Origin of the sequence: Shewanella sp. ZOR0012, assembly GCF_000798835.1 — a bacterium.
Taxonomy (GTDB): domain Bacteria; phylum Pseudomonadota; class Gammaproteobacteria; order Enterobacterales; family Shewanellaceae; genus Shewanella; species Shewanella xiamenensis.
In genome coordinates this window covers 4,588,140-4,639,151 of record NZ_JTLE01000094.1, presented here as the reverse complement: position 1 = coordinate 4,639,151, position 51,012 = coordinate 4,588,140, and the positions used below count along the sequence as shown (strand labels likewise).

The window sequence follows — 51,012 nt, the reverse complement described above, 5'->3', positions numbered from 1 at the left end:
GGCTTGCACGCATACCACCGACGATTCGGTGCCCTTTTAAAGCCACTAAGCCCGCCGCTTCGGCCTCTTTTAAGAAGGCGCCATCGAGGGACTCATCCGCCAGTTGAAAGGTCACGTTCATTTGTGAGCGGTTCGCAGCCACCACACCATTTTTATAGAAAGGATTGGCGTCGATACAGGCATACAGCATTTGCGCTTTTTGCTGATTGATTTTCGCGATACTGGCTACACCACCTAAGGATTTGAGCCAAGCAAACACTTCCGCCGCTAAGTACCAAGCAAAGGTTGGAGGGGTGTTGAACATAGAGTCATGCTCTACCGCTAAACGGTAATCCATGATCGATGATTGGGTTAAACTCGGCAGTTTCAACATATCATCACGCACGATCACGATGGATAAGCCCGAAGGACCAATGTTCTTTTGTGCACCAGCATAGATTAAACCATAACGGCTGACATCAATTTCACGCGACATAATGGTTGACGATAAATCGGCGACAATCGGCCATGGACTGTCTAACTCATCAAAAATTTCGATACCATCAACTGTCTCATTTGGGCAGTAGTGCACATAACGGTAATCAGCATCAATCTTATGCAGTTCAGGCAATACTACCGCATTGAGTCCATTATGTTTTTCAACAATGTTAAGGCTGTCAATTTGTGCGTCGCCCGCCAGCTTTTTTGCTTCGGCTAATGCTGCAGAAGACCATTGACCACTGACTAAATACAGGGCTCGGCCTTGGTTGCCTAAAAAATTATTCACAACGGCAGAGAACTGACCGCGACCACCGCCGTGCATAAACAGCACATGATAGTTTTGTGGAATGTGCATCAGCTCGCGTAAATCCGCCTCAGCTTGCTTGGTCAGCGCGATAAATTCCTTGCCTCTGTGGCTGACTTCCATCACGGAGACACCTAGCCCATTCCAATCGAGTAATTCCTGTTGTGCTTTTTTCATTACCGCTGCGGGTAACATCGCAGGACCTGCACAGAAATTATAAATCGCGCTCACTGCCACTCTCCTTATTTACAAACCATGATATTAGAATTCATAAAATAAAACGTTGCCATGAAAAAAACGAGCGTCCAATTGGACGCTCGTTTTCATACTCTCGAATTAGTCTTCGTCTTGCTCGTCGTCAAGCTCTTCGTCTTCGTCTAATTCTTCTTCCAGTTCATCCTCTAAAGGCTCTTCTTGAACAGAGTCACCTTCAGCGACAACTGGGACGATTGGCATACCGTTTTCATCCAGCTCGACTTCATCTTCGTCGCCTTGGATCTCATCGATACGTTGCAGACCAACCACTTTTTCGTCACTTGCGGTACGGATAATAGTCACACCTTGAGTGTTACGACCGATGATAGACACACCGTTCGCAGGCGTACGGACTAAGGTACCTTTGTCGCTGATCAGCATAATTTCATCATTGCCGCCAACTTGTACCGCGCCAACCACTGCACCGTTACGCTCGCTCACCTTGATCGATACCACACCTTTGGTCGCGCGGCTCTTCGATGGATATTCAGACAGTTCAGTACGTTTACCATAGCCGTTTTCGGTCACGGTTAAGATAGCGCCATCGCCCTTAGGTACGATGAGAGACACTACTTTTTGACCTTCTTCGAGCTTGATACCGCGAACACCGGTCGCGCCGCGACCCATTGGACGCACGCCCTTGAAGTTGATTTGTGGGTTGCCTTCTTCGTCCAGCACTGGGTTGCCGTTTTCATCGAGTACGGCCACTTCTTCGCCTTCTTTAAAGCGAACCACTTTACCTTCATTGGAGAACAACATGATCTCATCATCACCATTGGTGATATCGACACCGATCAGTTGGTCACCGTCTTTCAGGTTAACGGCAATAATGCCGTTTGCACGTGGGTTACTGTAGGCCGTTAGCGCAGTCTTCTTCACGGTACCGTTAGAGGTCGCCATGATGATGTACTTATCTTCTGCGTATTCACGCACCGGCAGAATCGCCGTAATGCGCTCACCATCGGCCAGCGGCAGCAGGTTAACAATCGGACGACCGCGCGATGTACGGCTCGCCAGCGGTAATTGATAGACCTTGAGCCAGTACATCTTACCGAAATCTGAGAAGCACAGAATCGTGTCGTGGGTATTCGCAACCAGCAGTTTTTCAACGAAATCTTCGTCTTTCACTTTAGTTGCGGCTTTACCTTTACCACCACGGCGCTGGGCTTGGTAATCGCTCAGCGGTTGGTACTTGGCGTAACCTAAGTGTGACAGGGTCACAACCACGTCTTCTTCGTTGATTAAGTCTTCAAGACTCATATCAATTTCATTGGCGTTGATGACAGTGCGGCGAGCATCACCGTATTCAGCAAGAATTTCTTCCAGCTCTTCTTTGATGACTTCCATCAAACGCTCAGGGCTGCGCAGAATAAACAGCAGACCCGCGATGAACTCGAGCAGTTCTTCGTATTCGGCGATGATCTTATCGTGCTCAAGACCGGTTAAACGGTGTAAGCGCAGCTCAAGGATTGCCTGAGCCTGTTGCTCAGTCAGGTAATATAAACCATCACGGATACCGAATTCTGGCTCTAACCATTCTGGACGCGCCGCATCGTCACCCGCTTTTTCAAGCATGCCCTGCACATGACCCAGTGCCCAGCCCTGCTCAACCAGTTTGACTTTAGCGTCTGCTGGGGTTGGCGACGCTTTGATCAGCGCAATAATCGGGTCGATGTTAGCAAGCGCGACCGCTAATGCCTCAAGAATATGGGCGCGTTCGCGCGCTTTACGCAGTTCGAATACGGTACGGCGAGTCACCACTTCACGGCGGTGCAGGATAAAGCACTCAAGCATTTCTTTTAAGTTAAACAACTTAGGCTGACCATTGGTCAATGCCACCATGTTGATACCAAAAGAACATTGCATTTGTGTCTGGGCATAGAGGTTGTTCAGGACAACTTCGCCCACTTCGCCGCGTTTGATTTCGATAACGATACGCATACCGTCTTTGTCAGACTCGTCGCGCAGGCCGCTGATGCCTTCAATCTTCTTATCTTTCACTAACTCAGCGATTTTCTCGATGAGTTTCGCCTTGTTCACCTGATAAGGAATTTCGGTGACGATAATGCGTTCACGGCCATTATCTTCGGTTTCGACTTCAGCCAGTGCGCGCATTACTGCACGGCCGCGGCCCGTCTTATATGCATCGATAATGCCTTTACGGCCGTTGATAATCGCCGCCGTTGGGAAGTCTGGGCCAGGAATATGTTCCATCAACTGTTCGATAGACAGCGCAGGATCGGCAATTAGCGCTAAACAGCCCTTAACGACTTCGGTCAAGTTGTGAGGCGGAATGTTAGTCGCCATACCTACCGCAATACCCGATGAACCGTTAATCAACAGGTTAGGTACGCGTGTCGGTAATACCGCAGGAATTTGTTCTGTGCCGTCGTAGTTTGGCACATAGTCAACGGTTTCTTTTTCAAGATCGGCAAGGAGCTGGTGCGCTAACTTATCCATCCGGATTTCGGTATAACGCATTGCCGCGGCAGAGTCACCGTCAACCGAACCGAAGTTTCCTTGACCGTCGACTAAGGTGTAACGCAGTGAGAAAGGCTGAGCCATACGCACGATAGTGTCGTATACCGCCGAGTCACCATGGGGGTGATATTTACCGATCACGTCACCGACCACACGGGCAGACTTTTTGTACGGCTTGTTCCAATCGTTCTTCAATTCACTCATGGCAAACAGCACGCGGCGATGTACAGGCTTAAGGCCATCACGCACGTCTGGTAATGCACGTCCTACGATGACGCTCATGGCGTAATCAAGGTACGAATTCTTTAGTTCGTCTTCGATATTAATTGGCGAAATAGATGATGCCAGATCAGTCATAAACTGCTCGTTCCCCTGAAAATTAGCCGACAACGCATAATCCGTATCATTGAGCGGCCCAAAAACGTGATTTGGCATTCTAACACAGTTATTTAATGTCGCCAGACCTATCCTGCGCGAATTGAGAAGGATGTGGCTTAATAGATGAAAACACTGTCAATTTGCACTTTTAAACCCGATAAAATCGGTTGTTAATGGCGAAATTGAGTCCAAGACTTGATTAATATCCGAGCAGAAAAACCGCTCCGCTTCACAAAGTGTTTAAGAATTAATGATAATTGCTGAAATTTCACTCAACCACAAAGACTTAGAATCAGCCAATACTGTGTTTATCCACCATTGTCGTTATAATAGCCGCACTATTCAGCCGCTTTAGGTAATCGCATGCAACAGAATACCAACGTAGACCCACAGGAAATCGCAAAGTTTGAACGTATGGCCGAAACCTGGTGGGATCTCAATGGCGAGTTTAAACCACTGCATCTATTAAATCCCCTTCGCTTAAACTATATCGATCAAACTGCTGGCGGGATTTTTGGTAAAAAAGTGCTCGACGTCGGTTGCGGCGGTGGCATTTTATCCGAAAGTATGGCGCGCATCGGTGCAGTGGTTGATGGTCTTGATATGGGTGAAGAACCGTTAGAAGTTGCACGCTTGCATGCGCTGGAAACCGGTGTGAGCATCCATTACGTGAAAAACACCGCCGAGGCTCATAGGGAAGATCACCGCGAATACTATGATGTGGTGACCTGCATGGAGATGCTCGAACACGTACCCAATCCCCAATCAGTGATCCAAGCCTGCTGCGATATGGTAAAACCCGGTGGTTTTGTGTTTTTCTCTACAATTAATCGCAATGTTAAATCCTTTGTCGAAACCATTATCGGTGCTGAATATCTACTGAAGATGTTACCGATTGGCACTCATGATCATAATAAGTTTATTAAACCTTCCGAATTGATTGAGTTAGTCGATAACACCGACCTCATCTGCAAAGACGCCCTTGGGATCACTTATAACCCGTTAACAGGGATTTTTAAGTACACATCTAAGGTCGATGTAAACTATATGATTGCAACGCAAAAGGCAGATTAAGATGGGTTTAGCTGAGGTTAAAGGGGTCTTATTCGACCTTGATGGTACCCTTGCCGATACCGCGCCGGATCTGGTTCAGGCCCTTAACCTCAGTTTGTCTGATGTCGGTATTGCAGCAAAACCCTTTGCAGACATGCGTAGCGCCGCCTCCCATGGCAGCTTTGCCTTAGTCGATGCGGCCATTCCAGGCGCAGATGAGGTGCTACGCACCCAAGTCCAGCAAGGACTCCTTGCCCACTATCAAAGGATCAATGGCGACCATTGCCAATTGTTTGAAGGTATTTCCCCACTGCTTGACTGGCTCGAGTTATGCCGCGTGCCATTTGGAGTCATCACCAATAAACCTGCCCGCTTTACTCGTCCCCTGTTACATAAACTTAAGCTCAGCTCGCGTATGCCAGTGATGATCAGCGGCGATTCGACCCGTTACCCTAAGCCCCATACCGCACCTATGCTATTGGGCGCGCAGCAGTTGCAGTGCAAGCCACAGCACATCCTTTATTTAGGCGATGCCGAGCGGGATTTACTCGCAGCCCAAGCGGCGGGCATGCTCGGCGGTGTAGCGCTGTGGGGATATTTGGGCGAGGACGATACACCCGATGCATGGCCTGCCTATGCACAGTTTACGACGCCTTCGAATTTACATTCGGCACTAAGCCAAGCGTTAACAAAATAAGCGCGAATCAGGATTCGTGCTGATAGCTATTAATAGAATTAACGCTATGGGTCAATCCCCGCGATCGTGATCGCTGCTTATTTTAGCGATCGATCACACTGCGGGATCGGAATAAAAATTCGCCATATCAGACGCACGCTAATCTCAATTTGAGCTACAGGGTTAGTCATTACTAACGCATTTTTTTATCCTCAAGATATCCACAAGATACCCCCTAAATTGAGACTTGCAAATAATAGCAAACCTCACTATCTTGTATCTCAGATTATTTAAAACACCATATCTTGTGTATAGGTAGCAATCAGACACACTAGAAGTTCCCCGCTAAATCGACTATTTTCACCATAGTCAACAGTATTAAGGGTTTTCAGGTTGATTGTTTTACAAGGAAACGTACGGTGACTTAGTTCACCTGAACAGATATCAGAACCAAGGCCTCTCTTCAATGAATAGCAATATGACAGTTACAAAACGCTGTGGTGCACGTGAGACAATTGATCTCGACAAAATACACCGCGTAATTACTTGGGCAGCCAAGGGATTAAAAAACGTTTCTGTTTCTGAAGTTGAACTTCGCACGCATTTACAGTTTTTCGATGGGATCCCAACCGAAGCTATCCACGAAACGATCATCAAATCTGCGGCGGATTTAATTTCCCCTGAGTCACCAGATTATCAGTTTCTGGCTGCGCGTTTAGCCGTATTCCATTTGCGTAAGAAGGCTTTTGGTCAGTTCGAGCCGCCCAAGTTATATGACCATGTCACTAAGCTGGTAGAGCTGGGTAAGTATGATATGCATATTCTGCAGGATTACACCCGCGAAGAACTCGATATTATGGATACTTATATCGACCATTGGCGCGATATGAACTTCTCTTACGCAGCCGTTAAACAGCTTGAAGGTAAATATCTGGTTCAAAACCGCGTCACCCACGAGATTTATGAGAGCGCCCAGTTCCTCTATATTCTGGTGGCGGCCTGTTTGTTTGCCCGCTATCCAAAAGCTACGCGTCTGCAATACGTCAAAGATTTTTACGACGCGGTATCGACTTTTAAGATTTCACTGCCAACGCCTATCATGGCGGGAGTGCGTACGCCGACTCGTCAGTTTAGCTCATGCGTACTGATTGAATGTGGCGATAGCTTGGATTCAATCAACGCGACAGCATCATCTATCGTAAAATACGTGAGCCAACGCGCTGGTATCGGTATCAACGCCGGTCGTATCCGTGCATTAGGAAGCCCAATCCGTGGTGGCGAAGCCTTCCACACGGGTTGCTTACCTTTCTACAAGTATTTCCAAACTGCGGTGAAATCGTGCTCGCAAGGCGGCGTGCGCGGCGGTGCAGCTACCCTCTTCTATCCTATTTGGCACTTAGAAGTTGAATCGCTGCTAGTACTGAAAAATAACCGTGGCGTTGAAGATAACCGTATCCGTCATTTAGACTACGGCGTGCAACTGAATAAACTGATGTATCAACGTCTGATCAAAGGCGAAAATATCAGCCTGTTCAGCCCATCGGACGTACCCGGTCTTTACGATGCCTTCTTTGAAGATCAAGCCGAATTTGAGCGTTTATATCTGCAATATGAGCAAGACAGCAGCATTCGCAAGAAGACATTAAAAGCGGTTGAATTATTCTCACTGATGATGCAAGAGCGTGCTTCTACAGGCCGTATCTACATTCAAAACGTGGATCACTGTAACACCCACAGTCCATTTGACTCAAAAGTTGCACCGATCAGACAGTCTAACCTCTGCCTTGAAATCGCTCTGCCGACTAAGCCATTGAATAACATTGACGATCCAAACGGCGAAATCGCTCTTTGTACACTGTCGGCATTAAACCTAGGGACAATTACCGATTTAGCGGAACTGGAGCCATTAGCTGATTTAGCCGTGCGAGCCTTAGATAACCTGCTGGATTACCAAGATTATCCAATCAAAGCGGCGCAAATTTCGTCGATGAACCGTCGTACCTTAGGGATTGGTGTTATCAACTTCGCTAACTATTTAGCGAAGAATGGTATGAAGTACTCCGATGGTAGCGCGAACAATCTGACTCACAAGACCTTTGAAGCGATTCAGTTTTATCTGCTCAAAGCGTCAATGAATCTGGCGAAAGAAAAAGGTGCGTGCCCATTATTTAATGAGACCACTTACGCTCAAGGTATTTTACCTATCGATACCTACAAACGTGACCTAGATAAGATTTGCAGTGAGCCATTGCATTTAGACTGGGAAACACTACGTCAAGATATCAAAGAATACGGTTTACGTAACTCGACATTGTCTGCACTGATGCCGTCTGAGACTTCATCACAGATCTCAAACGCCACCAACGGTATCGAACCGCCACGCGGCTTGATCAGTGTGAAAGCCAGTAAAGATGGCCAGTTAAAGCAAGTGGTACCCGATTTTGATGAACTGAAATACAACTACGAGCTGTTATGGCAAATGCCAAGCAACGAAGGTTACTTACAACTTGTGGGTATCATGCAAAAGTTCGTTGACCAAGCGATTTCGGCCAACACAAACTATGATCCAGCGCGTTTTGAGGGCCGTAAAGTCCCAATGCAGACCCTGCTAAAAGACTTACTCAATGCCTACAAGTTAGGTGTAAAAACGCTGTACTACCATAACACTCGCGATGGTGCATCGGATCAACACGATGACATTACCAACATAGAGAAAGAAGATGACGGCTGTGCTGGCGGCGCTTGCAAAATCTAATCTTCAATGTTAACGGTTGCGGGATCCCAATGGGATCCCGACTTATTGGAATACTCGTACCATGACCTACTCTACTTTTTGCCAAACACCCAACGATGCCACCCGTGAACCCATGTTTTTCGGACAATCGGTAAACGTCGCACGTTATGACCAACAAAAATATGAAGTGTTTGAAAAATTAATTGAAAAGCAGCTGTCTTTCTTCTGGCGCCCAGAGGAAGTCGATGTGAGCCGCGATAAAATCGACTACAACTCACTACCCGATCATGAAAAGCATATTTTTATTTCGAACCTGAAATACCAAACACTGCTCGATTCAATTCAAGGTCGCTCGCCTAACGTAGCTTTTTTGCCATTGGTGTCACTGCCTGAGTTAGAAACCTGGATTGAAACCTGGTCATTCTCCGAGACCATTCATTCGCGCTCATACACTCACATTATTCGCAATATCGTCAACGATCCTTCAGTGATTTTTGACGATATCGTGGTGAACCATGAGATCCTGCGCCGTGCCACAGACATTGCAGAGTTCTACGATCACCTCATCAAATTAACCCAGACATATCATTTACTCGGTGAAGGCACCCATGTGATTGATGGTGAGCCTTTAGAGGTAAATACCCGCACCCTGAAAAAAGCACTGTACCTGTGCATGATGTCAGTTAACGCGCTCGAAGCCATTCGCTTCTACGTGAGCTTTGCCTGCTCATTTGCCTTCGCTGAGCGTAAGCTTATGGAAGGTAACGCGAAAATTATTCGTCTTATCGCCCGTGACGAGGCGCTGCACTTAAACAGCACCCAGCATATCTTAACCATTATGCAGGGCGGCAAAGACGATCCTGAGATGGCCGAGATTGCCGCAGAATGCCAACAGGAAGCCTATAACCTGTTCCTAAAAGCCGCCGAACAAGAAAAAGAATGGGCAAAATACCTGTTCAAAGACGGCTCAATGATCGGTCTAAACGAGCAGATCCTCTGCCAATATGTTGAGTACATTACCAACCAACGGATGAAGTCAGTTAACCTGCCGCTACCTTACGCAGAACAAACTAACCCACTGCCATGGATGAAAAACTGGCTAGAGAGTGACGCAGTGCAAGTGGCCCCACAAGAAGTGGAAGTGTCATCCTATCTGGTCGGCCAAATTGATGCAGCCGTCGACAGTGATGAATTTCTTGATTTCGATCTCTAATCACTTTTGATTGTGAAATGACTAGATTACGAAATGACTAAGTCGAACCAGCTAAAGAGCCATCCATTGAATAATCCCTTTGCCAAGGCGCCCATTGTGCGCCTGCAAGGGCAACCTGTGCTGCTATTTACCCCGCAGCACGGCTCTTTACTGCAAGCTCTTGAGGCCAAAAAAGTCAGAATTTTCTCTGAATGTCGTAGTGGCTTTTGTGGTGCTTGTAAAACAAAAGTGCTTAGTGGTCGTGTCAGCTATTTAACCGAGCCTCTAGCCGATCTCAATGCCGACGAATGTCTGCCCTGCTGCTGTATACCCAGCGAAGATTTAGAACTCGACTTATCGCCCGAAGGCGCTGCCGTGGTGACCTATTCTTGCAACACCCGCGCTCAGTCTACATCTACACGTAAAACCGCCAACCTAAAAGCCGTGCCACAGCAAGAAGTGATCGAAGACTAGCAGAGTCGTCTACTATTGGTTGTTATTGACAAACATCCTCCTGCATAACACCTACTGATTAGCAAAAAACAACATCTTTACAGCTTCCCAAACGCTTTATCGCTCACCCTTGTTAGCTTGCCAAAAGATCATTATGTTATTGCTTTCCACTTATTTTTACTTTGTATTAGGTGGACCAGTTTATGCCAAGGAGAGCTATGGATAAGTTAATCGCAATCAGCTTGCTGCTTGTGTCAATGAGTGCATTTTCGAGTGAAGATAACCTCGTTGCCGAAATGAAAGACATGGATAGTAAGGTATTTGATTCATTTAATCGTTGTGCCGATGAGCAACAACTCAAGCTGCACGAAAGTTACTTTGCAGATAAGGTCGAGTTTTACCATGACAACGGTGGTGTCACTTGGGATCGCCAGTCGATGATCAACAACACTAAAAACTATGCCTGTGGTAAATACACCCGCTCACTGGTTGAAGAGAGCTTTCAAGCCTATCCCATCAAGGACTTTGGCGCGATAACAGAGGGTGTACATAAATTTTGCAGCCAAGAAACTGGCAGTTGTGACGGCAAAGCCAAATTTTTAATGGTCTGGCAACACACCAATGGCCAGTGGCAAGTCACTAGAGTCGTCAGTTATGGGCATTTACCCAACTAAGCAAATGGCCCACTCATATAGATAAGCGCTTATCTTCATATCAATCAACAAATAAGCCTGAGTCTGACTCAGGCATTTTTTAGGATAAACCGCTTAAAACTACAGCAGCATAGCAAGCTCGGCGCCTTGACGAATGGCCCGTTTTGCATCCAGCTCAGCGGCAACATCAACACCCCCAATCAAATGCACAGGAATGCCCGTTGCTTTCATCTCATCGACTAAGGTGCGATTTGATTCTTGTCCGGCGCAGAGGATAACATTATCCACGGCCAATACTTCAGTTTGCTCACCAACCCGAATATGTAGGCCCGCGTCATCAAACTTTTCATAGTTGACGCCGGTTTTCATCTTCACATCATGCTGTTTTAACACTAAACGGTGGATCCAACCGGTGGTTTTACCTAAGCCTTGGCCCATCTTTGAAGTCTTGCGTTGCAGCAAATAAACTTGTCTGTGATCGCTATTATCGACTTCAGGCTCGGCTAACCCACCCGCATGCTGATATTGCTTGTCTATACCCCACTGCTTTAACCATTTTTCAGGATTGAGGGTGCTAGACTCAGATTCGCAGAGGTAATGCGCCATATCAAAGCCAATACCGCCAGCACCAATCAGCGCGACTTTGTCACCAATCGCAGTTTGGCCCGTCAGTACCTGCTGATAATCGACCACTTTGGGGCTATCAAATCCTGGCAAGCTCAACTCGCGCGGGACCACGCCGGAAGCAATAACAATTTCATCAAACGTTTCGGTTTCCAGTACCTTAGCATCCAAGCGGGTATTTAAGCGCAGATCAATTTTATACAGTTTAATTTGATTGAGGAAATAACGAATTGTCTCGTTAAACTCTTCTTTTCCTGGGATTTTACGTGCCAGATTAAACTGACCACCCACCTCAGATTTCGCCTCAAAAAGCACGACTTCATGACCACGCATCGCTGCATACACCGAAAATGCCATGCCTGCGGGACCCGCGCCCATCACTGCAATTCGCTTCTTTTTATTGGTAGGTAAAAAGTTAATTTCGGTCTCGTAACAGGCACGAGGGTTGACCAAGCAGGTGGCACGTTTCAGAGAGAAGGTATGATCTAAACAGGCCTGATTACAACCAATACAGGTATTAATCAGCTCTGGCGTATTGGCCGCCGCTTTATTCACAAACTCAGGATCAGCTAGGAACGGCCTCGCCATAGATACCATGTCCGCTTGACCAGAGGCGATGATTTGCTCGCCAATCTCAGGCGTATTAATACGATTTGTGGCAATCAAGGGCACTGAAACCGATTTTTTAAGTTTTTCAGTCACCCAAGCAAAGGCGCCGCGGGGCACACTGGTCGCAATAGTTGGCACGCGGGCCTCATGCCAGCCAATCCCAGTATTGATAATCGACACTCCCGCATGTTCAAGCCATTTGGCCAGTTGCACAACTTCATCCCAGGTGGAGCCGTTATCGACCAAGTCGAGCATGGATAAGCGGAAAATAATGATGAAGTCTTTGCCCACTTTGGCGCGAATGGCATTCACAATTTCAATTGGGAATTGTGCGCGTTTTTCAAAACTACCGCCCCATTCATCGGTGCGCGTATTGGTCCGGGAACTGATAAATTGGTTGATCAAATACCCCTCAGAGCCCATCACTTCAACGCCATCGTACCCTGCTCTTTTTGCTAAGGCGGCAGAACTGGCGTAATCCTTAATGGTGGCGCGTACTTGACGGCTCGACATGGCAGAAGGCGTAAAGGGAGTAATCGGCGATTTGATTTTACTCGGTGCCTGCGAAAAAGGATGATAACCATAGCGGCCAGCATGCAGGATTTGCATACAGATTTTACCTCCGGCTTCATGCACCGCTTGAGTCACAATGCGGTGCTTGCCCACTTGCCAGGGGAAACTCAACTGACAAGCATGGGGAGTCAATCGACCACGTAGGTTTGGTGAAATTCCGCCAGTGACGATCAATCCTACACCGCCCAACGCGCGCTCTTTATAAAACGCTGCCAGTTTCTCAAATCCGCCCTTTTCTTCTTCTAACCCCGTGTGCATGGAGCCCATCAACACACGGTTTTTGAGCTGGGTAAATCCCAGATCTAAGGGTTCTAATAAATGGGGAAACGACATTCAAACATCCTTTTTAAACAAGTGATTTAAATGAGCATACCTTGAGTCAAATGTAAGCTCAACTGTTGCTAACGGGTTAAAAGTTAAAAACCTTTACAATTGTGTTTAGCCAGTGAAGAGATTTTCAGTTAGCATTGGCACATTCGATATGCAAAGGAGTGGCTAATGTCCGCTAACCCATCGTTTTTCAAGAGAATATGCTTATTCATTTGGAACGCCCTTAACGGGATCCGTAAATTCATACTTAACCTGATCTTTTTTGGCCTCCTCGCCATGATTCTGATTGTCATTGGCAGTAGTGAAGATATTCAGGTCGAAGATAATTCGGCACTGGTACTTAATCTTGCGGGATCGATTGTTGATCAAAAACAACAGGTCGACCCGCTTGAAGCCGCACTCAAGCAAGGTAATAACGGCAGCAGCGATGGCGAAATCCTACTGGCGGATATTATCTATGTGATTGATAATGCGGCGCACGATAACAGGATCAGCACTATAGTCTTAGACTTGGCAGAGCTAAAACGTGCGGGGATCAGCAAATTACAATCCATTGGCGACGCCTTAAATCGTTTTAAAGAAAGCGGCAAAAAGGTCGTAGCGATTGGTAACTATTACGAACAAAACCAATATTTTCTTGCCAGTTTTGCCGATACCATCTATCTCAACCCTCAAGGTAGCGTCTCACTTGAGGGATTAAGTATGTATAACCAATACTTCAAATCCGCCCTCGAAAAACTCAAGATAAAAGCACATATTTTCCGTGTTGGGACGTTTAAATCCGCAGTAGAACCTTATATGCGTGACGATATGTCAGATGCGGCCAGAGAGGCTAGCAGCGTCCTACTTGCTGATGTTTGGCAAAGTTACACTCAAACGGTGGCGACAAATCGCCAAATTGATAGCAAAGCCTTGGTTTTGGACTCGGCAAATTACCTCGCGCAACTCGATAAGGCTGAGGGCGATTCTGCGACTATGGCCCTCAATATGAAATGGGTCGATACCCTAGCGACCGATGAAGATTTCCGCAAAGTTATGCTTGAGACCGTGGGTAAAGAAAAGTCGGGTGACAGCTTTAAGCAAGTCAGCTTTTACGACTATTTAACCCTAGTGACACCTTTACCAAGCTTTGTTGAGCAAGACAGTGTTGGTATTATCGTTGCCAGCGGCACCATTTTAAATGGCAGCCAACCCGCCGGGCAGATTGGTGGCGATAGCACGGCTGAACTCATTCGTAAGGCGCGATTTGATAAACATATTAAAGCGCTGGTGTTACGAGTTGACAGCCCTGGCGGTAGCGCCTTTGCCTCGGAGCAAATCCGCCAAGAATTACTCGCCCTCAAAGCGACGGGTAAACCTGTGGTGGTCAGTATGGGTAGCCTTGCGGCATCCGGCGGTTATTGGATTTCGGCCAGCGCCGATTATATCTTCGCGACACCAACAACACTGACGGGCTCTATCGGCATCTTCGGGATGATCACCACCTTCGAAGATTCACTCGCCAGTTTAGGCATCCATACCGACGGCGTATCAACCTCTGAATGGGCGGGTTTATCAGTCACGCGCACCCTCTCGCCACAAATAGAGTCGGTTATCCAGCGCCATATCGAACGTGGCTATTTAGACTTTATCTCACTGGTCGCTAAGGAACGTAACATGACCTTAGAACAAGTGGATAGCATCGCCCAAGGCCGTGTGTGGAGTGGTAAAAAAGCCCTAGAGTTAGGTTTAGTGGACGAGCTTGGCGATATCGACCAAGCAGTCGCCAAAGCCGCTAAACTGGCGGATTTAAGCCTGTTCGATACCCGTGTGATTGAGCAAGAGCTCACACCTGAGCAGCGTTTTGTGCAGCAAATGTTTGCCTCTGTGTCGGCTTATTTACCCGCTTCACTCAGCCATTCAACGCTGCTTGAGCAAATGCTGAGCCAATGGACCGGTAGCTTAAAGACTATAGCGGCCTTTAACGACCCTAACCATGTGTATGTATATTGTGACAGCTGTGCGATCAACTAGCGCAGACTCAAGATGAAAGACACAAAAGCCCGATACCTCGGGCTTTTTTATTGGGTTTATGTCAGCAAAATCGTATAATTAGCCCACGTGAAGCTAAGATAACGACAAGAATGACTAAACGCTCCATTTATGTCGCCTACACGGGCGGCACCATAGGCATGCAAAAAACCGATAATGGCTTTGCACCAGTAGCAGGATTTTTGACCCAATGCGTCCAATCCATGCCCGAGTTTTACCATGCTGAAATGCCTGAGTTTGTGATCCACGAGTACTGCCCGCTCATCGACTCATCAAACATGGCACCGACCGACTGGCAAATGATTGCCGATGATATCAAAGCCAATTATGACAAGTACGATGGCTTTGTGATCCTCCACGGCACTGATACCATGGCCTATACTGCATCGGCCTTATCCTTTATGCTTCAAGGCCTGTCAAAGCCTGTTATTGTCACCGGCTCACAAATCCCCTTGGCGCAGTTGCGTTCCGACGGCCAAACCAACCTACTCAACTCTTTGTATATCGCTGCTAATTATCCAGTGGCTGAGGTTTGCTTATTCTTTAATAACAAACTATTTCGTGGCAATCGTTCCACCAAAGCCCATGCCGACGGCTTCGATGCCTTTGCCTCACCAAACTTCCCCTTACTGCTTGAAGCGGGGATCAAAATTAATCTGCGCGCAGGTAAAATTGCCACGCCAAGCGATAAACCGTTAGAAGTCGCTAATATAAGCCCTCAGCCTGTCGGTGTGGTCACCCTCTACCCAGGTATCTCCACGCAGATTTTTGAGAATATTCTACAGCAACCCGTTAAGGCGCTCATTTTACTGACCTTTGGTGTAGGGAATGCACCGCAAGATACGGCATTACTCGATACCCTAAAGCAAGCGGATGAGCGGGGAATTGTGTTAGTGAACCTGACTCAGTGTTTCCAAGGCAAGGTGAATATGGGCGGTTATGCAACGGGAAATGCCCTCGCTAAAGCAGGCGTGATCAGTGGCGCAGATATGACCATTGAGGCTGCATTGGCTAAGTTGCATTATCTGCTGTCGAAAAACTTAAAGCCGAGCGAAATTAAGGCTGCTATGTTACAAAACTTAGTTGGTGAGCTCAGCCCCGATTAAGGATCGCAACTTTGCGTATTAAAAAGCCCACATTAGTGGGCTTTTTACTACGTTGCGTCAACTGAGATTACAGGTCGTCAGCTTTAAACTCGGCTATCGACTCGCCACGGAATTGTTTCTTCAACTCCGCCTTTGACAGCTCATTTAATTTTCCGCCGGCACCTATGGTGAAATGCTCCGTTTGATCTAAGCGGCGCGCCTGATAGAGCATCACCACTTGAAGAGTCGATTCACGCTGGGCTTCGGTCAATACTGTGCCATCTTCCCATTTGCCTAATTCAGCAGCGCTACGCAGCCTTTCATAGACTTCTTCAGGCATTTGGTCGATTACTTGATTAATGTCGGTCATACACTCTTTCGCTTATGTAATACGATTCTAACGCGGGTAATTAAATAGCCCACAAAACCAAAGACAAAACAGATGGCACCAATGGTCGCGCGTACGCCTTCGGCGGGCTCTCCACCCCAAAACCAAATCACCACCCCCGCAATAAACAGCGTCATGGCAACAAAGCTTTGGTTCATTAAGCTGCTGGATTTTTGGATATGACTGATCCGTACGAGCGAGCTATTATCACCATTGGTTTTTGCCTCACAATGCGGGCAAGCTGGCGCCTTGCTCGACATCCGTTTACGGCAGATTGGACATTCGATTAATGCCATAGTCACACCTATCTTAACTTATCAACCACGGCGAGCATGGCAATCAATGACGCTTCGCCTAAATAAATACTGCGCTCAGGTGACCAACCCACAAACGGATCCTGCAGGTTGTTGTTGTCTTTAAAAGGCATTTCTAAGGTGTTCGACAAGCAATCGAAGGTTTGCGCCACCCAATTAGACGCCACGGTCAAGTTGGCTTGACCAGGCTCGTCTTTAGCGTACCCAAACTCGGTTTGGAAATCGGCACTGGCTAAGGTTAATGCCTGACTAAAGTCCGCTTGCAGCTGCGCCAATCGCTCATTGTAAGCTGGTACCCCCTCACAACCCGCGAGGAAAACATAGGGAAGACCTTCATCACCATGGACATCGTAAAATAAATCTACGCCCGTTTGCTGCATCTTATGCACTACATGGTAGACCTCAGGGCTTCTTTCTAAGCTCGGGGTTTGCCATTCACGGTTAAGGTTAACCCCAATCGCATTGGTACGCAGATGGCCTCTTACGCTGCCATCTGGGTTCATATTAGGCACAATGTAGAAGTTCGCTTTATCGAGCAGTGCTTTTGCGGTTGGACAATCATTATCCAGCAGACGATTCACTAAGCCTTCGACTAACCATTCCGCCATGGTCTCACCGGGATGTTGCCTTGCGGTGATCCAAATATTGCGTTTATCAGGATTGCCATCGCCCACTTTCATCAGGGTAATATCACGTCCATCTAAGGTCAGACCTAAATGCTCAAGATTTACATCGGGATGCAATTGTGCGTTGCTGAGAAGATCTAAATGACGCTCGTAGCTGTAGGGCGCAAAGTAGGCGATTTGAATCGCATCACAATCAAGTTCAAGCTGGATAATGAGTTTGCCATCAATATATTGAGTTGGTACACGGAACCAATGCTGACGATCGTAACTGGCGACTGCGTGGTAATCCTGCCAGCCCTTAGGATAGGAAGCGGTGCCCGCATTGATAATATTTAAGGTGTACTGGTTTCCCACCTCACCTTCGAATCGGAAGTTGAACCATTGATAAAACTCACCGCCCGCATCGGGACGGATTGCCAGTTGAATATCGTCTTTATTATCAAGATTAATGACTTGGATATTTCCGCCATCAAAATTGGCACTGATCCGCATACTGATTCCTACTTAGTTATTCATGTGAGGGTAATGATGCTGAATGCGCATCTACTATAATGCCCGTTAGAATAAACCAAATCCGTATCTGGGGAAAATGAAAGCGACTAAAATTGCCTAAGAAGCCATCAGTCGCGCTTTAATTAATCAGTGCCTAGGGCAAATTCATTTACATCATCATTTAAGCGCTAAAGCTATATCCTTGACCGCGCACAGTATTGATTAAGGTACGCGGTAAGCGAGTATTAGCGAGTTTTCGCCGAGTATTACTGATATGCATATCTAAATTACGATCAAACCGCCCTAAGTCCTTCTGCAAAACTGACTTTTGCAGCTCTTGCTTAGTGATCACTTGCCCTTTTCGTTCAAACAGGTACTTAAATAACCTAAACTCAGTTTGGGTTAACTCCACAGCATGCTTGTCGATGGTTATCCTGTAGGCGGTTTCGTCAAACTTAATCGATTGAATGGCTGCGGTTTGATCTATCGCCATTAGTGGCTTATGCCGCTGCACTAACCGTCGCTCAATCGCCTGCAAACGTACCAATAACTCTTTAATACTAAAGGGTTTAGCTAAGAAGTCATCCGCACCGAGTTCATAGCTTCTGATCCTGTCTTCTTCATTATCGCGGGCTGACAACATCATTATCGGCGTCAAACAATCCCTTGCCTGTAAAAGCTCAAAACCATCCATTTGCGGCATCACCAGATCGAGCATAACAATCTCGGGCGCAAAGGAGCGAATGCGTGAAAGCCCATCAACACCGTTAACGGCACATTCAACCTCATGTCCTTGTGCTCGGAGCACATCAGTTAACCACACTCGGAATAATGGATCATCATCGACTAACAGTATTCTACTCATTTCAAAAACACCAAACGATAATCAATATCATTTATGTTACCATGCCCAGATGTTTGGCTCTAGTATAAGAAGAAGATTAAAAATCAGTATTTACTTAATTGTGATCAAGTTGGCAGCGATAGATAACGCTTGTAACCTTTTGCACCAAAACAAAAAAGCGCCCGAAGGCGCTTTTTTGAGTGGGTTCAAATTAAAATTAGAACTTAACAGTCACACCGCCGTAAATGGTACGGCCGATAGTGTCGTAAACTTCTGGAACAGTACCAGCATCACTACCGTTAGTAACGTATAGAGGCTTCTCATCAGTCAAGTTCTTCACACCTAAACTAACAGTGGTGTTATCAGTTACATGATAGGTACCAGAAATGTTGTGATACAGAATTGAATCAACACCTCTTGCAGCAACGAATGGATTGTCGTTTGCATCATAATCAGTGTAAACATCTGTCATCGATCTGATATAGCGGTTGAAGTACATTACGCTCCAATCATCTTGACCTGCAGAGATGCTGAAGTTGTTACGTACGCGAGCATAAGCTCCCATATTACCGTCGATTGTACCAGTATAGTTTTCACCATCCTGCTCGAACTTAATCAAGTAAGTCGTATCGTTACTTACTTTCCAATCTAATCCAAATAACTCGAAGTTATAGGCTAAGTTGAAGTCGATACCGCTAGTATCTTGTGAACCTACGTTAGTCAGTGCACTTGTTAAGTTGAACAAGTCACCATCCGCAGTAATATTGAATGTGCTGCACGCTTCTGCATCACCAGCATGACAGGCATCTAAGCCAACTTGCACGTCTGCACGAGCAATTGCATCAGTTACTTTGAAACGCCAGTAGTCAAGAGTAATTGACATACCATCAATATAGTTTGGTGAGTATACTAAACCAGCAGTGTAAGACTCTGATTCTTCAGGTTTCAAATCTGGATCTGATGTACGATTCACTAAAATTTGACCAGTTTGCTCACTCAGAGGTAACCAAGGATTAGTTAGATAATCAAACGAACCTGAGTTGCCGCCATATAGCTCAGCTACGCTTGGTGCACGGAAACCAGTCGCAGCTACAGTACGAACCATCAGCTCATCTGTCGCTGTGTAGGTTAAACCAATTTTCCAAGTAGTCGCTTTACCGAAGGTAGAGTAATCATCTAGACGAAGTGCAAATTCACCCGTTAGTTTTTCAGTAAATGGCACGCTTACTTCTTGGAAGATAGAAATAACATTGTAGTTGCCACTTGTAGGATCTTGCTGGGCAGCTGTACTGTCACCTGCAACCACAATTGCATCAGGATTGTAGAAACCACTTTCACGACGGTATTCAGCACCGATAGCGAAACCTACCGCACCTGCACTCAGGTCGAATAACTCACCGTTCAGACCAGCAGACAGTGTTTGTTGCTCATTACCACCCGTCTCTTGCTGGTCATAAGAAACATCCTTCATAGCATCAGTCAGAGGGGTACCTTCAAACCAAGCATATGGGTCAGCATAGATTGAATTAGCCATCAATGTTGCATTAATAGAATTTGCAACACCAGTTTTAGCTTCGTTTTTACCAAATGTGTAATCCACATTCCAGTTCATACCAGTATGTACGTCTAACGAACCCGCTAAACCTGCTGATAAACGCCAAGTATCAGTATCTTGACTGTAAACACGAGGACCGACATCGTTCATACGTCTGTTATATTGAACTTGTCCACGAGCATCCGCTTTAATCCCTGCATCAATCATACCTTGGTCAAGGGTAAGACAACCTGCAGTTGGATCTTGGACTCTTGGGTCACCACACACGTTTAACTTGATTTGGGCAGGTTGTGCCGCAAGTTGTTGGTTAGAACGGCGATTGGTATAGATAGCGTCGGCAGTCAGTACCACATCATTGCCTAACTCCTGCGTCATATTTGCAAATAAACTCCGACGTTCACTCGGTGTTTGGAAATAGACGTCATTTGAGTAGTCATAGGTCTCAGTTCTCTTAACCCAATTACCATTGGCATCGATAACTTTTTGATTTAATGCACCAGTTGGAATAATTGAACTAGTGTTATCCAGTGGATCATACCAATCACGATCACCCTGAATTACACCACGACGATCAGAGTAAGCTGCACCAAATGTATAGTTACCACCATCGGTGTTGAAGCCATACAGTGCGCTCACATCACCGTTTTCGCCGTCACCCTTGTCGGTGCCGCTACCGATGAAGTCTAATTGGAAACCTTCAAAATCTTTTTTGGTGATGATGTTCACTACACCAGCAATCGCATCAGAACCGTATACCGCTGAAGCACCGTCTTTCAGGATTTCAACGCGAGCGATCATCGCAACAGGGATAGAGTTTAAATCCACAGAACTGTCAGCACCTGAACCTGAGTTCACCATGCGACGACCGTTTAATAGTACGAGAGTACGTTGCGAGCCCATACCACGTAAGTCAACTTGGGCAACACCGTCAGCACCGTTGTTAGTGGTTGAACCTACCGCAGCACCTGCCATTGAGGTTTGTACTTGTAGCATTTGGTCTACAGAGGTAAAGCCTTCGGCTTTGATTGCAGCAGCATCAATAACGGTAACAGGAGAAGCTGTTTCCATATCTTGACGTTGAATACGTGAACCCGTGACTTCAATACGCTCGACTTTTGCAGTCTCTTCAGCTGCAAATGCGCTTGATACCACGAAGGTACCAGCAGCAATTGAGCTAACGACAGCTAAATTGATAGCCGACGCAACTTTGGTTCTTTTTATCATGAATGAATGCTCCCTAGATCTTACTATTATTTTTATGCTTACAGTATGTACAACTATTGCTGTACGACTGTTGCGCTTGATACTGAGGATTCACTTTCATTCAGTCAACGTTCATTTTTTTAACTTTAAAAATCAAAATGTTTAATTTATTTAGTTACTTTGTTTTTTATTTGTTTCAAAAAGATCGTGTGCACTTTCTTTTAGATTTATTCAGCATAAAACACCAATAAAACTGATTTCAGATAGACACAACAACTGTTAACAATGCAACATTTAAAAAACATCTAAACACTTCAAAAGTGTGATACATGTCACATTTTATCAAAGGTAAACCGTCTTGCGCACAGAATAATGTATCGATTAATTATGAGAAAATATGCATATTAGCAATCTTTGCAATACTAAGAATTGAGAAAACATAAGTAGTTTTGGTGAGTTAATGGATACAAAATGAATAAGGTGTGGTTTTTATGCAAACCCAGGGAATTTTAAACACAAATGCAACAATTAATTGTCAATTTATAAATTGAGAACTAATTTGCTATTGGGACAATCGTTAAGGGACAAAAATGTATTAAGATAACGAAAATACGAAGAAGATAGATGATATACAATCAAACAACACTCAATAACGCATCACTTAAATTACTTGCAGAGATTACGTAAAAAGCTAATAAAAACAATAAGGATTAAATTAAATCCAGGTTTCATCTATTTCTATTCAAAAAATATAAAAGCGACCTAAGTCGCTTTTATATTAAGCAATAGATAACACTATTTAGCGATCACTCTGGTTTTATCATTCCAAAGTGTAAATACGCTCTGGCCGTTGCGATCCTGCCACGGGGAGTGCGTTGGATAAAACCTTGTTGAATAAGGAAAGGTTCGAGCACATCTTCAATGGTTTCGCGCTCCTCACCAATTGCTGCCGCAAGGTTATCAAGGCCCACTGGGCCGCCCATAAACTTATCGATAATCGCGAGCAACAATTTGCGGTCCATATAATCGAAGCCTTCGCCATCGACATCGAGTAAATTGAGCGCCAGCTCAGCAACATGTTGAGTCACAGCCCCATCGTGTTGCACTTCCGCATAATCACGCACCCGCCGGAGTAATCGATTGGCAATCCTTGGTGTACCGCGCGAACGTTTGGCAATTTCGGTCGCGCCCTCACTATCAATGGCTAAGCCCATCACTTGGGCAGAACGGGTCACAATGGTGCTTAAATCTTTGACATTATAAAACTCAAGTCGCAATGGAATGCCAAAACGCGCCCTTAGCGGAGAGGTTAAGGCCCCCGCCCGCGTGGTCGCGCCGACTAAAGTAAAAGGTGGTAAATCGAGCTTAATGGAACGCGCTGCCGGTCCTTCACCTATCATGATATCCAGTTGATAGTCTTCCATCGCCGGATACAGGATCTCCTCAACCACTGGACTTAATCGATGGATTTCATCGATGAAAAGTACATCACCCGCTTCGAGGTTAGTCAGCAGCGCCGCTAAATCCCCTGCTTTTTCCAACACGGGACCCGAGGTCGATTTGATATTGACGCCCATTTCATTGGCGACAATCATCGCCAAGGTGGTTTTACCTAAACCTGGTGGGCCGTAGATCAACATATGATCTAAGGCTTCTTCGCGATTCTTCGCCGCTTGAATAAACACTTTTAATTGGGCACGCGTATCATCCTGCCCAGTATATTCATCGAGCAATTTAGGGCGCATGGCCCTGTCGATAACATCATCTTGACCTTGCAGCTGTGGCTGTATCAGTCTATCTGCTTCAATCATTTACCTATTCCTGTTACCGCATTGCATTCTTGACATGCGGCACTTGCTATTTTGCTGCAGTTGCAGCCTGCTTGGCTGCAAAAATCACGCACCGCAATAAACTGCCTCAATCAAAACCATGCATTAGAGCATCGATTTTAACGCGGCTTTAATCAAGGTCTCACTGTCCATGCCTTCTTTAAAGGCTGCTGAAACCGCTTTGCTCGCCTGCGGCGGTTTATAGCCGAGGGAGATCAACGCTGAAATAGCATCCTCTTCAGCACTGTTGACCATAGGTGCAGGTGAGTAATTAGACTGCAGCACAAACTCACGCTCGGAGCCTACGGATGCCTCCATCAAACTCTTCAATTTATCGCGCATCTCAACCAATAAACGTTCGGCAGTCTTTTTACCAACACCGGGTAATTTCACCAGCGTCACTATATCATCGCGCTCAACACAGCCCACAAATTCACTGGCCGTCATGCCAGAAAGAATGGTTAATGCGAGTTTTGGGCCAACACCGTTAGCCTTAATCAATAAGCGAAACAGTGAACGCTCTTGTTTGGTGATAAAACCATACAGCAGCTGGGCATCTTCACGCACCACAAAATGGGTATAAACCGTGGTCGGTTGATTGAGCTCTGGGAGCTCATAAAAGCTGGTCAGCGGCATTTGTAATTCGTAACCGACCCCATTCACATCAATCAACACCTCTGGCGCTTGTTTTTCAATTAATACGCCACGTAAACGACCTATCATCTGTACCGTCCATATGTTCTTGTTGTCGCTCGGCCGCTTAAGGCAACCAAACTTTGATTGGTGTGATAATGACATACTGCAACGCCAAGCGCATCCGCGGCGTCTGCCTGTGGTGCGGCTGGAAGCTTTAGCAATTGCTGGATCATATGTTGAACCTGCTCTTTCTTGGCACGTCCCGTCCCTACCACCGCATTTTTTATCTGTGTTGCGCTGTATTCTGCAACAGGTAAATTCGCCACGGTTGCTGCGACAATTGCTGCGCCACGGGCTTGACCCAATTTCAAGGCTGAGTCAGCATTTTTAGCCAAAAATACCCGTTCAATCGCAAACTCATCGGGTTGATATTGGCGAATAATTTCACTGATCCCATCAAAGATCTGCTTTAATCTTAACGGCAGATCATCACCCGAGGTACGAATGCAGCCACTGCCTAAATAAAGTTGCTGCCGCCCTTGGCATTGGATAACGCCGTAACCTGTGATCCGCGATCCTGGGTCTACACCTAAAATAATTGCCATTGTTTCCTTATGCGTGCGCCTTACGTAAATCGGTCGATTTGCGTCTTAACAGCGCCTCAACCAAATCATGACTGATTAAAGAACCACTCAAAACCTGCTCGCGTTCATTCAACCAAAGGAGACACGTTGTCTTTTACTCAGCATCTAGCTTGCAAACACTTGTACCTCCCCAAGTTGGCTTAACCCAAACTTTCCATAATCTCATCAGAAATTTCCGCATTATGATACACCTCTTGCACATCATCGTGCTCTTCAAGGGTATCGATAAGGCGCATAAACTTCTCGGCAGTCTCGGCATCTAACTCGGCTTTGGTCGAGGCTATCATCGCGATTTCGGCGTTATCACTGACAAATCCCGCCGCATCGAGGGCATCTTTCACCCCGTAAAACGCGGTTGGTTCAGTAAATACATCAATCGCGCCATCATCGTAACTCACCACATCTTCAGCGCCCGATTCGAGCGCCGCGTCCATTAGGGCATCTTCATCGGTGCCCGGCGCATAGGACAACACGCCGCGCTTAGTGAACAAATAGGCAACCGAACCATCGGTTCCTAAGTTACCGCCCGATTTGCTAAAGGCATTACGTACGCCGCTGACGGTACGGTTACGATTATCTGTCATGGTTTCCACCATCACCGCTGTGCCGCCTGGGCCGTAACCTTCGTAAATAATGGTTTCGAGCTGCTGACCTTCAAGCTCGCCAGCACCGCGCTTAATCGCGCGCTCAATGGTATCGCGGGTCATATTGCCACCCAGCGCCTTATCGATGGCGATACGTAAACGGGGGTTTGAATCGGGATCTGAGCCGCCTTCGCGGGCCGAAACCGTTAGTTCACGGATAAATTTGGTAAAGAGTTTACCGCGCTTGGCATCTTGCGCTGCTTTGCGGTGTTTAATGTTGGCCCACTTACTATGACCTGCCATGGGAGTTCTCCTCTACATGTAGCCATTGCACATCTTATCAATAGCCTAAGGTAACCTTGACGGTGCCTCGAATAAGGCGCCTTTACTCAATGTTCCTTTACGCAGTGAATGACGGCAAATTAAGTGACGTCGATAACGCAGATATTGATAAGAAATGAAATGACGGGGTAAAAATAGACCGAGGCTTGCGCCTCGGTACTCGATAATCGCTAAAGATTAGTCTTCAGTCTTCGCGGCTTTCACCACGGAAATACCTAGTTCAGCTAATTGTTGTGGATTAGCAAAACCTGGCGCATTGGTTAACGGGCACGCCGCTGTGGTGGTTTTCGGGAATGCCATCACATCACGGATTGAGCTTGCGCCCGTCATCAGCATGATGATGCGGTCTAAACCAAAGGCTAAACCTGCATGTGGTGGCGTACCGTAACGTAACGCTTCGAGTAAGAAGCCGAATTTCTCTTTCGCTTCTTCGTCGGTAATGCCAAGAATGCGGAATACCGCAGACTGCATCTCTTGGTTGTGGATACGTACCGAACCACCACCTAATTCACAGCCGTTTAATACCATGTCGTAGGCATCTGACACACGGTTAGCAGGATTGGCTTCTAGCTCTTGAGGTGTCACGCCGCGCGGAGCGGTAAATGGATGGTGAACCGCGTGGAAGCTGCCGTTGATCTTCTCAAACATCGGGAAGTCAACCACCCACAGTGGACGCCATTGACCTTCAAGCAGATTAAAGTCTTCACCGGCTTTAAGACGCAGTGCACCCATAGATTCGGCAACCACGGTCGCTTGGTCTGCACCAAACAGGATAATATCGCCAGTTTGTGCGCCAGTGCGGCTGATGATTTCGTTCACAATGCTCTCATTCAAGAACTTAAGCACAGGCGATTGAATGCCTTCTAGGCCTTGAGTCAGGTCGTTTAGCTTCATCCAAGCTAAGCCCTTGGCACCGTAGATACCCACGAACTTTGTGTAATCGTCGATTTGCTTACGAGACAGGCTTGCACCGCCAGGAATACGCAGCGCCGCAACACGGCCTTCTTCATCATTGGCTGGACCTGAGAATACCGCAAACTCTACTTCTTTGAGCAAGTCAGCCACGTCCACCAGCTCTAATGGGTTACGTAAATCGGGCTTGTCTGAACCAAAACGACGCATGGCTTCGTTGTAGGTCATGCGCGGGAATTCGCCTAGATCAACGTTCAGCATCTCAAGGAACAGACCACGCATCATCTCTTCGGTTTTCGCCATCACTTGCTCTGAGCTCATGAAAGACGTTTCGATATCGATTTGAGTAAATTCTGGCTGACGGTCAGCACGTAAGTCTTCATCACGGAAGCATTTTACGATTTGATAGTAACGGTCAAAACCTGACATCATCAGCAGCTGTTTAAATAGCTGTGGTGATTGTGGCAGTGCGAAGAATTGGCCCTTGTAAGTGCGGCTTGGCACTAAGTAATCGCGCGCGCCTTCTGGCGTTGCCTTAGTCAGGATCGGCGTTTCAATATCTAAGAAACCGTTTGAGTCGAGGAAACGACGCACAGCACTGGTCACTTTCGCGCGGAACATTAACCGCTGTGCCATTTCTGGGCGACGTAAATCTAAATAACGATATTTTAAACGCTGTTCTTCACTGTTGTTTTGATAGTTATCTAAGCTCAGCGGCAGTGGCTCAGAACTGTTGATAATAGTTAGTGCTTTACCCAACACTTCAATTTCGCCAGTTTTCATTTGTGCGTTAACTTGGCTATCAGGACGTGCACGAACCACGCCTTTTACCTGCACACAAAACTCAGCGCGCAGTGTGCTAGCCACATTGAACACTTCAGGTAAATCTGGATCGTAAACCACTTGGACCAGACCTTCTCTGTCTCTTAAATCTAAAAAGACTACACCACCCAAATCACGGCTACGATTAACCCAACCTACCAAGGTAACTTCTTGTCCAACGTGAGACTTATTGACGTCTCCACAATAATGACTGCGCATCTAACTCTATCCTTTATCCGGAAACCGGTGCTTTGGAAATAATCAAAACGAGATAAAAGCGGCATTATAGTCAAATAATGCCGATTACCAAAGTACTTCACTTTTAGGCGGTGAAGTATCAAACAGTTTTACGCCCTTGACTAGAGGCGAACGCACTATCTATGCATAAACGTACAAAAAAACATCAAGCCACGCGGTAGCAACGCCCACCCGCCGTTTTGGCTTGATACATTAATTGATCCGCTTTTTTTAATAATTCAATCGCCGTATCACCATCGCGGGGATAAATCACCACACCGATACTCACAGCAATTTCTACCTTTACGCCTTCAACAGTGAAGGGCGATGAAAGCGAGTGCAGAATATTATCAGCAACTTGGGTAGCGGCATCGAGATCTTGCACACGATTTAGCAGGATAACAAACTCATCGCCGCCAAATCGAGCCACAGTATCAGAATGGCGAACAGTTTGCGTCAGTAACCCCGCCACGTGTAAAAGCAAGCCATCACCTATTGAATGTCCATGCTGATCATTAACTTGTTTAAATCCATCTAAATCAATAAACAGCAGCGCAAAATAACTCTGATCGCGACGGTGGGCTAATAATGCCTGTGCTAATCTATCATCGAGTAAACCCCGATTAGGTAACTGAGTTAATACATCATGACTCGCAACGTGTTGCAAACGTTTTTCGGCGGCAATACGGCGAGTTATCTCACGATTTAAACGACGATTAACCGCTAACACCGCAATCATCACTACCGATAAGCTCAGTGCACCAAGCAATAAATAACGGATCCAACGCAAGTATTGGCCATCATCAGTAGCAATCGCAAAACTCACCCAGTGGGAATAAATTTGTTGCTGCTTTTGCTGATCTATCTGCGCTAATACTCGGTTGATTAATGGTGCCAATGGGGTAAATTGCGGGTTTATGCCAAAATGACTATGTTGATCGGCTAAATCGCTTAAGAGTGACATTTTAAGTAAAGGATACTGGCCCGTTTTTAACTCAGAGGCTAGCGTCACCACCTTATCAATAAACACATCGGCATTACCTTCATTTACCGCTAAAAGCCCTGAGTGCGTATCGGGTACCAACACGAGCTTCAGCGAAGGTTGTAGCATCATTAGTTGAGCGACAAGATGATAGCCTTCAACCACGGCCACTCTCTGACCTGCCAATTGTGCCAAATTAAAGACAGAGACTTGTTCAAGCTGCGATACTAGCCCCCATGGCGATGGCCAATAGGCATCACTAAAAACCACATGCTGTTGCCGCTCAGCGGTTTTAGCAATACTGCCCGCCAGTGCAATCTCTCCTGTCCGTAATGCGCCAAAAAGGGATTGCCAATCATCAAATGCCACGGGTTGGATCTTAAGATGCAATTGCTTGGCGAACATATTAACGATATCGCTATTAATCCCAGCAAATTGGCCTTGCTCATCGTTAAACTCCATCGGCGGCCACTGCTTAAGATAACCCAGTTTGAGTTCACCCAATTGTGAAAGATAGTTTTGTTCGCTGCTTGAGAGTTGGATACTGCGTAAGCCTGCCTGATTAAAAATACGGTCTTTAGGGTTAAGCATCCATTTTTGTTCAACATCAGCAAATTCCTGCATGCTAATGCTGTGAAATCCATTGCTGATCCGTTGAGTCAGTCCAGGATCATCGCTTCGAGTTAATACATAGATATCGGTAGGAAATTCCAGCTCAGGGTATTGATTAAAATCGGCCCATGCTTTGTTTTGCAGAAGATAATGGGTAGTCCATGCTCCCGCAGCAACAAACCCAACAATCTCCCCCGCTCTTGCACCGGCGACCATCGCATCCATACTGTCATAGTAACGCAATGACACATCCGGCAGTGCTTTGCGTAACTGGACTAAATATGGCGCCGTTGGCACAACACCAATACGTTTACCTTTTAAGCGATGTAAATCAGTTAATTGCTGTTGATACAAAAACAGTCGACTCTTTACCGTATACAAGTGCCACGCGCGAGTTAACCCCGTTTTCATGTCATCACTCTCTGGATAACCAATATGAGCATCGGCTAACCCTTGACGTACATCGTTAACACTGCCGTTCATATCGCCTGAGATAAAATCGACATCAATCCCCGTTTTAGCCGACCATAGTCGCCAAAGATCCACATAAAAACCATGGGGTAAACCATCAACACCTAAATCAACAAAAGGCTCAACCCCCAGTTGCATCGCGACTATCAGTCCCGCTTTTTGACCGTGATAACCCAACCAGCGACGCTCAGTTTGTTGGATAAATTTAGGGTCAAGAGCATTAAAGCCCGCCTTAATTTTATTCAGTAAGGCGGTATTGTACTTCATCACCGCAGGCACAAATTGCATCGCTTTAATGGGGATACGTATATTGAGAGGAAAATTTGCTGCGATCGTTTGGTTAGAGGAAGGATCGCGAAGATAACCGTCGAGCCCAGCAAACACCACTGTGTCACCCGCCGCCACACCTGCAAGTAGCTTTTCACGGCTTTCATAATATTTAAATACTAACGCAGGTTCGATACGGCGTAATTCCGCTTCATGGGAAGAACCGGACACAATTCCAATCTGGTAAGGCACCAATTCTTTAATGTTTTTTTTGCCCTGCAAGGATTTATGTAAATACAAATAGGTGCGAACATCAGCAATCGGATCGGCAAAATCAAATAGTTGTTCACGCTCCGGGGTTTTACCCATACCAATATGCACTTGGGCGTTTCCCTGTTGTAACTGTGCGAGGGATTCATTCCAGTGTCGCGCAACAAAAACAAGTGAGGTATCGGTACGTTTACTCCACTCCTTCCAAAGATCGACTAGTAACCCCGTGGCTTCGCCCTCGTTATCCACAAATTGATAGGGAAAGCTGTCTTCCCCCATCACCACGATAAGCGAATCAGTCGGTCCTTGACTGGCATTAACTGTGTTGTTCGAAAAAACACAACACAGGATCACAATAAGCTGGAACACTAACTTCAACTGGGGTCCCTAGTACCTGATGTACAATGTAAATACTTTGTTATTTATCGCATATTAGACAGAAATTTCTGGCAAATTACTAGCCCGAGACTTGCTGCTAGTCAACGGGATTCGTTAAAATGCGGGGTTGAATTTTCGAGACATTCCCAAATGAACGCTTCCCAAGATACTATCTACGCTCAAGCGAGCGAGCACATTAGCGATTTCCAGTTTGATAGCCGTGTTGCGGGTGTCTTTAGTGACATGATCCGCCGCTCAGTGCCTGGTTACACCCAAATTATCAATACTATCGGCGATTTTGCGGATCGTTTTGTTAAACCTAATACCCAGATTTACGACTTAGGATGCTCTTTAGGTGCTGCAACATTGAGCATTCGCCGCCAGATCCAAGGCCGTGACTGCCGAATTGTTGCCGTAGACAATAGTGAGTCTATGGTGACGCGCTGCCAAGAAAACCTCAATGCCTATGTCAGTGATACTGAGGTTGAGCTGATCTGCGGTGATATTCGCGATATTCACATCGAAAACGCCTCCTTAGTGGTGCTCAACTTTACGCTACAATTTTTACCTCCCGAGGACAGAGAGTCACTTATCGCCAAGATTTATCAAGGCTTAAATCCAGGAGGGATCTTAGTACTCTCGGAAAAAATCCGCTTTGATGATGCGCCAATTCAAAATGTACTTGAAGAACTGCATCTCGACTTTAAACGAGCCAATGGCTATAGCGAGCTCGAAATCAGTCAAAAACGTAGTGCGCTGGAAAATGTCATGAAACCAGATACCTTAAGTACGCATCAACAGCGCTTAACTCGCCAAGGGTTTAGTCACTTTAGTACATGGTTCCAATGTTTTAACTTTGCTTCTATGGTGGCCATCAAGTGATTAATTTTAGTTCCTTTTATCAGCAAATTGCCGACTCAAATTTACAACATTGGCTTGAAACCTTGCCAGCAATCCTCGGTAAATGGCAAAGAGAACACAAACACGGCAACCTCCCGAAATGGGAAAAAGTGCTTAATAAACTGCACTATCCAAGCCCAGATAAAGTCGATTTTGTTGATAGTGTCACGATAGGCACGGGTGAGCAGCTCACGCCAGGCGAAAAGGAAAAACTCGAGAATTTACTGCGGCTCTTTATGCCTTGGCGTAAAGGTCCATTCCATATTCACGGCATTCATATCGACACCGAATGGCGCAGCGATTGGAAATGGGATCGGGTTAAACCGCATATTTCACCCCTGCAAAACCGTACAGTACTCGATGTAGGTTGCGGTAGCGGCTATCACATGTGGCGTATGTTAGGGGCCGGCGCTAAGCGTGTCGTGGGTATCGACCCTTCCCCGCTGTTTTTATGCCAATTTGAAGCGGTTAAACGCTTGAGTGGTGAGAATCACCCTGTGCACCTGTTGCCACTTGGTATTGAAGAACTTCCGCCATTGGATGCCTTCGATACAGTATTCTCCATGGGCGTCTTGTATCACAGACGCTCACCCATTGATCACTTGTTGCAATTACGCGATCAGTTACGTATGGGGGGAGAATTAGTATTAGAGACGTTAGTGATTGATGGTGATGAAAACGCCGTACTCGTCCCGCAAGATAGGTATGGCAAAATGAATAACGTTTGGTTTATTCCATCCGTTGCGGCACTGATGCTCTGGCTTAAAAAATGTGATTTCACCGACATACGTTGTGTCGATACCGATGTCACCGCCCTTGCCGAGCAGCGCCGAACCGATTGGATGCCAAATGAATCACTGGTTGAATATCTTGATCCTAACGATATCACTAAGACTATCGAGGGTTACCCCGCACCGAAACGTGCAACGATTATTGCAGTGAAAAATCAGCCGAATCAAGATTTGAATTAAGGCATGATACACTCAGGCATGTTAAAACCATGTCATCCCATACCATGAGGGTCACAGCCCCGTTGCCTATGCCAAAAACATTGTTTACGGCTAGCCTGTTTGGCTGGTGTTTATTATCCTCTATTGGTGCAGCCTCTGCTGCACCAAGCCCTGTACCTCTGCTAGTGGAACAGTGTTTACGTCATCCTAATATTGACTTGACTAGCGCCTTTAGCCGCTATGCCAATACACATAATTTGCCCACTTTAATGCTCTCAGATAAAGCCTTGGTATTAGAGCAACACACCATAGGGCTTAATAACATTAATGATAGACTCAACTACTACCGAGGTTTATCTCTCTCGGGCGAAGAACGCCAAGGACTACTGCAATGTCAGTTGCGCCTTGCCGATATCCTAAACGACCTGCTGAGCCAAGCAACATTCAACCAACTTGTCGATGAGCTCACTGATGCGGCTGATAAACATAGCAATGATGAGCATCTCACCCAAGATCAACTCTTATTCGGTGAACAATTAGTCGCATTACTACGTCAGCATCAATCCCCCCTTGATAAGGCCAAACTGCACACAGCACAAGCCACTATTCGACAAGGATTAGGCAGTCAACAATTTCATTTAGCGGTTCAAGCAACCCAATGCCAACTGCCAACTGAGGTTACTACTGCCAACACAGAAAATGTCGCCGTTGATGCAGCCGACAACGCCACAGAAACATCAAATACAACGTTTTCCGGCACGATTGTCGGTTATCTCTTAAAACAACCCGATCGCCACTGTCGGCAAATTCTGTGGCAGGCCTATCAAGGTCGTGCCCGCGAGCATAACCAACTCGCATTGCATCGTATTGCTGAATTGCGTCAACAAATGGCAAATGACGCAAACTTTATCGATTTTGCCAGTTACAGCTTGGCTGAACAGCAACTCAATTCTCCTGCGTTAGTAAAACAGTTTCTCGACAGCCAAACTGAATCAATTGGAGTCGCACCTTGGGATGTCGGCCGTAAATTATCGCAGCTAAGTAGTGCCAAACAGATTTCCTTACACACTGGCGAAGTGCTCGATAATGCTTTTGCTATTCTCGGTGAGTATGGATTGAGTTTTGAAGTGATAGATGGGCATATTGCATCAACCGCGGCTCAACGGCAGCAACAAATCATCCGGGTTTACCACCAACATCGTTTGCTTGGTGAAGTGTATCTTGACGTAAATAGTCGGCATGCCAGTGCCAGTCAACATACCCTCAGACAAAGTGTGATTGGCCAACAGTTTGGTCAACAGGCACTCGAGCTTAATCCCACACTCAACAGTGACAAAGATATTGAACGTTTTTGCAATGCGTTAGCCCAAGCTGTTGTAGCACTTGCACAGGGAAGCCATTTTTATCTAAACAATACCTTAGGCCCGAGTCTCGATTCAAATCAGTTACCAAGCCTTTGGCTAGCCAATGTATTACACGAAACACTCTTTCCAAAATATGATATTCAACATATAGCGCCAAGGGAGATACTCGCCAAGGCCTATACCAAACAACTTAATGTGTTTCGCGCTAAAGTGGCGCTTAATTTTTATCAGTCTTTAAAACAGCAAAGCTATCCTGATCTACAAGCAGAGTTTAGTAAGAGTTTTGGCGCAAATTGGGAACAACCAATTGACTATGCATATAGTTTCAATGCAATCGCTAATGAAGGTCCACGCTATTATCAATCCCTGTGGCAAACGCAATTAGCTAAATTTGTCTATTTATCCACACAAGAATGCCAAGATAAACTTGGGCTTTTTAATCTGTTGGTAGTCAATGAGGCTGCACTCACCTTAAGTGAGCAACTACGCGCTACTATTGGCGATCCCGTTGATGCGGCATCGCTTATCCAGAGGATTATCGTTGTCTTAGGATCGCACGCTAACGCTAGCCATTGTGCTTTTTAGCGGCTTAACTCAATGGGAGTGGTGATTTGCACACACCAACAAACAATATCCACACGTAATCTTACCGTCAGTAATAATCATACTGCTGCACATCGCCGCGATTATCGTCTTCCAATTAAATCACCGATACCATTGAAAAAACGATCATGACTAGCCACTATAGGGCTAAACCTATCGTTTTTTTAGAAAATTGTCGTTAGACATTAGGATCTCCATGACTCGCGCTAAATCCACCCTTGAGCAATGGCGTATTTTACAGGCCGTCGTCGATTATGGCGGCTATGCGCAGGCGGCAGAAAAACTCAACAAGAGCCAATCGTCTCTCAACCATGCTGTCGCCAAGTTGCAACATCAATTGGGAATTGAGTTACTCGAAGTCCGTGGGCGTAAAGCCTATCTGACGCCACAGGGCGAAGTGTTACTGCGACGTTCACGCCATGTCACTCAATCTGTGAATGAATTAGAACAACTTGCTAGCAACCTAGAGCAAGGTTGGGAGCCAACGCTGACCATTGCCCGTGAAATTGTCTATCCGATGGAAAGCCTTGTATGTGCGCTAAGTGACTTTCTGCCCCATAGCCGTGGTACTCGCATTATTATGCTTGATTCAGTGATCACTGGGACGCAGGAGCTGATCCTGCAGAATAAAGTCGATATAGCCATTTGTGCAGGCATCCCACCCAAAGGCTATTTATCCGAGCCTCTATGTGAACAAGAGCTGCATCTGGTTTGCCACCCGAGCCACCCCTTAGCCGACATTGGCACTTTAGATGACGACAAACTGTTGGCACAGCATCTGCAATTAGTGATCAAAGACACGGGCGTGCAATCTAACATTGATATCGGCTGGCTCAAAGCCGAGCAGCGCTGGACAGTATCTAACTTCCATGAAGCTAAAGTTATTTTAAATCAGGGAATTGGTTTTTGTTGGATCCCATCCTTCCTTATCCAAGAAGAATTAGCCGCGGGTAAACTGGTGCGTTTGCACCTGCAAGGCAGCCAGAAACGACGGATAATGCTTAGCCTTGTGATACCCAACCGCGATCACCAAGGCCCCGCCTCGAAACTGCTGGCCTCTTATATCCTAAAGCACCATGGTGTGAGCACTACCGATTGATAACGCTGAGGTTGTTTCCTCTAGCACGGAAAAATGAGCGCTTGGGTAATAGGGAGTCACTGTTATTTGATTTATGGCTAATGAACTTGCAAACAGAGCACGCTTAAGCAATTGGCCTCAATGGGCAAACGCTACTCGGTTAATATTTGCGAGAATATCGAGAATTAGAGGCTAGACATTCACATCTAAGAAACGCGGACGATGCAGTGCTAAAGTTTGAGGGTTGAACAGGCCGCGAGTGTCTTGGCGGTTTGATGAGTCAAGTGTTAATCCATTGGAAATAAGACTATTCTCCCCATAAACAGTCGAGCTAGACGCCAATGCAGAATCGTCTATTGGTTCTGCTATCTCCCCACGATGTGCATCAACACTCGACTCATTGTGCACTAGTGTTGAGTTTTGATTACTGGCTAGCGCTGCTACGGCTACCGCATCATAGAAACGAACCGCATTGCTGTCCCTTTGGTTAAGATTCAATGCACCCTTGTTGAATAAGCGAGCGGATGATTCGAGTCGCTGTGAGGAAATCTGCGGATTTTCAGCTTGGTTTGATTGCACAGAACCAACGGCCAAGGTTGCTGTTGGAGGTTCAATTGTATCGCTATTTTCAACCTCTATGGCATTTACGGCATCAGAGGTATCACTCGATGCAACCTGCGCCGCAATAGCTTGCTTAATCTTATCAATCACTTCGGTAACAGGAGCCGATGGCTCGTCTTGGGGGACCGTGATATTACCATCGGCATCAACCTTACCCGTGACTTGAATTTGACGTTCTTTGAGCGGTGGCAAGTTTTCAAGTTGCGCCTCGGCACCTATTAAGGTTTCCGTTGTGGACTGGTCAACAATCTGCTGTTGACGTTCTTCAGCAAGTTTAGCCTTGGCCTCATTCATTTTCTGCAGTGCTTGCGCCGCCACGCGAATATCGGCAGAAGATGGGTCAACTGGCGCCATCGCAGCCGCATAGACTTGCTTCATTTTATTGATGGTCGCCAGAGGATCGCCTGGTACTGTCGACACATCGATTTGTACTTCACCGTCGGTGGCATAGCGTTGGCCATCAGCTCCTTTTTCATATTTAAAACTAGGGCTTTGGGCATATTGACCACCCACGCTGGCATGAGCGTGCTCGTGAGCTTTGACTTCTGTGTCCCTTGCTTTTAATTCGTCAATTTGGGCTTGTTGTTGCTCTATCGCCTTTTCTTGTGTCTGTTTGACTTGCTCCTTCGCTAAGTTTTGCTGGCGAGTTTGTTCGCCCTGTGTCTGCTGAGCTTGTTGGCGATTATCGGCTTTAGCAAAGGCTTCGGCTAATGCTTGTTGTTTTTGCTCCTGCTCTTGTATAGCCTTTTCCCTTGCTTGCTTAGCTTGCTCATCACGAACTTGTTCAGCTTGATTTTGCTGAATGTGAGAAAGTTCGCCTGCTACCGATTCACTCCCAACTGGTTCCTTGGTCGCATCAGGTTGGCCAAAGATATGACTAAACTGCTCACTCAAACTGTTTGCCTGAGGCGAGGTTTTATCACCAACATTGGCCACCACCGAATCGCGGGTCCCCGAAGTAGTACCCACGACATCAGCCCCTGCAAACTCAGTAGCAAAAGGATTAATTGCAGTAGTAGTGGCCTTTTGTTGTCCCAATGGTGCGATACTCGTTGTGATGGGATCTGAAGTCGGGAATATATTGGCGAAATCCGAATTTGGCGAAGTAATACTACCGATATCGCTTTCAGTTGAGTAAGCGGTTGTGCTTGGCGCCAAAGACACCTGAGGATTAACGGCACCATTCAAGGTTGAAAGCCCCATATCCGGAGCACTCAACACTGACACGGCTGTCTGAGAGGCAGCAATTTGCCCACCTCTCATTCCACCTATGGAACGAGGTCCTGTGAGTAAACTAAAACTTTTATTAGTTGAAGACTGTGAAGTCGAATCTATCAGTTTTGGAGCGGAGGGGTTTGAATGTAATTGAGCAGAAGCGTTTACGCCTAAATCTACAATAGCTTTCTGTATCGCAACATTATTCGCGCTAGAAGAAAGGCTCGCATAACTCGATTTAGCGCCTGCCAATAACTCAGGCTGAGTCCCAGTGAAAGGCAAAGTTTGGTTGGATGCAGCAGTAAAGCTACTTAAAGACGGTTCAAGTGCCCCACTCACTTCGGATTTTGGTGCATGCAGGCTAGCCGTTGAAGCGCTATGGTTAGCAACCGTCTGACTATTGTCACCTTGATAAACCAGTCCACTTTGAGGTCTTGCTCCTTTTAGCGGCTCAATCGGCTTATCAGCACTCAAAAACGAATTGGATGGCGCGCCAACCTGGGATGACAGCGCCATGACCGACATAGTTACACCTTGATGTTAATAATCGAACCTATAGTTTCAGATTCTCTCTCTAGTACCTCAGTCGATGCTTCGCCTTGTCGCAATGATGAATTGGCAGCAACTAATACTGAGGTTTTATCGGTTTCATCTACCGCCTTAGCGGTTTCTGTGGGTGCAGCGCTTTGCGAAGGACTCGGTTTAGCCACATCAATCGTAGCCTGTGTTAAGCCTGATTGAGCCGTTTGCAAGCCTTGCAGACCGGAAGCATAAGCAGATTGGATTTGCATAAAGGGATTCCTGCATCTGGTGAACACTAGGTTAATTATTGACCAAACCTACCTTGATGTACAGATTTATCCCTCTTATGGAGAGCTTTTTTGCTCATTTTCAGCTCCTTTTTAACAGGCTATCCAAGCCGATTCCCAATCCTTAAAGACGGGGTTAAATCCCTTGAGCCGCATTTGACTGATGACCTGCTCAACAGTTCGCTCATCGCTGATCTCAAACTGATCGAGCTGACTATCAGGTGCTTGGTAACCTCCGGGCTGAGTTGAACTGCCCGCACTCATTTGCGTTATCCCAAGAGGCAGTAAATTGTCCCGAAGCGATGGTGCCTCGCGGGTCGATAAACTGATATCAAGTTGTTGATTAAAAAGTCTAAAGGCACAGATCATTTGCACCAGTCCAAGATCGGTTAAATGCACTTTTGGTGTTATGCCACCAGTACAAGGCCGCAAACGTGGTAGAGAAATACTAAAACGAGTACGCCAGTAATGTCGTTCTAAATAGTCCAAATGATGACCCATCAACAAGGCATCGAGCCGCCAGTCATCTAATCCTAGTAACACACCTAGGCCTATCTTATCGATACCCGCACGGGCAACGCGATCGGGCGTGGCAAGCCGATAGGCGAAGTCCTGTTTTTTGCCTCGGGTGTGATGTTTAGCATAAGTCGCGGCTTGGTAGGTTTCTTGATACACCATCACAGCATCCAGCCCTCGCTCGACAAGCTGGCGATAATCAATCTCCTCAAGCGGCTGCACCTCCATAGCCACATAACTAAACTGCTGTTTTACCAACGGTAAAACCCGCTGAAAGTAATCCATTCCAACCTTAGTTTCATGCTCTCCCGACACTAGCAAGATAGAATCAAAGCCGCGGGATTTTATAATCGCCATTTCGGCAGCAAGTTCCTGCTCATTGAGCACTTTGCGCTTGAGCTTATTGCTCATGCTAAAACCACAGTAATCACATTCGTTAGCGCAAAGATTGGACAAGTACAGTGGTAAGTACAATCCGATATTGGCCCCAAAGCGTTGCCGAGTGAGCGCTGCCGAGCGCTGTGCCATCTCTTCGATATAGGGCTCGGCCGCAGGAGACAGCAAGGCGAGTAAACTCTGTAGGTTACCCTCGGGTTGCATCAGGGCGCGCTCAACCTCCACCGCCGTGCAGGAATATAACGCCAGCAATAACTTATCCCGTTCAATACGGGTAAATTGATCGACAAAACTCATTGCTGCAAAAATCCCGTTAATGGGCTGGTATGCACAGCCTGAGTTTGCACTCGGCCAAGCCCCGCTTCAAAGGCGCGTCGCCCGCAATCTACCGCATCCTTAAAGCACAGCGCCATTTCAATGGGAGAAGCACTGCTGGCAATGGCGGTATTAACCAGCACGGCATCGGCACCTAACTCCATCGCGTGCGCTGCATGGGATGGCGCGCCAATTCCCGCATCAATCACCACCGGCACCCTTGCTTGCTCGATAATCATCTTGATGAAAGGCTCAGTCACCAACCCCTGATTGGTGCCAATTGGGCTTGCTAGTGGCATCACAGCGGCGCAGCCAACATCCTCTAAACGTCGGCACAGCACGGGATCGGCATGCACGTAGGGCATCACAATAAAGCCGCGTTCACACAGGGTTTTGGCCGCAGCTAACGTCTCGACCGCATCGGGCATCAGGTACTTAGGATCGGGATGAATTTCAAGTTTAACCCATTGTGTTCCCAGCATTTCCCGCGCTAATTCGGCGGCGAATATCGCTTCTTTAGCATTACGCGCCCCCGAGGTATTTGGCAAGAGTCGCATTCCCGCTTGCCTAAGTGGCGATAGCAAATCATCGGCCCCTGTGTTTAAATCAATTCTTTTCATCGCAACTGTCACCAACTGCGACTGAGACGCCTTAATGGACTCCAGCATCAGCTGACTTGAGCTGAATTTTCCCGTGCCCGTAAATAATCGTGACTCAAATTCCACACCTGCAATCGTTAACATCTTAACCTCCCGCGACCACGGCAAATACATCAATCTTATCCTCATGGTGGCATAGGATAGATGACCATCGGTGTTTTGGCACAACGGCCTCGTTAAGCACTAAGGCAACCGAGTGTTGGCAAATATTTTGTGCTTCTAACAAGGCTTGTAAACTGAGCGGTTGTTGAAGTGTTTGGGGCACATTATTGAGATGAATTAAAATCATAACAAACCTCGATTAGAGACAGATTTGAATGAAGCAGCTGTGGTTGATTGCATTAATGCACTCGGCTTTAATCCGCACACCTTGCACTCGGGATCACGGGTTAATGCGGCCGAATGCCATTGGAGTAACTTGGCATCGAAACGCCAAAATCGGCCAAGTAGCGCTCTCGTGGAGGTGACTGGGTGACTTGTCTCTTCGAAAGACTGATTACCCGTTTGTTTTGTTGTAGAAGTTGGCGGCGTGGCTAAGAGCAACAATTGCATCGCTAGCAGCGCCTGCATCGATGCCATCACGCCGACACTGGGGCCGAGCACTCCTTGACTGCTACAGTTTTGTGGCGCGCGAGTATTCGAGGGGAAGATACAGTGATAACAGCCGCCTGCGGGAAATCGCCGCTGATCAACCGCAAACAATTGGCCGTTAAAGGCAGCAATCGAGGCGCTCACCAAAGGCAAGGCATGCTCAATACACAACCGATTGATACAATGGCGCGCAGTAAGGTTATCAGTACAATCAAGCACTAACCTCGTCTCTTCACCATGGGTTAACAGACCAGAAAATACAGTGTTCGCAGACTCGAGAGTCAAATGCTCGGCAAAGGCATCAATCTCACAACCGTGCGCCAACACGGCTAATTTCTGTTTAGCAATGAGGGCTTTGTGATGGTCAATATCGTCGTCATTAAAGAGTAATTGCCTTGGCAGATTGGACAATTCCACCCTATCACCGTCGACAAGCGTTAAGCGCCCAACACCGGCGCAGGCTAAATACTGCGCAGCCAATTGCCCAAGGCCGCCTAAGCCTACGATAAGGACATGAGCCTGTTTAAGCTGCAACTGGCCAGTCTCGCCGACCTCAGGTAAAAATATTTGCCGCGAATAACGAATAAAGTCTTTATCGGCAAGGGATTGCGCCTGCTCTTGTGTCATGCTCATAAGCTTGACTCCCAAGCTCGCGTCAATTCGGCAAAGGCCATTATTGGATCGCTTGATTCGGTAATCGCCCGCACCACGGCAATATTGTTCACCCCAGAGGCTTTGACTTGGGCAAGATTCGAAGGCCCGATGCCGCCAATTGCCACTAAGGGATAATGCGCTTTTAACAGTTCAACATAATGCGCTAACTTGAATAACCCTTGTGGCACCGATGGCATTTGCTTGGTCGTCGTCGGGAAAATATGCCCAAGGGCGATGTAAGATGGCGCATGTTGATGGGCACGCAGCAACTCGAAATAACCGTGGCTAGAGATGCCAAGCGCCAATCCCGCGCCATGAATGGCGTTTAGATCCGTCACCGCCAGATCTTCTTGTCCAAGATGTACCCCAAATGCGCCATGCTTTATCGCTAACTGCCAATGATCATTGATAAAAAGCTGCGCATCATAGTGTTTACCTAAGGCAATCGCGGTTTGGATTTGTGCCTCAAGTTCGTCCGACGCCAGCACATTAGACTTTAGCGCATTAGACTTTATCCTGAGCTGTACCGTCTTCACGCCCCCCGCCAATAATTGTTCGAGTAACAGTAAGTTATCGACAACGGGATAAATCCCTAAGTCAGGATCAAGGCGCTTAAACGCGCCGCATTGCAAATCACTGGATTCATTCAAGCTATTTTTAGTGTAAGAAGTGACGTAAGGATACGCCATTAAGCTGTGCGGCCATGCGGTACGCGCGAGTGGTCCGGGGCCTTGGCCAATCCCGACTGCATAAGTTAAGCCTTGATTGACATAGGCTTTTGCTACCACAACCGCATCCTGCAATACAAAGCCAAAAGCTAGCACCGAGGCGATGGCTGAAGACAGAGTACAACCACTGCCGTGGTTATGGCGCGTGTTTATCCGCGCACTACTGAGCCAAAAACCACCATTCTCGTCAAGCGGTGAGCAGCCAGTAACCTGATGACAAATCAACAAATCCTCCGCCAAACGCTGATTCTCTGTAGCGATGCGATGACTTGTGATATCGCTTTTTTGATCGCTTAAGACATCACTGGTGTTAATGCCAGCACTTGCCTGAGCCGCAAAATCAATATCGCCGCCCTTGGCTAATACGCTGCAAGCTAATTGCGCAGAGAGTTGCATTGCCGCAGCGGCGAATTCTGCTTTTGTATGAATGGCTGAAGCTCGTTTGTCTGTGGCGACAGTAAGCCTTGCCAACTCCTGCACATTCGGCGTTATCAGGCTAATCAAGCCCTTAAAGGGTGCAAAATCCAGAGGTTTACTCGCCGTGCTCTTATCGCCGAGTTCGTCTCCACAGCTTGCAACCATCACAGGGTCGAGAATAACGGGGACGAGTGGAAATTGGGTTTTAAAACCAGCCAACCAATCGGCTACTAAGTGCACTTGTTGCTGATTTGCGAGTAAACCAATCTTAATCGCCTGAGGCGGTAGATCGGCTAACAGGGTCGAGAGCTGTGTGAGTAACATTGCCTCACTCACAGGCTCAACTAACGCCACCGCTACTGAACTTTGGGCCGTTAGCGTGGTGATCACGCTGCATCCATGGCCGCCCAAATCCTTGATGGTGGCTAAGTCGGCTTGGATCCCCGCGCCGCCACCGCTGTCTGAACCGGCAATGGTCCAGACGATAGGTTTAGGCGCCACCTGGCTAATATGTTTCGCAGGGGTCATTATCAAACCTCCGCAACCTGTGCTGTTGGTTTGAGCTCACTCCCATCCTGATACTTGCCCGATTCATTGGCAGTTTTAGCTGTATTAGCCTCGCCCATCGGTAGATACAACTTGGCACCCGAAGCCGCAAACTCTGCCGATTTTTGCGCCATGGCGGCGGTTAACTCTTCTTGGGTTTTGACAGCGATATGGCTTAATTTAGAATCTCCCGTTTTCACCTGCTGAATGGAACTTAATGGCGCAAGCGCACCGTCAGTCTCAGCAGCAAAGCTTTGTGCCTTTGCATCCGCTTCAAGGCTTGCCGCATAGTCGCGCACATCTTGGGTGATCTTCATTGAGCAGAACTTAGGGCCACACATAGAGCAAAAATGCGCAACCTTGGCCGACTCCTGTGGCAGGGATTCATCGTGATAGGCTCGGGCGGTCTCAGGGTCAAGTCCGAGGTTATATTGATCTTCCCAGCGGAATTCGAATCGCGCCTTAGATAACGCATTGTCGCGGATCTGAGCGCCCGGGTGGCCTTTGGCAATATCGGCCGCATGGGCGGCAATCTTGTAGGCAATCAGCCCTTGTTTGACGTCCTGCTTATTGGGTAAACCTAAGTGCTCTTTCGGCGTCACATAGCAGAGCATGGCGCAGCCATACCATGCGATCATAGCCGCACCGATCCCTGAGGTGAAATGATCGTAACCCGGCGCAATATCGGTAATTTGCGGCCCTAGGGTATAAAACGGCGCCTCGGCGCAGTGGATAAGCTGCTTATCCATATTCTCCTTGATGAGCTGCATCGGGATATGCCCAGGCCCTTCGATAATGGTCTGCACATCGTATTCCCAGGCGATTTTGACTAGCTCACCTAAGGTTTCAAGCTCGGCGAACTGCGCCTCATCATTGGCATCGGCAATGGAGCCAGGTCGCATACCGTCGCCTAATGACAGCGATACATCGTAGGCGACACATAGCTCGCAAATCTCACGAAAATGGGTATAGAGGAAGTTTTCTTGATGGTGGCTCAAGCACCATTTGGCCATGATTGAGCCGCCGCGGGACACAATCCCTGTCACCCGTTTAGCGGTCATAGGCACATAGCGCAATAACACGCCCGCATGGATGGTAAAGTAATCGACGCCCTGCTCCGCTTGCTCAATCAAAGTATCGCGAAACACTTCCCAGGTCAGGTGTTCAGCAACACCATTCACTTTTTCCAGTGCTTGATAAATCGGCACTGTGCCAATCGGCACTGGCGAGTTACGGATAATCCATTCACGGGTTTCATGGATATAGCGGCCAGTGGACAAGTCCATCACAGTGTCCGCGCCCCAACGGGTTGACCAAACAAGCTTTTCCACTTCCTCCTCGATGGAAGACGTGACCGCCGAGTTACCGATATTGGCGTTCACTTTGACTAAAAAGTTACGGCCAATAATCATAGGCTCAGCTTCGGGATGATTGATATTTAACGGAATAATGGCGCGTCCACGGGCAATTTCGTCGCGGACAAACTCAGGGGTAATTGGTTTACCTATTACGGCACCAAAGGATTCACCATGGCCGCGGCGGTTTAAGATTTCATCTTGCACCTGGGCGAGCGCCATATTTTCCCGAATCGCCACATATTCCATTTCAGGGGTAATAATCCCTTGGCGGGCATAGTGTAGTTGGCTCACGCGTTTACCAGGTAAGGCACGGCGAGGACGAACAATCGCACTTGAGCCTGCTTCGAAACGCAGATGATCGAGCCCATCATCCTTTAGGCGTTGCTGGGTAAAATCTGAGGTCGCGCAATCGAGTACTTCGGTATCTTGGCGCTCGATAATCCACGGTAATCTGAGTTTGGCTAGTCCTTGGCGCACGTTAATTTGCGCAGCCAGATCGGAATACAGGCCAGCGCAGTCGTACACCGGAATGGGAGGATTTTTCTCAACGTTGGCCGCGATCGCCGTGCCGCCAATCCGCGTATCGGTTTGCAGAATTTGCCGCATCCCCACACGTAAATCCGCACGGCTTCCCTGCAAATAAAGTTTTTGCGAATTAGGATGTTGTAATGGTTTAAGGGTATCGATAAAGGCTTGCGCCTCGGCGCGCGCCACACGGCGGTTCGTTTGCCCATGAGTGTTCACGGCAAGTGATTCTGAGGACGATTCTAAACTGGACATAAGCAATCTCACTTTAACAAATAAAAATGGGGTTGCTTGTCTGGAGACTTGAGTGTTGAGAGCTGAGCCTTGTAAACCGTAAGTGGATTTACTGACTCAATAACGACTAAATCGATGGGTTAATACAGGGCAAAAGCTGGCCGCTGATACGATTTAATGGAAGTTATTATGCTTGTTTCCTTCGCAGGTTTTAACCTGATCAGGTTCAACGGATCCCGAATAAACGGTCTCAGCCAAGAGGCACTCCGACAAGATGGGCAAAAGTATAGGCAGAAGCGCTGCGAACAAACAAGCGTAATTTCAGAATAAAAATTAAATTATCAATCAAAATTAAAGAACACATAAAGCAATGTATTTAAATGACTTTAATCTAAATTTGTTTTAGCGATCATAGTTTAAACTATTTTTAGTGAAAATTTATCATCACTATTTTTTAACCTTTTGGCCGCTTTACCATCATTTTATCGAGCTGCGCCTTAATGGCATCATCAATTTCTTGGTTCATTTTCTTGCCACTGCAATCGAAGGGGAAACCTAAGTTCTCAGCATAGGGATTAATTGGGGTGCCTACTTTGACGACCCGATAACAGGTATTACCTTGACGAACGATACGATTCGGATCCAGCTCTAAATCCAAACTGGTGGGGCCGCTAAAATCGTCGGCATTGGGCACAATCAGTACCTCCATCTCGGGGCTCATTTCAGACAAATTCGACCGTTTGCTGTAATGATTTGCTTGCTCTAACACTAAATCATCTAAAGCTTGCTCACGCTGTCGTTCAAAATAACGCTGAGTAAACAATCCCACACTGCCCGCCACCCCACCGCTTTGCCCACTTACCGCAGATTGCTCTGTACTTACCGCTTGTGCCGAGCGTGATTGGGTTTCTGCCTTTTTCGGTTTAACAGCCTCTTTTGCACTCTGCTGGGTTTGGCCCTGAGTTGAGGTGTTCGGCGTTGAGGTGTTAGGCACAGATGTGTTTGGTACTGATGCTTTTGATTCTGTTACTTTTGATTCTTGGGCGCTGACTTCTGGAGGTTTGGCTATCTGCTCCATGGGCTTTGGCGTCAGCTTTACTGCGACTTTTGGTGACACTTTCGCTGACTGCTCAATATCAGCTGCCGGCTTTACGGTATTAGGCGGTGAGGTTATCGGCTCGCTAGTGTTAATAAACTCTTCCACTGAGATATCTTGAGCAGAATCCGCTGGAGCAGTTTGCGTTGGCGGCGCATAAATAAAATATGCCTTTAACGCTTTGGTTGTAGTCCGTGCGTTAGCAGATGATTCAGTAAAATGCAGCCCTAAGTGTTCCGACTGGGTTCGCCATAAAAAAATTAATAAAAACAGCAGTAAGCCATGGCCAAACATGACCCAAAGCAATAGCTTAAGATTGAAATAATGTGGCCGCTCTAGCCCGCTTAGATTTGAAGATGTTTTAAATGCGCTATCGATTGATCTTTGGTCTGCTTTACTTAAATTGAGGTGTAGATTGTTATCGCAAGACTCGGCATGAACACTTAAAGCGCTAAAAGGCTTAGTGTTCAAATCTGTAGCGCCTTGGGTTGTAGCACTTAAAAACGTTGCACAAAAAGGCAAAGCGGAAAATGGTAAAGCCTCGTCCTTTGTGGCACTGCTGTGCGCATCAAATCTGATGCTATCTTCTGGGGCTATATTCGATCGAACAGGCAAAATCCATCCCTTAGTACTTAATGAATAAAGTACTTAACAAATCCATGACATCTTACGGAGAATTAGAGAAAGTGAGTCGAACAAAGTTCCAAAGCAGTGACATTATTCAGTTGTCAACCAGTACCATAATCTTGTACAAGGACAACAGAACTCATCAGTGTTATAGCCGATGACAAGAACACGTAAAATAAATCAGCTTACACGTGTAAGCCAATTATAGCTTTCCCTTTTATCTACTGATAGACTCAATCATTATCGTCATCGAGTGGATCAACAGCATGCCAAGCCAGAGTTTGATAGAACCGCAAATGAGTCATGAAAAACCATTGAATATCAGTTGCTATAGCCTTAGTGAAGAGATAGCCAATAGCATCAGCCATGGCCTAGGGGTGATTGCAGGTGTAGTGGGCTTAATCTTTATGCTACTTAAGGGCGCAGATCATCTCACCAATATTCAACTTACAGGCGTTATTATTTATGGCGTAAGTCTTATCCTGTTATTTTTAAGTTCCACCCTGTACCACAGCGTAACGCATGTTGGCTGGAAACATAAACTTAAGATTGTCGACCATTGTGCTATCTACTGCTTAATTGCGGGCACCTACACCCCACTGATGTTAATCAGCCTGCAAGGACAGCTTTCAACCATTATCCTGACGGCGATTTGGTCTTTGGCTATTGGTGGGATTTTATTTAAGACCTTATTTATTCACCGATTTAAAAAACTCAGTCTTGTGTTATATCTGGCGATGGGTTGGCTTTGTATGACGGTGATTGGCGATTTGACAGCAGCAATGTCACCGCTTGGATTTAATCTACTGCTATTGGGCGGGTTGTTTTACACCCTTGGAGTGATCTTTTATGTCGGCAAACGTATTCCGTACAATCACGCGATTTGGCATCTGTTTGTGCTAGCTGGCGCGATGAGTCATTTCTTCTGTATTTATTTAACAGTGATCTAGCATCTCACGCACTCTGAGTCACACAAGCCATTCTCTGGGGGGCTTTTTTATATCTATGCTTTGAGACTGAGTTTTATGGCTAAGTGATAAAGTCGCCAGCCAAGCGTTATCTACAATAATTCTGCAACTATCTGTTTCAGCAAAAAGGTTTCCCTGTCGATAGATTGGCCTTTGTTGGCGAAGGTGCGCTGAATTTCTTCATTATGGGCAATGGCTTGATGGATATTGATCCACTCAGGGCGCATACCGTTTTTCACTTCATGGGCTTCAAGCTTTGGCTCACCTAAGCCACGGTTACCTAAAGTCATATCGATTTCACACAGGTAGCAATAGGAATCCATATGTACTACGTTGGCGCCTTCGCGAAACCAAGGTCGATATTCTTCATAGCGGCCAAAGGGTGCAATAACGTTAGCTGCAATGGCGCCGGTTTCTTCCTGTAACTCACGAATAAGCCCAACCTCGATGCTCTCGCCTTTATCCACACCACCGCCGGGCAAGCCGTAATCTCGATATTTTTGGGTATAGAGCAGCAAAATATCTTCCCCCGACAACACAATGGCTCGGGCGGCTTGGCGATAAAAGATCCTTGCCTGTTTTAAATTAATATTGGCAGCTTGGGTGGACTTCAATAAACGCATAGAAAAACTCAAGATTAACGGCCTAATAGCATAAACCAACTTTATAGATTTATAGAGCAAAACCGTTTTCAAGCAACACGCACAACAATACGTACACTTGAAACGGGTTAATTCAGTTGCTTAGTTGCCGCAAGATTTGCTGATAGGCCGCCACAATTTGTGCCTTATTTGGCAAGCGGCTCTCGGGGATACGTTGGTAGTGGCTGATTGTCTGCACAAGATAACGCTTAGCCTGGCTGGTTTTATCCGCATCTAACCCTTGCCACATAATTGAGCCAGTCGAACTTAAGGGCGCCACGTCATTGCGCTTCGAAGCTGTACTCGAATGGGTTAAATGCAATATCTCATAGAAGCGCTGATTTTCTTCGAGTAAATATTCCTGCTTAAGGGATAATCCCAACTCAGCAAGTGAGCTGCGCACATGATAATTATGATGCACGGGACACAAAATAAACTCGAGCGGGCTGGAATGATAAGAATGGTTGTGATTGTCGCTGTGATACTGGCTATAACACGACACGATGCTGCGCACCAGTTCAACCAATAACTCGCCACCGACACCCGCAATAATCACTAAGTGCTTGGCTTGCTTGCCGTAATGTGCCAGTGGCAACGCCGCCACATCCAGACAATGCACTTGCCATTCACTTTGGGCATGGGTGGTTTGCTCTTTTTCGTTTTGAGCGTTTGAGATAGGCTGCTGGGGGAAAAACCGAGCTAACTCAAGGCTGAGTTGCTGCATTAAGGGCGCCACACAATCGACAAAATGCACTTTAGGCGCAGCATTTCTTTGCAGTAACAGCATGCCGAGTAAACCATGATCGCAGCAGCAGTCCCAAATATGATCGTATCCTTGCTCTACCATCTGATTGATCTGCTGTAATCGCTGACTGATTTTCACCGCTGACGCCTCAAAAATCGCGCCCATACATGCTTGAGCGCCATAAAGCCGCGCATTCTACCCGAGTCAGCGGTTAAAACCCATCTCTTTAGGTTTGACTATCAGGCTGCCAGCCTCTAGGCCGCATCGGTGAATACGTATGCAACCCATTGCGAGCAAAAAGCCATCACCACTAGTATGCATTGACCCATATTCACTATAAAAACAAGGATCAGGGAATGTTCAGCAATCTGCTTACCCACACCCGCCACATCAACTCGCCAACGCGAAATCGACACAATTTATTCACGCCCAGCTTGCTAGCACTCAGCATTGGCAGCCTGTTGAGTACAGGTGCCACGGCGCAGACCCTCAACCTGAGCTCCCCCGATAAGCAAATCGTCTTGAGTCTGAGTGATGATACGGGCCGCCCCGAATATCAAATCCATTTTCATGGCAAAACCGTTATCGAACCGAGCCGATTAGGGTTAGTCTTTGCCTCACTGGGCGAATTAGGACAAGGTCTTCGCATTAAATCGAGCCACCCCGCCAGTGCCAATAAAAAATGGCAGCAACCTTGGGGTGAGCAGGAGTGGGTAAAGGATCAACACAATCAACTGAGCGTGGTATTAACCGACGGTAAAATCGACTTAAACCTCGAGTTTAAAGCCTTTGACGATGGCATCGGCTTTCGTTATCACTTAGCGGCCCAAAACGCGTTGCCGAACAATACGCCGCTTGCCATTACCGATGAACTCACCGAATTTAATATTGGCCAGAGTGATAAGGCCACCGCCTGGTGGATCCCTTCTCGTGGATGGAACCGCTACGAATATTTGTATCGCACCAGCGCACTCAATCAGGTCGACCGAGCCCACACCCCTTTTACCTTTAAACTGATCGATGGCACCCATTTAAGCATTCACGAGGCGGCGTTAGTTGATTTTGCCTCGATGACCCTCGATCAACAGCGTGATGGCAAGCTCAAGGCCGATCTTACTCCTTGGTCAGATGGTATTCGGGTTAAAACCCAAGCGGGCTTTTATACCCCATGGCGCACGATTCAAATCGCCGACAAAGCCACGGGACTGCTTAATTCTCACCTTATCCTCAACCTGAATGAACCCAATAAACTAGGGGATGTCTCTTGGGTTAAACTGGGCAAATATGTCGGCATTTGGTGGGGGATGCACCTCAATGACAACACTTGGGGCTCGGGCCCAGCGCATGGCGCAACCACCAGCGAAACAGAGCGTTATATGGATTTCGCCGCCAAATACCAGTTTGATGGTGTCTTGGTCGAAGGCTGGAACCAAGGTTGGGATGGCGATTGGTTCCATAATGGCGATCAATTCAGTTTTACTAAGGCCTATGATGATTTCGATTTACCCGCCATTACCGCCTACGGCGCGAAAAAAGGCGTGCGCCTGATTGGTCACCACGAGACCGCAGGCTCAGTCACCCACTACCGCAAGCAAATGAATGATGCCTTCGCCCTGTATGAAAAACATGGCGTGACCCAAGTCAAAACCGGTTATGTCGCTGACGGTGGACAAATCAAACGCATCGATGAAAACGGTATCACCCGTCACGAATGGCACGACGGTCAGTTTATGGTGGGTGAATATCTTCACAGCGTTACCGAAGCCGCCAAGCACCATATCAGCATTAATACCCACGAGCCGATTAAAGATACTGGGCTGCGCCGCACTTATCCTAACTGGATCTCCCGCGAAGGTGCCCGCGGCCAAGAGTACAATGCTTGGGGCAGCCCACCAAATAGCCCAGAACATACCGCCATGTTGCCCTTTACCCGCATGCTGGCTGGACCAATGGACTTCACCCCGGGGATTTTTGATTTGGCGCCTAAGGGGTTAGATGCCGAAAATCGCGTGCAAACCACCTTAATGAAGCAACTCGCCCTGTATGTGGTGCTCTACAGCCCAATCCAAATGGCCGCCGACTTGCCACGCAATTATCAAAAACATCTAGATGCCTTCCAGTTTATCCGCGATGTACC

At 46.9% G+C, this 51,012-nt stretch carries 40 protein-coding genes and 1 riboswitch; of the genes, 15 read left to right on the top strand and 25 right to left on the bottom strand.

The annotated features are described in order from the left end of the window. On the bottom strand, nucleotides 1–1,015 hold a 1,015-nt coding region (serC, locus tag L976_RS21970), incomplete at its 3' end, for a 3-phosphoserine/phosphohydroxythreonine transaminase (protein WP_047540904.1). 105 nt (nucleotides 1,016–1,120) lie between these two features. After that, nucleotides 1,121–3,877: a DNA gyrase subunit A gene (gene gyrA, locus L976_RS21965; RefSeq protein ID WP_047540902.1), complete on the bottom strand. Its 2,757-nt coding sequence runs from the start codon at nucleotides 3,875–3,877 to the stop codon at nucleotides 1,121–1,123. Nucleotides 3,878–4,261: 384 nt separating this feature from the next. On the opposite strand from gyrA, the gene ubiG reads away from it, so the two are divergent. The 6 genes from ubiG to L976_RS21935 all read left to right on the top strand — a co-directional run bounded on the left by ubiG (nucleotide 4,262) and on the right by L976_RS21935 (nucleotide 10,680). Next, nucleotides 4,262–4,972 carry a bifunctional 2-polyprenyl-6-hydroxyphenol methylase/3-demethylubiquinol 3-O-methyltransferase UbiG gene (gene ubiG / locus L976_RS21960; protein WP_047540023.1) on the top strand — a complete coding sequence of 237 codons (711 nt, stop codon included), beginning with the start codon at nucleotides 4,262–4,264 and terminating at the stop codon, nucleotides 4,970–4,972. A gap of 1 nt (nucleotide 4,973) precedes the next feature. Continuing rightward, the gene (locus L976_RS21955; protein ID WP_047540021.1) at nucleotides 4,974–5,648 is read left to right on the top strand and encodes an HAD family hydrolase; all 675 of its coding nucleotides are present in this window, start codon (nucleotides 4,974–4,976) and stop codon (nucleotides 5,646–5,648) included. Between the two features lie 445 nt (nucleotides 5,649–6,093). Continuing rightward, a complete protein-coding gene (nrdA, locus tag L976_RS21950; RefSeq protein ID WP_047540019.1) occupies nucleotides 6,094–8,382 on the top strand; it encodes a class 1a ribonucleoside-diphosphate reductase subunit alpha in 2,289 nt (762 codons plus the stop codon). A gap of 61 nt (nucleotides 8,383–8,443) precedes the next feature. Continuing rightward, nucleotides 8,444–9,574: a class Ia ribonucleoside-diphosphate reductase subunit beta gene (nrdB, locus tag L976_RS21945; protein ID WP_037418877.1), complete on the top strand. Its 1,131-nt coding sequence runs from the start codon at nucleotides 8,444–8,446 to the stop codon at nucleotides 9,572–9,574. Between the two features lie 33 nt (nucleotides 9,575–9,607). Continuing rightward, nucleotides 9,608–10,027, top strand: a complete 420-nt coding sequence (yfaE, locus tag L976_RS21940) for a class I ribonucleotide reductase maintenance protein YfaE (protein WP_047540017.1) — start codon at nucleotides 9,608–9,610, stop codon at nucleotides 10,025–10,027. A gap of 197 nt (nucleotides 10,028–10,224) precedes the next feature. After that, entirely contained in the window at nucleotides 10,225–10,680 is a 456-nt protein-coding gene (locus tag L976_RS21935) for a nuclear transport factor 2 family protein (protein WP_231570537.1), read from the top strand. A gap of 99 nt (nucleotides 10,681–10,779) precedes the next feature. Here the strand turns inward: L976_RS21935 and L976_RS21930 are convergent, their stop codons facing one another. Next, nucleotides 10,780–12,798, bottom strand: coding sequence for an oxidoreductase (locus L976_RS21930; RefSeq protein ID WP_047540012.1), 2,019 nt, complete (start codon nucleotides 12,796–12,798; stop codon nucleotides 10,780–10,782). Between the two features lie 165 nt (nucleotides 12,799–12,963). Here L976_RS21930 and sppA point away from each other — a divergent pair, with 165 nt between their 5' ends. Both sppA and ansA read left to right on the top strand, forming a co-directional pair. After that, complete coding sequence (gene sppA, locus L976_RS21925) at nucleotides 12,964–14,808, top strand: signal peptide peptidase SppA (RefSeq protein WP_047540010.1); 1,845 nt, start codon at nucleotides 12,964–12,966, stop codon at nucleotides 14,806–14,808. Nucleotides 14,809–14,918: 110 nt separating this feature from the next. Beyond that, complete coding sequence (gene ansA, locus L976_RS21920; RefSeq protein WP_037418865.1) at nucleotides 14,919–15,932, top strand: asparaginase; 1,014 nt, start codon at nucleotides 14,919–14,921, stop codon at nucleotides 15,930–15,932. A gap of 67 nt (nucleotides 15,933–15,999) precedes the next feature. On the opposite strand, the gene L976_RS21915 is transcribed toward ansA, so the two are convergent. The 11 genes from L976_RS21915 to L976_RS21865 form a co-directional block, all read right to left on the bottom strand. Next, nucleotides 16,000–16,281, bottom strand: a complete 282-nt coding sequence (locus L976_RS21915) for a YeaC family protein (protein ID WP_037418861.1) — start codon at nucleotides 16,279–16,281, stop codon at nucleotides 16,000–16,002. Then, nucleotides 16,278–16,595: a hypothetical protein gene (locus tag L976_RS21910; protein ID WP_037418858.1), complete on the bottom strand. Its 318-nt coding sequence runs from the start codon at nucleotides 16,593–16,595 to the stop codon at nucleotides 16,278–16,280. Before L976_RS21910 ends, L976_RS21915 begins: the two co-directional genes overlap by 4 nt. Nucleotides 16,596–16,603: 8 nt before the next feature. Beyond that, nucleotides 16,604–17,731: a M14 family metallopeptidase gene (locus L976_RS21905; RefSeq protein ID WP_047540009.1), complete on the bottom strand. Its 1,128-nt coding sequence runs from the start codon at nucleotides 17,729–17,731 to the stop codon at nucleotides 16,604–16,606. Between the two features lie 181 nt (nucleotides 17,732–17,912). Continuing rightward, complete coding sequence (locus L976_RS21900; protein ID WP_037419044.1) at nucleotides 17,913–18,596, bottom strand: response regulator transcription factor; 684 nt, start codon at nucleotides 18,594–18,596, stop codon at nucleotides 17,913–17,915. A 196-nt stretch (nucleotides 18,597–18,792) separates the two neighbouring features. After that, nucleotides 18,793–21,354, bottom strand: coding sequence for a TonB-dependent receptor plug domain-containing protein (locus L976_RS21895; RefSeq protein ID WP_047540007.1), 2,562 nt, complete (start codon nucleotides 21,352–21,354; stop codon nucleotides 18,793–18,795). 785 nt (nucleotides 21,355–22,139) lie between these two features. Continuing rightward, the gene (gene ruvB / locus L976_RS21890) at nucleotides 22,140–23,144 is read right to left on the bottom strand and encodes a Holliday junction branch migration DNA helicase RuvB (protein WP_037418848.1); all 1,005 of its coding nucleotides are present in this window, start codon (nucleotides 23,142–23,144) and stop codon (nucleotides 22,140–22,142) included. 123 nt (nucleotides 23,145–23,267) lie between these two features. Further along, nucleotides 23,268–23,885, bottom strand: coding sequence for a Holliday junction branch migration protein RuvA (gene ruvA, locus L976_RS21885; protein ID WP_037418847.1), 618 nt, complete (start codon nucleotides 23,883–23,885; stop codon nucleotides 23,268–23,270). Beyond that, nucleotides 23,882–24,403 carry a crossover junction endodeoxyribonuclease RuvC gene (ruvC, locus tag L976_RS21880; protein WP_037418845.1) on the bottom strand — a complete coding sequence of 174 codons (522 nt, stop codon included), beginning with the start codon at nucleotides 24,401–24,403 and terminating at the stop codon, nucleotides 23,882–23,884. Before ruvC ends, ruvA begins: the two co-directional genes overlap by 4 nt. A gap of 179 nt (nucleotides 24,404–24,582) precedes the next feature. Then, the gene (locus L976_RS21875; RefSeq protein ID WP_047540003.1) at nucleotides 24,583–25,329 is read right to left on the bottom strand and encodes a YebC/PmpR family DNA-binding transcriptional regulator; all 747 of its coding nucleotides are present in this window, start codon (nucleotides 25,327–25,329) and stop codon (nucleotides 24,583–24,585) included. 216 nt (nucleotides 25,330–25,545) lie between these two features. Continuing rightward, nucleotides 25,546–27,321: an aspartate--tRNA ligase gene (gene aspS, locus L976_RS21870; RefSeq protein ID WP_047540001.1), complete on the bottom strand. Its 1,776-nt coding sequence runs from the start codon at nucleotides 27,319–27,321 to the stop codon at nucleotides 25,546–25,548. A 184-nt stretch (nucleotides 27,322–27,505) separates the two neighbouring features. Continuing rightward, nucleotides 27,506–30,319 (bottom strand): transporter substrate-binding domain-containing protein, encoded by a 2,814-nt coding sequence (locus tag L976_RS21865; protein ID WP_047539999.1) that lies wholly within the window; start codon nucleotides 30,317–30,319, stop codon nucleotides 27,506–27,508. Nucleotides 30,320–30,469: 150 nt separating this feature from the next. Between L976_RS21865 and cmoA the strand changes: the two genes are divergently transcribed. The 4 genes from cmoA (at nucleotide 30,470) to L976_RS21845 (ending at nucleotide 35,235) form a co-directional block, all read left to right on the top strand. Then, entirely contained in the window at nucleotides 30,470–31,201 is a 732-nt protein-coding gene (gene cmoA, locus L976_RS21860; RefSeq protein WP_047539997.1) for a carboxy-S-adenosyl-L-methionine synthase CmoA, read from the top strand. Continuing rightward, nucleotides 31,198–32,190: a tRNA 5-methoxyuridine(34)/uridine 5-oxyacetic acid(34) synthase CmoB gene (cmoB, locus tag L976_RS21855; RefSeq protein WP_047539995.1), complete on the top strand. Its 993-nt coding sequence runs from the start codon at nucleotides 31,198–31,200 to the stop codon at nucleotides 32,188–32,190. Before cmoA ends, cmoB begins: the two co-directional genes overlap by 4 nt. Before the next feature lie 68 nt (nucleotides 32,191–32,258). Further along, entirely contained in the window at nucleotides 32,259–34,118 is a 1,860-nt protein-coding gene (locus L976_RS21850) for a M3 family metallopeptidase (protein WP_047539993.1), read from the top strand. 214 nt (nucleotides 34,119–34,332) lie between these two features. Further along, a complete protein-coding gene (locus L976_RS21845) occupies nucleotides 34,333–35,235 on the top strand; it encodes a LysR family transcriptional regulator (RefSeq protein ID WP_037431654.1) in 903 nt (300 codons plus the stop codon). Between the two features lie 171 nt (nucleotides 35,236–35,406). Here the strand turns inward: L976_RS21845 and L976_RS21840 are convergent, their stop codons facing one another. From L976_RS21840 to L976_RS21800, 9 genes are all read right to left on the bottom strand, one after another. Further along, complete coding sequence (locus tag L976_RS21840) at nucleotides 35,407–37,575, bottom strand: putative metalloprotease CJM1_0395 family protein (RefSeq protein WP_047539989.1); 2,169 nt, start codon at nucleotides 37,573–37,575, stop codon at nucleotides 35,407–35,409. Nucleotides 37,576–37,577: 2 nt separating this feature from the next. Further along, nucleotides 37,578–37,841: a hypothetical protein gene (locus L976_RS21835; RefSeq protein WP_047539987.1), complete on the bottom strand. Its 264-nt coding sequence runs from the start codon at nucleotides 37,839–37,841 to the stop codon at nucleotides 37,578–37,580. A gap of 111 nt (nucleotides 37,842–37,952) precedes the next feature. Further along, nucleotides 37,953–39,068 (bottom strand): 2-iminoacetate synthase ThiH, encoded by a 1,116-nt coding sequence (gene thiH / locus L976_RS21830; RefSeq protein WP_047539985.1) that lies wholly within the window; start codon nucleotides 39,066–39,068, stop codon nucleotides 37,953–37,955. Then, nucleotides 39,065–39,829 carry a thiazole synthase gene (locus L976_RS21825; RefSeq protein ID WP_047539983.1) on the bottom strand — a complete coding sequence of 255 codons (765 nt, stop codon included), beginning with the start codon at nucleotides 39,827–39,829 and terminating at the stop codon, nucleotides 39,065–39,067. The genes thiH and L976_RS21825 overlap by 4 nt, the downstream gene beginning before the upstream one ends. A 1-nt stretch (nucleotide 39,830) precedes the next feature. Continuing rightward, the gene (gene thiS / locus L976_RS21820; RefSeq protein ID WP_037430926.1) at nucleotides 39,831–40,034 is read right to left on the bottom strand and encodes a sulfur carrier protein ThiS; all 204 of its coding nucleotides are present in this window, start codon (nucleotides 40,032–40,034) and stop codon (nucleotides 39,831–39,833) included. Further along, nucleotides 40,031–40,969 (bottom strand): HesA/MoeB/ThiF family protein, encoded by a 939-nt coding sequence (locus tag L976_RS21815; RefSeq protein ID WP_052184052.1) that lies wholly within the window; start codon nucleotides 40,967–40,969, stop codon nucleotides 40,031–40,033. Before L976_RS21815 ends, thiS begins: the two co-directional genes overlap by 4 nt. After that, the gene (gene thiE / locus L976_RS21810; protein WP_047539980.1) at nucleotides 40,966–42,663 is read right to left on the bottom strand and encodes a thiamine phosphate synthase; all 1,698 of its coding nucleotides are present in this window, start codon (nucleotides 42,661–42,663) and stop codon (nucleotides 40,966–40,968) included. The genes L976_RS21815 and thiE overlap by 4 nt, the downstream gene beginning before the upstream one ends. 2 nt (nucleotides 42,664–42,665) lie before the next feature. Continuing rightward, nucleotides 42,666–44,819, bottom strand: coding sequence for a phosphomethylpyrimidine synthase ThiC (gene thiC / locus L976_RS21805; protein ID WP_047539977.1), 2,154 nt, complete (start codon nucleotides 44,817–44,819; stop codon nucleotides 42,666–42,668). Between the two features lie 159 nt (nucleotides 44,820–44,978). Continuing rightward, a riboswitch (TPP riboswitch) is annotated at nucleotides 44,979–45,077 on the bottom strand. Nucleotides 45,078–45,252: 175 nt separating this feature from the next. Next, nucleotides 45,253–46,365 carry a hypothetical protein gene (locus tag L976_RS21800; RefSeq protein WP_231570535.1) on the bottom strand — a complete coding sequence of 371 codons (1,113 nt, stop codon included), beginning with the start codon at nucleotides 46,363–46,365 and terminating at the stop codon, nucleotides 45,253–45,255. On the opposite strand from L976_RS21800, the gene L976_RS23705 reads away from it, so the two are divergent. After that, complete coding sequence (locus tag L976_RS23705; RefSeq protein ID WP_229777739.1) at nucleotides 46,358–46,537, top strand: hypothetical protein; 180 nt, start codon at nucleotides 46,358–46,360, stop codon at nucleotides 46,535–46,537. The two genes, L976_RS21800 and L976_RS23705, sit on opposite strands and share 8 nt — an antisense overlap. A 250-nt stretch (nucleotides 46,538–46,787) precedes the next feature. After that, nucleotides 46,788–47,471, top strand: a complete 684-nt coding sequence (gene trhA, locus L976_RS21795; RefSeq protein WP_047539975.1) for a PAQR family membrane homeostasis protein TrhA — start codon at nucleotides 46,788–46,790, stop codon at nucleotides 47,469–47,471. A 110-nt stretch (nucleotides 47,472–47,581) separates the two neighbouring features. On the opposite strand, the gene L976_RS21790 is transcribed toward trhA, so the two are convergent. Then, complete coding sequence (locus L976_RS21790) at nucleotides 47,582–48,112, bottom strand: NUDIX hydrolase (RefSeq protein WP_047539974.1); 531 nt, start codon at nucleotides 48,110–48,112, stop codon at nucleotides 47,582–47,584. Nucleotides 48,113–48,224: 112 nt separating this feature from the next. After that, a complete protein-coding gene (locus L976_RS21785) occupies nucleotides 48,225–49,013 on the bottom strand; it encodes a tRNA (adenine(22)-N(1))-methyltransferase (RefSeq protein WP_047540895.1) in 789 nt (262 codons plus the stop codon). A gap of 218 nt (nucleotides 49,014–49,231) precedes the next feature. Here L976_RS21785 and L976_RS22545 point away from each other — a divergent pair. After that, the coding region (locus tag L976_RS22545; protein ID WP_052184084.1) for a glycoside hydrolase family 97 catalytic domain-containing protein at nucleotides 49,232–51,012 on the top strand (1,781 nt) is incomplete at its 3' end.

Coding starts and splice junctions, on each gene's coding strand:
- gyrA (WP_047540902.1), bottom strand. CDS start 3,877: ATGACTGATCTGGCATCATCTATTTCGCCAATTAATATCGAAGACGAA.
- ubiG (WP_047540023.1), top strand. CDS start 4,262: ATGCAACAGAATACCAACGTAGACCCACAGGAAATCGCAAAGTTTGAA.
- L976_RS21955 (WP_047540021.1), top strand. CDS start 4,974: ATGGGTTTAGCTGAGGTTAAAGGGGTCTTATTCGACCTTGATGGTACC.
- nrdA (WP_047540019.1), top strand. CDS start 6,094: ATGAATAGCAATATGACAGTTACAAAACGCTGTGGTGCACGTGAGACA.
- nrdB (WP_037418877.1), top strand. CDS start 8,444: ATGACCTACTCTACTTTTTGCCAAACACCCAACGATGCCACCCGTGAA.
- yfaE (WP_047540017.1), top strand. CDS start 9,608: ATGACTAAGTCGAACCAGCTAAAGAGCCATCCATTGAATAATCCCTTT.
- L976_RS21935 (WP_231570537.1), top strand. CDS start 10,225: ATGGATAAGTTAATCGCAATCAGCTTGCTGCTTGTGTCAATGAGTGCA.
- L976_RS21930 (WP_047540012.1), bottom strand. CDS start 12,798: ATGTCGTTTCCCCATTTATTAGAACCCTTAGATCTGGGATTTACCCAG.
- sppA (WP_047540010.1), top strand. CDS start 12,964: ATGTCCGCTAACCCATCGTTTTTCAAGAGAATATGCTTATTCATTTGG.
- ansA (WP_037418865.1), top strand. CDS start 14,919: ATGACTAAACGCTCCATTTATGTCGCCTACACGGGCGGCACCATAGGC.
- L976_RS21915 (WP_037418861.1), bottom strand. CDS start 16,281: ATGACCGACATTAATCAAGTAATCGACCAAATGCCTGAAGAAGTCTAT.
- L976_RS21910 (WP_037418858.1), bottom strand. CDS start 16,595: ATGGCATTAATCGAATGTCCAATCTGCCGTAAACGGATGTCGAGCAAG.
- L976_RS21905 (WP_047540009.1), bottom strand. CDS start 17,731: ATGCGGATCAGTGCCAATTTTGATGGCGGAAATATCCAAGTCATTAAT.
- L976_RS21900 (WP_037419044.1), bottom strand. CDS start 18,596: ATGAGTAGAATACTGTTAGTCGATGATGATCCATTATTCCGAGTGTGG.
- L976_RS21895 (WP_047540007.1), bottom strand. CDS start 21,354: ATGATAAAAAGAACCAAAGTTGCGTCGGCTATCAATTTAGCTGTCGTT.
- ruvB (WP_037418848.1), bottom strand. CDS start 23,144: ATGATTGAAGCAGATAGACTGATACAGCCACAGCTGCAAGGTCAAGAT.
- ruvA (WP_037418847.1), bottom strand. CDS start 23,885: ATGATAGGTCGTTTACGTGGCGTATTAATTGAAAAACAAGCGCCAGAG.
- ruvC (WP_037418845.1), bottom strand. CDS start 24,403: ATGGCAATTATTTTAGGTGTAGACCCAGGATCGCGGATCACAGGTTAC.
- L976_RS21875 (WP_047540003.1), bottom strand. CDS start 25,329: ATGGCAGGTCATAGTAAGTGGGCCAACATTAAACACCGCAAAGCAGCG.
- aspS (WP_047540001.1), bottom strand. CDS start 27,321: ATGCGCAGTCATTATTGTGGAGACGTCAATAAGTCTCACGTTGGACAA.
- cmoA (WP_047539997.1), top strand. CDS start 30,470: ATGAACGCTTCCCAAGATACTATCTACGCTCAAGCGAGCGAGCACATT.
- L976_RS21850 (WP_047539993.1), top strand. CDS start 32,259: ATGCCAAAAACATTGTTTACGGCTAGCCTGTTTGGCTGGTGTTTATTA.
- L976_RS21845 (WP_037431654.1), top strand. CDS start 34,333: ATGACTCGCGCTAAATCCACCCTTGAGCAATGGCGTATTTTACAGGCC.
- L976_RS21840 (WP_047539989.1), bottom strand. CDS start 37,575: ATGTCGGTCATGGCGCTGTCATCCCAGGTTGGCGCGCCATCCAATTCG.
- L976_RS21835 (WP_047539987.1), bottom strand. CDS start 37,841: ATGCAAATCCAATCTGCTTATGCTTCCGGTCTGCAAGGCTTGCAAACG.
- thiH (WP_047539985.1), bottom strand. CDS start 39,068: ATGAGTTTTGTCGATCAATTTACCCGTATTGAACGGGATAAGTTATTG.
- L976_RS21825 (WP_047539983.1), bottom strand. CDS start 39,829: ATGTTAACGATTGCAGGTGTGGAATTTGAGTCACGATTATTTACGGGC.
- thiS (WP_037430926.1), bottom strand. CDS start 40,034: ATGATTTTAATTCATCTCAATAATGTGCCCCAAACACTTCAACAACCG.
- L976_RS21815 (WP_052184052.1), bottom strand. CDS start 40,969: ATGAGCATGACACAAGAGCAGGCGCAATCCCTTGCCGATAAAGACTTT.
- thiE (WP_047539980.1), bottom strand. CDS start 42,663: ATGACCCCTGCGAAACATATTAGCCAGGTGGCGCCTAAACCTATCGTC.
- thiC (WP_047539977.1), bottom strand. CDS start 44,819: ATGTCCAGTTTAGAATCGTCCTCAGAATCACTTGCCGTGAACACTCAT.
- trhA (WP_047539975.1), top strand. CDS start 46,788: ATGCCAAGCCAGAGTTTGATAGAACCGCAAATGAGTCATGAAAAACCA.
- L976_RS21790 (WP_047539974.1), bottom strand. CDS start 48,112: ATGCGTTTATTGAAGTCCACCCAAGCTGCCAATATTAATTTAAAACAG.